This window comes from Pseudomonas sp. TREG-RG-20F-10-E-6-01, assembly GCF_022662455.1.
Classification (GTDB): Bacteria; Pseudomonadota; Gammaproteobacteria; order Pseudomonadales; family Pseudomonadaceae; genus Aquipseudomonas.
Map to the genome: position 1 here is coordinate 173,015 of NZ_JAKNQP010000006.1, position 56,691 is coordinate 229,705.

The following is a 56,691-nucleotide window of genomic DNA, read 5'->3' on the forward strand; positions in this document are numbered from 1 at the left end:
TTGTCCGGGTCGTGGCCACCGCGTGAGAGTTTCCAGATTTCGTCGTCGGACATGTCCGCAACCAGTGCCAGCAACTCGGGGTATTTACCGAAGAAATGCTCGCGCACATAGGCACCGTTCTGCGATTTGTAATTCTGATAATCGCCGTCCACGCATTCCATCATGCGCTGGCGCAGCAGGCCGCTCTGATCCTTTTCCAGCAGCGCATCCCAGCCACCGCCCCAGATCACTTTGATCACATTCCAACCGGCGGCGCGGTACAGGCTTTCGAATTCCTGAATCACTTTGGCATTGCCGCGCACCGGGCCATCCAGGCGTTGCAGGTTGCAGTTGACCACGAAGATCAGATTGTCGAGTTTCTCGCGGCCGGCCAGGGAGATGGCGGCGAGGGATTCCGGCTGGTCCATTTCGCCATCACCGAGGAAGGCCCAGACCTTGCGGCCCTGGTGTTGCTTGAGGTTGCGAAATTCCAGGTAACGCATGAATCGCGCCTGGTAAGCCGCAGTGATCGGCCCCAGCCCCATGGACACGGTGGGGAATTGCCAGAAGTCCGGCATCAAGCGCGGGTGCGGGTAGGACGATAAACCTTCGCCACCGGCCTCGCGGCGGAAGTTATCCAACTGCGCTTCGCTGATGCGCCCCTCCAGATACGCGCGGCCATAGATGCCAGGAGAAGAGTGGCCCTGGATGTACACCAGATCGCCATCGAACGTGTCGGTACGCCCACGGAAGAAGTGGTCAAAACCTACGTCGTACAGCACAGCAGCTGACGCATAAGTCGCGATATGCCCACCCACACCGGAATGTTTGCCCGCGCGCAACACCATGGCCATGGCGTTCCAGCGGATAAACGCATTGGTGCGACGCTCGATGGCCAGGTTGCCGGGGTAGGGCAACTGGCGGTCGACGGGAATGGTGTTGACGTAGGGCGTGGTCACCCGCCCGTAGAAGTCACCATGGCGCGCTACGTCGAAATCCAGCAACTGATCTATCAGGTAATGGGCGCGCGGGCGGCCTTCGGTGGACAGCACCGATTCGATGGACTCCAGCCACTCGCGGGTTTCCTGTGGATCGTCGTCCAGTCTTACAGCGTTATTGGGGGTCATGTGAAGCTCCAGGGTAGGCGGATTTGAAGCAGCGAGCTCCTCGTGGGAGTGGCGCCAATTTAGTTGCAATTGCAACGACATGCCTGAATCTAGCGCGGGATGAGCTACTATTGCAACCTTCTTGAAATTCCCCGGATGGTGTTGCATGTCGTCGAATGAGCCTGATGTATGGTTCCGTTTTGTCAGGGCCCACAGGACGGTCATCCGTGAAATCGAGCGTCGGCTGGCTGAGGCGGGCCTGCCGCCGTACGCCTGGTATGACGCGCTGTGGGGCCTGGAAAGCGGCCCCGAGGGCACTCGCCGTATGCACGAACTGGCCGATGTGCTGGCGATCGAGCGCTACAACCTGACGCGCCTGGTGGACCGTCTGGAGAAGGACGGCCTGGTGGTGCGTTCGCGTTCAGACGGCGACGGCCGAGCGGCGTTTGCCTCGATCACCGACGCGGGTCGGGTGTTGCGCAAAAAAATGTGGACGATCTACGAAAGCACCGTCGACGAGTTGTTCCTGTCGCAAATCGAGCCGGAGCAGCGCCAGTTGTTTGCCGACACCCTGGAGCGTACGGCGGGGTTGGCGGTGGAGGCGGGTGTGCAAACCCGTAACCGACGCAAGACCTGAGACACGGTGCAGATCCAATGTGGAAGCGGGCTTGCCCGCCCTCACATTTTTTATCGCGTTTCCCATTCATTTAAGTGGATAGCGTTTCATCGCTATTTCCACCTGTTGTGCGTCGATACGCCCTTCATCCGCCAACGCCCTCAACGCACACACCACGATCCAGAAACGACTCGGCGCAGCGGCCTGCACCGAGCCTGCGCCCAAGGCCACAAAACGCGCGTCAACATACGGCGCCAATTGATCGACAATCGGCTGCGGATAACCGGTGACGGCGATGACCGGCGTGGTATCCCCGGCCAGGCAATCACGCAAATGGCAGCTCTGCCGGGGCGCCATGGGGTGCAGCCGATTCCAGCGCGCAGCGGCCGCAGCCTCGCGGGCCAGTCGCGTGTAGCTGGGGCAGCTCCACAGCTGCGCCGTGATGCTCCAGTCCTGTTCAAGCAACTGTGCAGCATGAGTGGCTTCCACCAGCGCCCGACCTGCACCGAGCAATCGCACATCCCCTTGGCGACGTTGGATCGGGTACATGCCCTTGAGCGCATCTTCACGGTCTTGCGCATCCAACGTCACGGCGGTCTCTTGGTCATGCAGCGCCAGGTAATAAAAGCCCGGCTTGCCGTCCACATACAGCGCGCGCAAACCCGCCAGCACAATCGCGCGGGCTTCCTCACCCGAGGCCGGATCATACGGTGTGCAACGCGGGTGGTTTGCCAGCCACAGCGGCAGGGAGGGTTGCGCGCCCTTGGGCCAGGGCGAAGGCTGGTTCTCGATGTCGTTGCACAGGATGCCGCGCTGCGCGGTCTCATCCGACAACGCACACAGCTGCGCCGACGACGCTGCGCTGTGCAGGTACAGCAGTGGTTTTTCGCCGGTATTACGCGCGAACCAGCTGGGCCAGCTACCCACACGCCGGCTGCGTGACTGGCCGCGAATCACCCAGGCGTGCCGGCTGAATTCGAGGGTATCGGCCATGGTCATCACCGTGTACAGCGGCGAACTGCGCGATGGTTCGGCGGCGTTCAGTGCGTCAATACACAGCTGCGCGGCGTTAGCGGTAGAGGCGGGCATGGGTTGAAGCTCCAGGCAACAGAGGTTCGTACCCTAATGGAAATCTGGTTGCATTTGCAATGATTGCAATCGCACGTCAAATGTCGAGCGCTAAATCAACCCTGCGCTGCTACGTTTAATCAGGATGTGCAGGAACGTCATGGCGCAGACATTTTTTCGTCATCACGGCACTTTAGGCTGGCTGTGCGGGTCATTTATTGGCAGCCGCTTTAAACCCACAAGGAGTCCATCATGGACGATTACCAAGAAGAACTGCTGGAGTACCACGCGTTTGAATTGGATCCGCTGGATCCGGTCGATGACGCCACCGAGCTGTAATACCGACTTCAGGCGGAATGCCGCTGACTGCGGCGAAATTCCCCTGGAGTCTGGTTGTTCCACCGCCTGAACGCCCGTTGAAAGGCTTGGGCCGAAGCAAAACCGAGCAAGTAGGCGATTTCGCCGAACGCCAGTTCCGTGTCACGAATGTAGGTCATGGCCAGATCGCGACGGGTGTCGTTGAGAATCGCGCGAAACTGTGTGCCTTCTTCAGCCAGTTTGCGGCGCAGGGTCCAGGTGGGCAGCTTCAAGCGTGCCGCCACTTCTTCCAGGTCGGGTTCCCGGCCGCCATTGAGCATCGGCCCCAGCAAACGGGTAATGCGCTCGCGCAGGCTGCGGGTGCGCGTCAACTGCTCCAGCTCTGCTTCACACAACTTTAACAACAGCTGCCAGGTACTGGGGCAATGCTGCGGGTTGCGCATCGCCAGGGTTTGCTGGCTCAGGCGCAGTTGATTGGCGTCGGCGCCAAAATGCACCGGGCCGTCTCCCAGCATGGCGTACTGGTCACAATAGGGGGGCGCTTCAAATTCGATGTCGATGCGCTGCGCCTGCACCGGTTGTTGGGCCAGGCTGGACAATTGCTGCAGCCAGCCGGCGATGATCGAATCCACCACAAAGCGGTTGTAGGCGTTGTAGGGGCTGATGGAATAGAACCGCAGCCACGCCCCTTCGGCATCTTCGTGAAAACTCGACTGCCCGCGATAGTTGGAGCCGTACAGCGCCTCGAACCGCGTCAATGTGCGCGCGGCTTCACGCACGTTGGGCGCTTGCGCGGCGGTGACGCCTGCCAGGCCCGCCTGACTCAGGCGGCTGAGCTGGCCCATGCGCAAGCCCAGGCCCGGGTCGCCGGTCAGTTGGATGGCCGCATGGCCCAGGCGCATGTAACGCGGGATCGACAGACGCGCACCGGCTTCGGCGAGGCGCGCGGCGTCCAGGCCGTATTGCAGCAGCAGCGGTTGCGGGTCCAGGCCGTGGCTTTGAATGGCGTCCGCCAGGGTGTGCACGAAGCCCACCGACAGATCCCCGAGGCGCACCGGCTTCAAGGCGCTACAACCAGATGTTCAGCAGACGTGCGCCACGGGCGCCGCTGTCGGCGTTGACTCGCCCGTTGCTGCTGAGAAAGCTGTGCCCGGCAGTGCCCAAGTCCCAGAACTGTCCACGCAGGAACACGCTCATGCCGGCGCTTGCCTGGCTGATCGGCTGTTGGCTGATCAGAGTCAGACGGTGCCAGGCTTCGCCTTCGCTGAGTTCCTCGGGCTTGAGGCTGATTTCGGGTGGCGTCGACACACTTTTAAACCCGCGCCATGGGCGATCCCATGTGTCGCGGCCAGTCACAAATGCCGGCACGGCGACCAACTGCGCGCCTTGCTCGTTGAGTTTGCGGTAGTTGTCCGGGTACCAGCTGTCGCTGCCGATCAGGATGCCCAGGCGCCCGGCCGGGGTGTCGACCACGTTGACGATATTTTCATCGCCCGGTTGGATGAAACCGCGCTCATCGTAGATGGGGTAGAACTGGCGCTGTGGCTGGCCCACTGGCAAACCGTCGGCACCGAACACCAGGCTGGCGTTGTACAGCGGACCATGGCCGACATGCAGTTGGCCTTGTTCGACACTCGGGTTGGGCAGGGTGATGGAGCCGGCCACCAGCGTGACGCCAAACTCTTTGGCCAGGCCGCCGAACAACAGCTGATAGTCGCGCGCCATGGCGGAGGCTTTCATACGCAGGTAGGCGTCATCCATGCGGTTATCGCCGGTGGCGCTGATCCATGCGCGCGCAAACTGCAGAGGGTTGCTGGCCGACAGCCAGTTCATCGCGTCTTTTAAATGGACCGCTTGGTACAACTCGTTTTTTTCGCCGCTGAGCATCAGCCAGGTGCCGATATGTTCGGGCAGGACCACGATGGTCTTTTGATTGATCAGCCCCTGATCACGGGCCTTTTGCAGGTACGCCGCGAGCTTCAGGTGCAGGCGTTCCAGGCTCTGGTAATCGGCGGGGAACAACTCCGGCTGAATGCCCAGCAAGTTGCCACGATCGGCAGGCTCGCCTTCATTGACGGCCAGGGAAATGCGCAGGTCCGACAGGTAATGCGCCACAGGGCGCTCCTGGGTCCAGACCAGATACGCGGCGACGGCGGCAACCAGGGCCATGACGAGGGTGAACGCTAGAAGTTTACGCATGGGGCAACAGACAACAGACCGTGTGCAGGGTTCGCCGACTAGGGTAGGGCTCAGGCACCTGCTTGCCAAGGGGCGCTGTGCATTTGGATCAATAACTTGTCAGTTTCAGTCATTGAGCGGCAGTCCATCGCCTCTTAGTCTGTGGGGCATAAACCGATGGCAGGCCATTCGAGCCTGCCACGTCCCGTGATGATCCGTTGTGGAGCTGTACCATGACCGCTGCTGCCTACCCGCACCTGCTGGCCCCGTTGGACCTGGGTTTTACCACCTTGCGCAATCGCACCCTGATGGGCTCGATGCACACAGGCCTTGAAGAAAAGCCAGGTGGTTTCGAGCGCATGGCCGCCTACTTTGCCGAGCGCGCCCGTGGCGGTGTCGGCTTGATGGTCACCGGCGGGATTGGCCCGAACGATGAGGGCGGCGTGTATGCCGGTGCGGCCAAGCTGACCACTGACGAGGAAGCGCAGAAGCACAAAATCGTGACCCAGGCCGTGCACGAAGCGGGCGGCAAGATCTGCATGCAGATCCTCCACGCCGGGCGGTATGCCTACAGCCCCAAGCAAGTCGCACCGAGCGCGATCCAGGCGCCGATCAACCCGTTCAAGCCCAAGGAACTGGACGAAGAAGGCATCGAAAAGCAGATCCAGGATTTCGTCACTTGCTCGCTGCTGGCCCAGGTCGCCGAATACGACGGCGTGGAAATCATGGGTTCCGAAGGCTACTTCATTAACCAGTTCCTGGCCGCCCACACCAACCACCGCACCGACCGTTGGGGTGGCAGCTACGAAAACCGCATGCGCCTGGCGGTGGACATCGTGCGCCGCGTGCGTGAAGCCGTGGGCCCGAACTTCATTATTATCTTCCGCCTGTCGATGCTCGACCTGGTCGAAGGCGGCAGCAGCTGGGAAGAAATCGTGCAGTTGGCCAAGGCCATCGAGCAGGCCGGTGCGACCCTTATCAACACCGGTATCGGCTGGCACGAAGCGCGCATCCCGACCATCGCCACCAAAGTGCCGCGTGGCGCGTTTAGCAAAGTCACCGCCAAGCTGCGCGGTGCGGTGCAGATTCCGCTGATCACCACCAACCGTATCAATACGCCGGACATTGCCGAGCAGATCCTCGCCGAAGGCGATGCCGACATGGTCTCGATGGCGCGGCCATTTTTGGCTGACCCGGAGTTCGTCAACAAGGCGGCTGCCGGCCGCGCCGATGAAATCAACACCTGCATCGGCTGCAACCAGGCCTGCCTGGACCACACCTTTGGCGGCAAGCTGACCACCTGCCTGGTCAACCCGCGCGCCTGCTACGAAACCGAGCTGAACTACCTGCCGGTCAAGCAGATCAAGAAAATCGCCGTGGTCGGCGCCGGTCCTGCAGGCCTGGCAGCGGCTACCGTGGCGGCGGAGCGCGGCCACCAAGTGACCTTGTTCGATTCCGCCAGCGAAATCGGCGGCCAGTTCAATATCGCCAAGCGCGTGCCGGGCAAAGAGGAGTTCTTTGAAACCCTGCGCTACTTCAAGCGCAAATTGCAGACCACCCACGTCGAGGTGTGCCTCAACACCCGTGTGGATGTCGCGCAACTGGCGGCGGGCGGGTATGACGAGATTATCCTCGCCACCGGCATTGCGCCGCGCACCCCGGCCATCCCGGGTATCGACAACGCCAAGGTGCTGAGTTACCTGGACGTGATTCTTGAGCGCAAGCCGGTGGGCAAGCGCGTGGCGGTGATCGGCGCTGGCGGGATCGGCTTTGACGTCTCTGAATTTCTGGTGCACGCCGGCGTGTCCACCAGCCTGGACCGCGAAGCGTTCTGGAAAGAGTGGGGCATCGACACGCAGCTGCAAGCCCGTGGCGGCGTGGCCGGCATCAAGCCGGCGCCGCATGCGCCGGCGCGTGAAGTGTTCCTGCTGCAACGCAAAACCTCCAAGGTCGGCGACGGCCTGGGCAAGACCACCGGCTGGATCCATCGCACAGGCCTGAAGAACAAACAGGTGCAGATGCTCAACAGCGTCGAATACCTGAGCATCGATGACCAGGGTCTGCATATCCGCATCGGCGCCGAAGGCGAGCCGCAGCTGCTGGCGGTGGACAACATCGTCATCTGCGCCGGGCAAGACCCGCTGCGCGAGCTGCAGGACGGCCTGGTCGCCGCAGGCCAGAACGTGCACCTGATCGGCGGCGCCGACGTGGCGGCCGAGCTGGATGCCAAGCGCGCCATCAACCAGGGCTCGCGCCTCGCTGCCGAGCTGTAAGACGAAAAAAGGGGCGGTGTTAGACTACCGCCCCTTTTTCTATTCAGATGCCTCCCGATGGGCCCTTTCGACTGGCTTCCCCACGCGCCCCTTGAACTGTTGCAGCTGGATTGGCTGAACGGCGTCGAGGTGGCCGTGCTGCGCCTGGACCGCATCGACCCGCTGATCAGCGGCAACAAGTGGTTCAAGCTCACCCAGCACCTGGCCGATGCCCAGGCGGCCGGAGCCCGCGGAGTCATCAGCCTCGGCGGCGCGCACTCCAACCACCTGCACGCGCTGGCGGCGGCCGGCAAACGCTTCGGTTTCCCGACCGTAGGCCTGTTGCGCGGCGATCCGCAAGACACACCCACTGTGCTCGACCTGAAAGCCTTCGGCATGCAGCTGCATTGGCTCGGTTACCGCGGCTATCGCGCGCGGCATGCGGCGGATTTCTGGTTGCCGTGGCACGCACAATACCCGCAACTTTACCCCGTGCCGGAAGGCGGCGGTGGAATCGCCGGTGCCTTGGGGTGCGCGGTATTGGTCGAGCAAGTGCGCGCGCAATTGAACGCCCTGGGCTGGGCCGACTATGACGCGTGGTGGTTGGCGGCGGGCACCGGTACGACCCTGGCCGGGTTGACGTTGGCCGAGGCGGGCGCGCGCACGGTCTATGGCGCAATGGCGGTGCCGGACGACCACGGCGTCGCTCAAAACGTGCAGGCTATCGTGCAGCAAGGGTATGAATTGATGGACGCAAGCCGAGGCGGTTTCGCCAAGGTCGATCCGTTATTGCTTGAATTCATGTACGCCACGGAACAGGCCAGTGGTGTGCCGCTGGAGCCGCTTTACACCGCCAAGGCCTTGCTGGCGCTGAAGCAGCAGATCGAGGCCGGGCGTTTTCCTCCCGGCACTCGTCTGATCTTCGTGCATACCGGCGGCCTGCAAGGTCGCCGTGGGTTTGCGTAGAGGCTTAGCCGCCGGTTTTGACTCGACCGGGCATCATCCGCAGCGCCGTGTTGTCGCGCAGGATGTAGTGGTGAATGATCCCGGCCAATGCATGCAGCCCGATCAGCCAGTAGCCGACCTTGCCGAACAGCACATGCCAGTGCTCAATCTCTTTGGCCAGAGCCTTGTTTTCAGCGATCAACGGCGGCAGCTCAATGCCATAGAACATCACCGAATGCCCCTCGGCACTGACAATCAGCCAGCCGGCTATCGGCATGCCGATCATCAACGCATACAGCGCAACGTGCATCAGCGTGGCCAACAGGCTTTGCCATTGCGGGGGTGCCGGCACGATTTTCGGCGCAACGCCCAGGCTGCGCGCGAACAAGCGCAGCCACACCAGCACGAACACGGTGAGGCCAAACATGAAGTGCATTTCGACGATCAACGTACGCGCGCCACTGCCTTTGGGAAACTGGCCGCGTAACTCTATGCAGGCGTAAACCACCGCCAGTAGCACCACCATCAACCAGTGCAGCGCAATCGACATGGTGCTGTAGCGTGTATCGGAGTTTTTCCACGGCATCGCTGTGTTCCTCACTCATCAGGGCAAACCTCCGTTCTTGGTGACGGAGTCCTTTAACTGTATGCCGGTTTTGAGCGCTTTGCCTGGCGTAAATGCCGTTGTTTTGACCTCAATCAGTGGCTTTGCGGCATTTCACCGCGTGCCAGGCGCTGATTGATATCGGTGATCACTGCAGGCAGGTCGTTGATAGTGTCGATCAGGTAGTGCGGGCGCGCGCCTTCGAAGAGTTTCTCGATGCGTTTGCGCTCGCTGTTCAGGGTGGCGGCGTCCAGGTTACGAAATTGCTCGTAGGTCAGGCCCAGCGCATTGCCCGAGCAGGTAAGAGCGACGGTCCACATGCCCGCGCGACGGCCTTCGAGGATGCCCGGCACGGTGTCATCGACCTTTACGCAAGCCGCCACATCATCGATGCCCAGCGCGATCACGTTGGCCAGTGCCTGGGCCGGCCATGGGCGGCCGTTGGGGACTTCGTCGGTGGCGACCACGTGATCGGCGAAATAGCCATTGGTGGCGGCCAGGGCGATGACCTTGTCCATGACTTGCTTGGGGTAGCCGGAGCAGGAACCGATCTTGATGCCTTGCACGCGCAGCCGGGCGATGGTGTCGAGGGCGCCGGGAATCAGCGCCGAGTGTTCGGCGATTTTCTCGATCTGCAACGGCATGAAGCGCTGGTAGATGGCGGTCACGTCATCATCCGTCGGCGTACGGCCGAACGCCTTGCGGTAACGCTCGGCGACCTGCGGCTGGTCGCAAAGGGTGCGGATGTGGTCCCACTTGCCCATGCCCATCGGGCCACGGGCCTCTTCGATGGAGACTTGCACATCGAACTTGGCGAAGGCTTCGACAAAGATTTGCGTGGGGGCGAACGAGCCGAAGTCGACCACGGTGCCGGCCCAATCGAGGATAACGGCCTGGAGGGTGTTGGGGTTTTGATAGTTCATGGTTCAAATCCTGTGGGTAATGGGGCAATCAGACGTCCAGCACTTCCATTTCTTGCAGCACCTGCGCGATCGCCTTGACCGCTGAGCGCATGCCGGCCGCATCGACGTGGCCGATACAGCCCACGCGGAAGGTTTCCACTTGAGTCAATTTGCCGGGGTAAAGGATGAAACCCTTGGCCTTGACCCGCTCGTAGAAGTCCTTGAACTGGTAACGCGGGTCCTTTGGCGCATGAAAGGTGACGATGATCGGCGCCTGGATCGCTGGCGGCAGGAAGCTGCGCAGGCCCACTTCGGCCATGCCATCCAGCAGCGCCTGACAGTTGCGTGCGTAGCGTTGGTGACGCGCAGGCAGGCCGCCCTCTTCGTGGTATTGCAGCAGCGCTTCGTGCAGGGCGGCGACCACGTGCGTTGGCGGGGTGAAGCGCCATTGCCCGGTCTTGGCCATGTAGCGGTGCTGGTCGAACAGGTCCATCGCCAGGGAGTGGCAGTTGCCTTGGGCGGCGGCCAGCGACTGTTTGTCGGCAAACACGAAACCCATGCCCGGCACGCCTTCCAGGCATTTGCCCGAGGCGGCGATCAGCGCGTCGAACGGCACTTCGCGAGCGTCAATTGGCAACGCACCGAAGGAACTCATGGCGTCGATGATCAAGCGCTTGCCGTGGCTTTTCACCACCTCGGCGATCTGCGGCAGCGGGTTGAGAATGCCGGTGCTGGTCTCGCAGTGGATCAGCGCCACGTGGGTAATGGCCGGGTCGGCGGGCAGCAGACGGTCCACATCGGCCGCTGTGGTCGGTTCATCCTCGGCGGTTTCAAAGGTGCTGAAATCGCGGCCGAGCACTTCGCAGATCTTCGCCAGGCGCTTGCCGTAGGCGCCGTTGATCAACACCAGCACCTTGCCATTGCGCGGCACCAGAGTGCCGATGGCGGCTTCGACGGCAAAGGTGCCGCTGCCTTGCAGGGGCACGCAGTGGTGGCTGTCGGCAGCGTTGAGAATCGCCAGCAACTGCTCGCAGACGCTGGCGGTGAGTTGGTTGAATCGCTGGTCCCATGAACCCCAATCCACCAGCATGGCCTGACGCGTACGCACGGACGTGGTCAGGGGGCCGGGTGTGAGCAGAATGGGCGCGGCGGTGGTCATCTCAAGTCCTCGCAAGTCTCGGGGGTTGAATCTACGGCGCCTAAATTGCAGTTTGGCTTGTTATCAATCAAATTGTTTGTTGTTATGCGAGCTATCAGTGAGGCCGATAGCTATGAATTTGTTCCAACTGCGTGCATTCGATGCCGTAGCCCGCGAGGGCAGTTTCACCCGAGCGGCGGCGCGGCTGTTTATCAGCCAGCCGGCGGTGACCGGGCACATCAAGGCTCTGGAGGAGCACTATCAGATCCCGTTGTTACGGCGTACGGCGCGGCGGGTGGAGTTGACCGAGGAGGGCACGCGCCTGGCGGCGATCACCCGCGCGATCTTCGGCCTGGTGGACGAGGCCCAGACCCTGCTGGAAGCCAACCGTCAGTTGCTCACCGGGCGCCTGGAGGTGGCGGCCGACGGCCCGCATCTGGTGATGCCGATGATCGCCAGGTTACGTGCGCGCTACCCGGGCATCACCGTCAACCTGCGCTTGGGCAATGCTCAGGAAACCCTGGCGGCGCTGTTGTCCGAGCATGCGGATGTGGCGGTGCTCACCGAGGTGGAACCGCGCAATGGCCTGCACCTGCAAGCCCTGAACGAATCGCGCATCTGCGCCTTGGTGCCGGCAGGGCATCCGTGGCTGGCCGACCCGGCGGGCATTCGCCTTGAGCAATTGCACGAAGTGATCATGGTGCTTCGCGAGCCCGGCTCGATTACCCGGCGCACCTTCGACAGCGCGTGCGCCAGCGCCGCTGTGCAGCCCAAAGTCTTGCTCGAACTGGACAGCCGTGAGGCGGTGACCGAAGCCGTCGCCGCTGAACTGGGCGTGGGGGTCGTGTCGTCAATGGAGGTCAGCCGCGATCCGCGCGTGCATGCCATTCCCTTGCAGGGCGACGGGCTGGTCAACCGGCACATGCTCGGTTGCATGCAGCGACGCCGCTCACTGCGCCTGATCCAGGCGTTTTTCGAGTTGGCGTGTTGACGGTTTTTTGCTGGAACGAATTTTTTTTGCCCTATAAACTCTGCCCCCAAAGCGCCGGCCAGTAGACGTCTCGGCGCGATGGACAGAAGAGAGTGAGTCATGGGCGCACAGTGGAAAGTCAAACATAAAGAAGCGGCATCCAATGCCAAGGGCAAGATCTTCGGCAAGCTGGTGAAAGAAATCACCATCGCCGCCCGCAACGGAGCCGACACCGCGACCAACGCCCACCTGCGTCTGGTGGTTGAGCAAGCCAAAAAGGCTTCGATGCCCAAGGAAACCCTGGAGCGTGCGATCAAGAAAGGCGCCGGCCTGCTGGGTGAAACTGTGCAATACCACCGCGTGACCTACGAAGGGTTCGCCCCGCACCAGGTGCCGCTGATCGTCGAGTGCGTGACCGATAACATCAACCGCACCGTGGCGGAAATCCGCGTGGCGTTCCGAAAAGGTCAGTTGGGTGCTTCGGGCTCTGTGGCCTGGGACTTCAACCACGTCGGCCTGATCGAAGCGTCGCCGGACACGCCGGACGCTGATCCGGAAATGGCGGCCATCGAAGCTGGCGCCCAGGATTTTGAAGACGGCGAAGAAGAGGGCACCACCCTGTTCATCACCGAAACCACCGACCTGGATGCCGTGCAGAAGGCCCTGCCGGAGCAGGGTTTCACGGTGTTGTCGGCCAAGCTGGGCTACATCTCGAAGAACCCGGTGAGTGGTTTGACCGATGAGCAGATGGCCGAAGTCGAAGCCTTCCTGGAAGGCCTGGACAACCATGACGACGTGCAGGATATGTTCGTCGGCCTGGCTGGCTGATTTATCGCTGAATAGAACGCGGTAAAAAATGTGGGAGCGGGCTTGCTCGCGAATGCGTAGTGTCAGTCACTGATTGGGTGGCTGACACACAGCATTCGCGAGCAAGCCCGCTCCCACATTTGATCAGTGGCGTGGCAGAGATTGCAGCAAGGTCTCGATCTCTTCAAAGCTCGGCCGCGCCAACACATCAGGCTGGCAGCAGCGTTTTTGCAGCGCGACCAACGCCTGGTCGTTGAACGGCGTGTCAACGCGCTCCAGCAACTCCCCCAGCAGTACCCCAAACGCCCGCACTTCAATACGCTGCAACGCCTGGGTTTCCACGGTGTCCGCCGTGGCATGGAACGACGCCGCGCCAAAATCTCCGAGCAAGCAATCACCTTCGGCATTCCACAGAATGTTGTGGCCATACAGGTCGCCATGGGTAATGCCGTGGCGGTGCAAATGGGCCGCCACCGACGCTATGCCGCGCGCCATGCGCAAGGCCACTTCGGGGCTGAAGCGCGTGTCGGGCGCGTAGATATCGCGCGTGCAGGACGCCAGGCTCGGCAGCGCGGCGAGGTTGCGATAGCTCGGATCGATCAGGTCCATCACCAGCGCGGCCTGGTCATCGGGATGGCCCACCACGCGGCCTTCCACCTTGATCAGGTTGGGGTGCAGCCCGGCGGCGATGCAGGCCTGCATTTCGTGCAGCGGAGAGCCGTCGCTGGTGATCGTGCCTTTGTACAGTTTGACTGCGACAGACAACCCCCGCGGTCGCCACGCCGCCTTGCGAATAATCCCCGAGGCGCCTTCGCCCAGTACTTCGCCCAGTTCGAGTTCCGACCACGGGATGTTCGGAGTCGCGTCATCGCCCGCCACAGCCACGGCCATTTCCACCGGGTTACCGGCATAGGCCAGCCAGGTCAGGCTCGGCAGCGTCAGCAGCCACTGCGGCAGTTGCGTCAGGCGGTTGGCGGCGATGCGGATCAATTCCAGGTTGTGGCAGTTGGCCAGGCTTTGCGGCAGGTGCGCCAGTTGGTTGCCGGCCAGCATCAGTTTCTGCAGCAACGGCCGCTCGCCCAATTCGCTGGGCAATTGGCTGATGCAGTTATCGGTGAGGATCAGCCAGCGCAACTGCGGCGGCAGAGCGGCGGCCGGCACGTGGCTGATCTGGTTGGCCTTGAAGCCGATCATGCTCAGCTGTGCGCACTGGCCCAGGCACGCCGGCAGCTCGGTGAAGGCGTTGTCCGAGCAAAACAGCACGCGTAGGCGCGACAGGCGATGCAGGTCGTCGGGCAGGCTGCTCAGGGCGTTGCCCGTGAGGTTGAGGATTTCCAGGGAGTCGGCCAGTTCGAAGATTTCCCGCGGGAATTCGGTCAGCCCGCAGGACAGGTCCAGGCGCGTGATGCCAGCCAGTTGGCCGGCCTTGAGTTGGGCGAGGGTATTCATGAACGGCGCAGTCACTCGGCAAGAGGGCGTAAAAAGGCGCTCATGATACCGGGTGAGGCGCCGGTTGCGGGCAGACGGTTTGCAATTGGTTCAGACGGCTCGCGGTGCGAGCGAGGTCGATGGCCTGCCCTTCAAGGGCATGCGCCAAGGGGTGTTGGCCGATCAGCGTCAGGCTTTTGTCCTGGTCGTACAGCACGTCCACCAGGTTGATAAACCGCTGTTGCACGGCAATCGGGCAGTCTGCCAACTGGGGCAGCCCGTCGACAATCCAGTGGTCGAAGTCCTCGCAGAGCAGCAAGTAATCCATCACGGCCGTGAGTTGTTCGCACAGGTCGTTGAAGGTGAACGCGATGGTTGGTGCCTGTTGGTGGCGACATATCAGCTGGCGGTTGCCGACGGTCAGGCGTTGCGCAGGGCAATCGGTGGCGGGCAGCCCGAGCATTTCACGCTGGGCGGGCGTGCCCGGCCAAACATACTGGCCGGCGCTGAAGTGCTGCTCGGCATGTGCTTGGGGCAAGCTGCGAAAATCCTGGGGTGAGCTGACCTCCAGCACGTCCATCCGCGCGGCAATCAGGTCGATCACCGGTTTGAAGCGTTCGTGGTACAGCGGGTTGGGCAGCAGCCCCTCGGGTGCATAGTTTGAGGTCACCAGTACCAGCACGCCGCGCTCGAACAAGGCCTTGAACAACCGGCTGATAAGCATGGCATCGCCGATATCGTGAACATGGAATTCGTCGAAACACAGCACCCGGCATCCCGCCAGCAGCTCATCGAGGGTCACGCCCAGGGCGTCGTCGTGCTCACGGTGCGTAAACATGCCCCGATGCAGGCGGGCAAAAAACGCATGGAAGTGCACGCGCTGCTTGTCGGCAATCGGCAGCGCCTGGAAGAACCCATCGAGCAGCCAGCTCTTGCCGCGCCCCACCGGGCCGTGCAGGTACAGGCTGCGCGTTGCAAGGTTGGCGAGCAGGTGCTGGGTCTCGCGGGCGAGGGCGGCAATCGCACGGTTTTGGCCTGCGCTCAGGGTATAGCCCTGTTGCCTGGCTTTGTTCTCAAAGAACGCCGGGATAGGCGAGGGGGCCAGGACGGCGGTTTTTTTGCCCAGCAAACGCTGAATCAGGGGAAGCACAGCCAATGCAAGTCACTCTGTCGTGCGGTGGTCGCTCACTTTAGGGCGCCCGAAGCGATTTGACCAATAGAGAAGCGCGCCGCCAGCTATCTCGAAAAAGCATAGCGTGGGGGTAATCCTGGGCAAACTGGCGGTTTCTCCTTAAATGGCTAACCTCATACACAGTTGTCACCCCTGTATAAGGAATTGGGGCTGTGAAGGGACGAGCAGTATTGGCAGTGATGGGCGCCATACTCTGTAACACGGTTTACGCTGCGCAACTTCAGGTAGAAGTGCGCATCGACGTGCAACGGGGCTGCCAGCTGGTGGGCATCACCCGCGATGCGGGTATCGAGCAGCTGGGCGTGTTGGACTTTGGCAGCGGCCCGCGTCTGGATGACCCGGCCGGCCCGTTGAGTGCGGCCTTGATCAGCCAGCGCCAGCCGCGCCTGGAATGCAACCCGGACACACCCTATCAAATGCGCGTTGACGGCGGCCTGCATGGCGGCGTCGGCGAAGTGCGCTACCTCAGCGCCGCGACCCCCTCGAGCAAACCTATTCCCTATCGCCTTTACGCCGACGCCGCGCGACGTATTGCCTTGCCCGTGAATGAACCGCTCAGTGGCCGCGTGCCGGACTCGGGCAGCGTCGACTTGCCCTTATATGGCCGCATCGAACCGCTCAAGGACATCCCCGCCGTCGGCCGCTACACCGACCTGCTCAAGGTCACGGTCACATGGTAAGCCGGGGCTGGGCCCTCGTGGCCATGGGCGGCCTGTTGCTGCTGGCGGAGGACGCCCAGGCGGCCGTGGCCGGGCAGATTCATGCGCGGCTGGTGATAACCGCCAGTTGTGAGGTGAGCAAGGGCGCCGCAAGCGCGCCCGTGAGCCCTGTGGGCGGCACGGCAATGCTCGACTTTGGCAGCCAGGGGCCGACTTGGAGCAACCCACTGGGCGCAGCCGTTTCCGATGGCGACAAGGCGCCGCTGTCGGTGTCCTGCAACCCGTCGGTGGTCAGCAGTTTCACCGTGACTATCGACGGCGGCGCGCACGGCGATGGCACCACGCGACGTTTGAGCAACGGGCGTCAGACCATTCCGTATCGGCTGTCGGCTGATCCGCTGGGCCACAGCACTTACAGCGTTGGCCAACAACGCAATTTCGTCGTGACCAAGGGCACGCAAGTACCGATCCCGGTATTTGGCTCGGTGGTGGCGAATACCAGGGCCCTACCGGCCGGCATCTACACAGACACCCTGACGGTGACTCTGGATTGGTAAATCATGAGGATGAACATCATGCATGCACTTGTATCGAAAGCAGTTTTTCCATTGATGGCGCTGGTGTGGGTGTCGGGTACGCAGGCGGCCACGGTCGCCGGCACCGTCACCGCAACGCTGGTGCTGACCAGCAGCTGCCAGGTCAATGGCGCGGCGGCCACCGGCGGGATGAGCTTCGGTAACTTGAACTTCGGTACGGCCAACAGCCTGTTCACTGAAGCCGACGGCCAGGTGCTGGGCGGCGGCGGTGGCGCGTTGTCGATTCTGTGTTCGGCGGGCACTTCACCGACGCTGACCGTGTCTGCCGGCGCCAACGACGGCAAGTCCGTGGGCGGTGGCCGCGCGCTGTACGACGGTGTGGCCAATTACGTGCCGTATGACCTGTTCACCGACAGTGGTCACTCCAATTTGCTCGCCATCGGTGGGGTGATCAACCTGGCACCCAGCACGGGCGTGGCCCAGGCGGTGAATATTTACGGTAAGGCCAACGGCAAGGCCGGGCTGCCGGCCGGGACTTACACCGACACGGTCAACGTGACGCTGACGTTCTGAGTGCCATGAGTCGGGCAGGGTGGGCGGCGTGTGTGGTGTGCATCGGCTGGGGCATGCCGGTGTCGCTGCTGGCGGTGACCAGTCAGTCCTTCCAGGTCAGCGCGACCATCACCCCTGGATGCCTGGTGGTGGGTGGCGGCACGAACTACGGCAGCCTGGCCTTCGGCACTTATTCGGCCCTGGCGACCAGCACCGCGTCTGTCGCACTCACGGCGGGCGTGACCCTGCAATGTACGCCGGGCGTCGCGCTGAGCATGAGTGTCGATGGCGGTTTGCACAACAATAGCGGTCGGCGGATGCAGCTCAATAGCGGCACTGCCCAAGTGGCTTATCAACTGTTTCGGGACGCGGCGTTCAGCCAGAGCCTGGGCATCAGCCAAAGCGTGAGCGTGGCCTACAGCAACGCAGCCAGCATCACCTTGCCGATTTATGGGCGAGTGCAGTTACCGGGTAATACGCCTGGGGGGACGTACAGCGACACGTTGCAGGTGCAGCTGTCGTGGTAAGGCGATTGGCAATGAGGAGTAAGACTTATGGATGCAGCTTCCCGGCACTTTTGGGCAGCAGGTTTGAGCGCGTTGTTGGCGTTGACGGCAGGGCAGGCGCAGGCGGCAAGCTCCGTGCTGATCTGGCCGATTGACCCGGTGCTGGAGGCCGACCAACAGGCCAGCGCCCTGTGGCTGGAAAATCGCGGCACGGAGACCGCCAACCTGCAAATCCGCGTGTTTGCCTGGACCCAGAGCGGTTTTGACGAGCAGTACCAGAACCAGCGCGATGTGATCGGCAGCCCGCCGGTGGCGAAAATCGAGCCGGGGCAGAAACAGCTGGTGCGCCTGACCCGGACCAAAGAGGTGCCGCCGGGCCGGGAACTGGCCTACCGGATCATCATCGATGAAATCCCCCCGGCCACGCCGCCTGCGGCCCCGGCTGATGGCAAGACGGCCGCCGCGATTCGCTTCCAGATGCGCTATTCGGTGCCGCTGTTCGCCTATGGCCCGGGCCTTTGGAGCAAGGTAGATGGCACCCGCGAGCGCGACCCCAAAAGTGCCGGCAAGCCGGACCTGAGTTGGAAAAAGGTCACAGTGGGTGGGCGCAACTACGTCGAAATGCGCAACCAGGGCGCCGTGCATGCACGCTTGACCGACGCTACGTTCAAACAGGGCGGCCAACCGCGGCCGCTGGTGGAAGGCCTGATGGGCTATGTGCTGCCGGGCGCAACCATGCGCTGGCCGGTGCCGGAGGGCCTGCCGGCTGATCAGCCGCTGCAGGTGCGAGTCAATGGTGCGACGCAATTGGAGAACCTTGCACCGGGGCGATAAATCAGTGCGGTAGGGCATGGAGCAGCCCCTGGTGTTAACGGATGGAGATGTCCATTGATGGACACAAAGCCTTGGTGAGCCATGAACGGGCGAGAGGTTTATGGCGATCGGTGTGGGTGGTGAGTGGCCTGTCTGGCCTGGTGGTTGCGGCGCCGGGTGTGGCCGCTCCATTGCCGCCTCCTCCCAGCAGTATGGAGGCTGTTGCCGATGCGCAGTTGTTTCTGGAACTGGTGGTCAATCAGATGGATACCGGGCGCGTGGTCGCCGTCAATCAGCGTGCCGGGCAGTTGTTCTTGCCGGCGTCGGTGTTGCAGGAAATCGGTATGAAGCTGCCGGGTGAAGTGCCCGCCGAGGTTGCGCTGGAAAACCTGCCAGGCATGCACACCGATTACGACAGCCAGGGCCAGCGCCTGATGCTCAGCGTGCCGCCGGCCTGGTTGCCGGAGCAATTTATCGGCAATCGCAACAATTACCCACGCACCCAGGCGCTGACCAGCTTTGGCGCGCTGCTCAACTATGACGCCTACCTCAACGACACCGATGACGCCGGCACCTACCTCGGCATCTTCAACGAAGTCAGGATGTTCGACACCTGGGGCACCTTGTCCAACACCGGCCAGTACCGCACCACGCTTGGCCGGGAGACGGCCGGCGGCAGCCTGGACAACGGCTATCGGCGTTATGACACCACGTGGCGGTTTTCCGACGACGAGCGCCTGCTGACCTATGAGGCCGGCGACGTGATCAGCGGCGCCTTGCCGTGGAGCACCTCGGTGCGTCTTGGCGGTATACAGATGTCGCGCGATTTTGGTGTGCGTCCGGATTTGGTCACCTACCCGCTGCCACAGTTTGCCGGTGAGGCCGCCGTGCCGTCGTCGGTGGACCTGTTTATCAACGGCTACAAAACCAGCAGCGCCGACCTGCAGCCTGGGCCGTACACCCTGACCAACGTGCCGTTCATCAACGGCGCGGGTGAGGCGGTGGTGGTGACCACCGACGCCCTGGGCCGGCAGGTCTCGACCACGGTGCCGTTCTACGTCACGAGTACGCTGTTGCAAAAGGGCTTGTCGGACTTTTCGGTGGCGGCGGGTAACCTGCGCCGCGACTATACCGTGCGCGATTTTGGCTACGGCTCCGGCGTGGCGAGCGGCACGTTTCGGTACGGGCTGTCGGATGCGTTTACCCTGGAAAGCCACGCCGAAGCCGCGGGTGACCTGGCCTTGGGCGGTGTCGGCGGCAATCTGCGCATGGGCAACTTCGGCGTGCTCAATACCGCCGTCAGCCAAAGCCAGTTCGACGGGCGCACAGGCCAGCAACTGAGCCTGGGCTACCAGTACAGCAATCAGCGTTACAGCGTGTCTTATCAACGGGTAGAGCGCCGCGATGAGTACGCCGACCTGAGCCTGGTCGACACGCCCTATGCCAGCCTCAGCAAGCGCAGCCAGCAAGCGACCTTGAGCCTGAACCTCAACGATTTCGGCAGTTTGGGCGTGGGGTATTTCGATGTGCAGGCGGCGGATGATTCTCGTACCCGCCTGGTGAACATGACCTGGAGCAAAGCGCTGTGGCGCAACAGCAGTTTTTACCTGTCGGCCAACCACGAAGTCGGTGATAGCAGCTGGGCAGTGCAGGCCCAAGTGGTGGTGCCCTTCGACATTTACGGCAGCCTCAGCGTGGGCAGCGAACGCAGCAAAACCGGACAAAGCCAGCAGCGCGTCAACTACAGCCGGGCAGTGCCGGCCGAGGGCGGCGTGGGCTTTAACCTGGGTTACGCCAGCGGTGACGGGCCGGCTTATCGACAGGCTGACCTGACCTGGCGCCTGCAGTCGGTGCAATTGCAGGCCGGCGTGTATGGCAACCGCGACGCGCAAACCCGTTGGGCGGATGCCAGTGGCTCGCTGGTGTGGATGGACCACCACGTGTTCGCCGCCAACCGTGTCGACGATGCGTTTGTGGTGGTGAGCACCGGTGGCGTCGGCAGCGTACCGGTGCGCTACGAGAACCAAGTGGTGGGTGAAACCGACCGCAACGGGCACTTGCTGGTGCCGTGGACCAGCGCCTACTACCGGGCCAAATACGAGATCGACCCGCTGAACCTGCCGGCCAACATGCAAGTGCCCAACGTCGAGCAACGTGTGGCCGTGCGCCGGGGCAGTGGCTACTTGCTGGAGTTTCCGGTGCGCCAGGTGCTCGCGGCGAGCATCACCCTGGTCGACGCCCAGCATCAGGAATTGCCCCTGGGCAGCCAGGTGCGGCACGAGCAAAGCGGCGCGCTGGCGGTGGTGGGGTGGGACGGCCTGGTCTACCTGGAAAACCTGACGGCGCACAACACCTTGCAGGTCACCGTCGGCGATGGCCAGGCCTGCCAGGCGACGTTCGAACTGGATACCACGCAGGAGCAGGTACCGCTGATTGGGCCACTGGTGTGCCAATGACATAAGGAGTGTGCGTGTGCGGGTCAAGGATTGGCTGTTGCGGTTACTGCTGTTGGCAAGCCTGGGAGTGTCGGTGCAGGTGCAGGCGGTGTGCACGGTGGGCGCCACCGTGCCGGCCAGTTTCGGCACCACGGTGAGTTCAATGACCGTGCGCACCACCTCCCAGCCGAGTTCGACCACCAACGCTGGCTTGAGCTGCACGTCAGCGCTGCTGTCAGTCTTGACCTCGAGTGACCATTTCTATGCGACCGTCACCGGCTCCGCGCAAGGCGGCCTGGTCGGGCCGACCGGGGATGTCATCAGCTATACGATCTACGCCAACAACACCACCGCGTTCCCAATGACGCGCGGCACCGCGTTCGATTTTGGCGGCAGTGGCGGCATTGCCGCCTCCCTTGGCCTGGTGTTCGGGCCGGGCACCAAAGTTGTGCCGCTGTATTTCGCCACCACCATCGGCAGTAACGTGGCTGCAGGTGTGTACAGCGAAACCCTGAATATCGCCTGGAACTGGAACTACTGTTCGGGCATTGGCATTGGTGGGATTTGCGCGGGCCGCGAGATCAACAACGGCACCACCACGCTGAATGTGAGCATGACCGTGGTCAATGACTGCCAGATCACTACGCCCGCCATCGCCTTTGGCAGCGCGCCGGTGGTCAGTGCATTTTCCACCGTCAACGGGCAGGCCAGCGTGGCCTGCACCAAGGGCAGCGCCTACACCGTGGGCCTCAGTGACGGGCAGAACCCGGTGAGTGTGGGTGGCCGCCGGCAGATGGTGTCCGCCGGTAACTTCCTTGCTTACGACATCTTCAAGAGTGCCAGCACGACCCGCTGGGGCAGCGTGGGCACGGCACGTCGGGCCAGTTCAACGGCCGAGGTCAACCCTGGCAACGGCCTGGGCACGGGCAGCCAGGTGTTCAACTACAACGCCAAGGTCTATACCGACCAGACCACGCCGCCGAGCGGCATCTATCTGGACAATGTGGTGCTGGACGTGGGCTTTTAGAACTTCATCATCTGCGTGGTTGGCTGGCCCACCGGGCTGACCATCGCGTAGTTGTAGCCGCTGCCGGACCAGTACTCGGCCTGCAAGCCATCGGCGCTGCGGCTGCCGCGGGGCAGAAAGCCGTTTTCCGGGCCGGGCGGGCGGATGTAGAAGCTGATGCGCCGGCCTTGCGGGTCTTCGTACAGCACCATGGCGGCAGCGCCCTGCTCAGTGGTGAGCAAGCGCCCGCTGACCGGCTTGAAACCTGCCTGGCTCAAGTCCGGCAGGCGGTGCGCCTGGTTGAAGTAGCGATCCAGCCAGGCCTGCATCGAGCCACCGTCCTGGGCGTTGTAGTCGGCGGGCATGATGCCGTCCTGGGCAAACAGGCGGAACGCCTGCATCGCGTCGGCCATCGGCAACAGGGCAGGCTGGGTCGCTTCGCGGGCGTGCCAGCCGCCGAAACCGCCCAGGCTGACGGCGATCAACAGCACGGCAGCCGTGGCGAAGTGGCGACGCGATTGGTGTTTGATGCGTTGGCGAATCAGCGCCGGGTCCAGCTCGGGGTTGGCCGGTTGTTGCAACGCGCCGCTCAATGACGCGCGCAGTGCTTGCGCATCCTGTTGCCAGGCATGCACTTGGGCGGCGACGTCGGGGTGGGCCGCCAAGTAGGTTTCAAGCACGCGGCGATCGCTCTCCAGCAGTTGGTGATCGACGTAGGCATGCAAATCGCGTTCGCTGGGGGGCAGGCTGATCATTTGAGTATCCGCAGGGAAGGGCTGGCAATTTCACCATCGCTGAGTTGGCGCAGGGCCTGGCGCGCCCGGGACAAGCGCGACATGACGGTGCCGACGGGCACCTCGAGGATGACGGCAACCTCCTTGTAGCTTAACCCTTCGACCGACACCCAGAGCAACAGGGCGCGCTGTTCGGTGTTGAGTTGGTCGAAAGCCTGCAAGGCCGATTGGGCCATCACCGTGCGCTCCACCGAAGGTTGCGCGTCGTCACGGCCGGTAAAGAAGTCGAGCATGCGCGCGTAACGCCGGCTGCGGCGGTGGGCGTCGAGGAATTGCCGGTAAAGAATCGAGAACAGCCACGCGCGCAGGTCGCCTTCGATGCGTTTATCGGCCCAACGGGTGATTGCGCGTTCCAGGGTCGACTGCACCAGGTCGTCGGCGCTGCTGGTGTTACGGGTCAGGGACACGGCAAAGCGCCGCATCCTGGGGATCAGTTCACGTAACTGTTCGTCGAGTTCGTGCATGGGAATCTGGCTGGTCGCTACGCTGGGACTAGGGAGACGTCTGACGTTGAAGGTTATTCCCAAGCCTGAAAAATAAACACAGGGCGTGGGAATAGAGCGGATCGGCGTTCGTCTTAATGCTCCGACCTTATGTTTCACCGCTTAGGCCTCTGGCCCTGGAGTCACTTCATGGTAGATCACTCATCACCGCCCCGTCCTGCGTTGAGTACCGCGAGCCTGATCGCACGGCTCGCCGGTATCGGTGCCGTGGTTGCCGTTGTTGCCGGGGCGTTTGCCTACGTCAACGGCACCCTCGACCCACAGCGCCTGCGCCCCAAAACCCTGGTTAATGCCCTGGAAACCAATAACGGCCTGCACCCTGGCTTTCGCCGCAACCATGCCAAGGGCGTGTGCGTGGCGGGTTACTTCGAGAGCAGCCCCGAGGCGCGGGCGTATTCGAGTGCCCAAGTGTTCAGCGAAGCGAAAACGCCAGTGATTGGTCGATTTGCCTTGCCCAGCGGCAACCCTTACGCGCCGGACAGCAGTGTGCCGATCCGCAGCTTTGCCTTGCAGTTCAGCCAAGCCAACGGCCAGCAATGGCGCACGGGGATGAACAGCATGCCGGTGTTCCCGGTGGGCACGCCTGAAGCCTTTTACCAGATGCTCAAGGCGGGCGCGCCAGACCCGGCCACCGGCAAGCCGAACCCGGCGGGCATGCCGGCGTTTTTTGCCGCGCACCCGGAGACCGCGCCGTTCTTGGCGTGGGTCAAGACGGCCAAGCCGTCGGCCAGCTATGCGACAGAGACCTACAACGGCATCAATGCGTTTTATCTGGTCAGCGCTGACGGCAAGCGCCAGGCAGTGCGTTGGGGCGTCGTGCCGCAGAGCCAGGATGCAGCGGGCGATACCGCGCCTTCAGGCAGTGACTTTCTTGAAAAAGACCTGGTGCAGCGCCTGGCATCCGGCCCGCTGCGCTGGCAGTTGAACATGACCCTGGCCAACCCCGGCGACCCGCTGGACGATGCGAGCAAAACCTGGACCGGCGAACACAAGGTGCTCAACGCCGGCACCCTGGTACTGCAGAGCAGCCAGCCGCAAGCGGACGGCGATTGCCGTGATATCAACTTTGATCCGCTGATTTTGCCCAGTGGTATCCAGGCCTCCGACGACCCGCTGCTGGCGGCGCGTTCGGCAGCCTACGCCAGCTCGTACGTGCGTCGTGCCGGTGAAGTCAGCCCGCTGCACAGCGCCCCTCAGGAGTCGAAGCCATGAATGTTCAACCACGCTATTTCGCGCCGCTGGCGCGTGTGCTGCATTGGCTGATGGCGCTGATGGTCATCGCTATGTTGTTTATCGGTGCGGGCATGGCGGCGTCGGTGTCGGAGCGCCATGAGTGGCTGATTCACCTGCATAAACCGCTGGGGATTGCGATTCTGGCGCTGGTGATCGTGCGGCTGGTGGTGCGTTTTTCCACTCGGCAACCGCCGCTGCCGGATGATTTGCCGCTGTGGCAAAGGTTGGCAGCCAAGGCCTCTCATGTGCTGTTGTACGCGTTGATGCTGGTGTTGCCGCTGCTGGGCTGGGCGATGATTTCGGCGGCCGGTGACCCGGTGATGCTCAGCAGTTCAGTGCAGTTGCCGGCGCTGGTGGGTGCGAATGCGCCGTTGTTTGCGGTGTTGCGCAAGGCCCATGGGTATCTGGCGTATCTGCTGTTTCTGACGGTGCTGTTGCATCTGGCGGCGGCGCTGTTTCACGGCTTGATTCGCCGTGACGGCGTGCTGCAAAGCATGACCGGCACCAAGGACTGATGCCGGAGGCGGGGCGGCTTAGCGCAGTGCCGTGACGATATCGGCAACCGTGCTCAATACGTCCTTGCCCAGCTGTTTGGAGCGCTCACCTGACCAACCGGTTTTCGGGTTGGGCGCATCGTCGTTGTCCTTGAAGGGCATCTCCAGGGTCAGCGACAGACAGTCGAATTTCTCTCCGACGGCATTGCAGGCCAGCGTCATGTTGGCCTCGCCCGGCAGGTCGCGGGTGTAACCGTGGGTGGTCTGGAAGTCGCGAGTCAATGCGCTCAAGTGGCTGCGAAAGTGTTTTTCCAGCGCTTCGAGGCGAGGCGTGTAGCCTGGGTTGCCTTCGCAGCCGGCGGTAAACACGTAGGGGATTTCTTCGTCACCGTGGATATCGAGAAACAGGTCGACGCCGTATTTTTCCATCTGCTGCTGGGCGAACAGCACTTCAGGGCTGATTTCCTGGCTGGCGCTCTGCCAGGCACGATTGAGGTCCTGGCCCATGGCATTGGTGCGCAAGTGGCCGTGGAAGGCGCCGTCGGGGTTCATGTTGGGGATCAGGTACAGGTCAGCCACGGACAACAGCTTTTTCAGCTCGGCGTCACCGTCCTGTTGCAGGCGTTCGATGATGCCTTCCATGAACCATTCGGCCATGTGCTCGCCGGGGTGTTGCTGGGCGATGATCCAGACCTTGCGCTGGCCCTCGCCACCCTTGCCGCGGCGCAGCAGTTGGATATCACGGCCTTCAGCACTTTTGCCGGTGGCGAGTAACTGGGTACCGGCGCGGTTCAAGGCCTGCTCGATCAAGGCGTCGTGACGCTCGCGGCTGTAGGGTTCGAAGTAGGCGATCCAGGCCTGTTTTTCGCGGGTTTCCAGGCTGATGTGCAATGTTTCGCCATCAAAGCGCGTGGGGACGCGAAACCAGTTGATATGGTCGTAGGACGCCACGGCGTTGTAGCCGCTCCAGGCATTTTTGTAAGAGGACTGACTCGCGTTACTCAGGCGAAAGGTGTGGGTGTGGCCCACGTGCATGCCTTCGGCCTTGAAGTGGAACCACTGGAAGTGTGCGCTGCGGGTGTCGGGTTTGATCGCCAGCAATAACTGATAGGCATCACTCGCATCCAGAACCTGGATGTTGCCACTGTCGAAGTCGGTGCTGATCTTGATGGAGGTCAAGGCCACGGTCATAGTCTGATTGCCTGAATATGAGTGTTGTGGCGGATATCTTACACAGGAGTCAGGCAAAATCTTGATGCAATATTTTTGCACGGGGGAGGGGGGCATCATCCCTGACGCAGCAGCAGCTTAGAATCTATGAGATTGATTCTCAAGCGCTATTTCGGAAAGATCGGGCCTGGAGCGCTCGTTCGGCTTTCTTTTGAAGATGGTCTTTTGCTACCATGCGCGCCATCAAGCAACACACAGTCTTCATTAGCCTGAAGCCATGCCAGGGAAACTGGCAAAAAAAAGACCCGGCCAAAGAGCCGGGTCAAAAACCGTGATTAGCCTGATGAGGAGATATTCCAAGAGTCCGACCTAAGGTCCCTTGGTCTATCGACTGATCTCGCGATCAGCTGATCCCAATAATAATCATTATCATTTGCAAGTCAAATGTTTTTATCCGTGGGATAGAAATATTTTTGCTTCGTGTCTGTTATGCGTTTGCCTGAGCCGCTGGCGACTGCAACGTCCGCTCCACCATCACCTTCGCCATATCAATCAAATACACCACTGAAAACGCCAGGTCCCGCTGGTTGCCCTGCCGGCTGCTCGCCAGTTCGTAGGCCGCCGCTGCCGCGCTGCGTAACAGCTCCGAAGCATGCACCAGAGCATCCTCGTGGCTGACGTTGGGCTTGATGTCGAAGAAGCTCTCGTCCGGGAGCGGTGCCGACACATCCTCTTTCAAGTAATGATCCAATGCGCGCTGGGCCGCGCCGCTGGTGCGCAGCCCCGACAGTTGTTCGGTTTCAGCGGTGCCGGGCAGATGATACGGGCGGGTCGTCATGAGGGTGGCTACTCTGAGTGAATGTCGAAAAACCTGCGCCTGATAGTAATACGAATCGTATTTATGTCATTTGATGGATTACTACAAACTGTTTATTGTCGTGGCATCTGCACAACGTATTGTCACGGCCCATGGATAACTGGATAGCGTTGGTCAAAGCCAACATGAAAGACCGCAAGGTCACGCAGGATGAACTGGCTGAACGCCTGGGCATGTCCCAGGGCGGCGTGGGCCATTGGCTCAACAAGCGCCGCGTGCCAAGCCTGGCGGACATGAACCGGGTGCTCGCCGAGTTAGGGTTGGAGTATCTGGAGGTTGCGCTGGAAATTCGGCAGAAAGCCGATCAGGCCCCGCCCCTGGAAAAACACTACAACCCGTATTTTCGCTACCCGGTCAGCGACTGGAAGGGCGTCTGCGAAATACGTGAAGAGCGCCCGGCCTACGGCGCCGCACGTTTTGAACTGACCGATTACCACGCCCGGGGCGAAGCCTACTGGCTGCCCGTAACGGGAGACGCGATGACTGCCCCCATTGGTTTGAGCATTGGCGCTGGCATGTTGATTCTGGTGGACCCGGCCATTGACGCCGAACCCGGCAAACTGGTGGTCGCCCAATGGGCCGACAGCCCCCAGGCGACCTTTCGCCAGTTAATGGAAGAAAGCGGCCAGCGTTACCTGGTGCCGCTCAATCCCACGTACCCCAAGCAGCTGTTCACCGACGACTGCCGAATCCTCGGCGTTGTCGTGCAGGCCACGGCGAAGTTTTAGTCCGCTGTTTCAAGCGCCACCAGGGCACTGCCTTCGGCAACCATTTCACCTTCCTGGCAAAACAGCGCCTTGACCACGCCAGCGTGCGGCGCGCGAATGCTGTGCTCCATCTTCATCGCCTCCAGTACCACCAATTGTGTACCAGCTTCGACGGCCTGGCCGACGTCCACCAACACCCGCACGATGCTGCCGTTCATGGGCGCCGTGAGCCCACCCTGATGAGATTGGCTGGCCTCGACCGCTGCAATCGGGTCGAACAGGCTCACTGCATGCATCTCGCCGTCCCAGCGCAGGTACACGCACCCTTCGCCGCGCACCGCCAGATGGGCACGGCGCACGCCGTTGTGCTCGAGCCACAACTGCTCGCCGCGTAACTGCGCAGCGCCTCCACCCAACGTCACCCGACGATCCTGCGCGCCGCTGCTCAAATGCAGCGAAACCTCGGCAGGCAGCCCCGCGCGAAACCCCCGCGTGTCCGCCCACGGCCCATCACCTGCCGGCAGACTCTGCATAAGCGCTGAGCCTGCGGCCTGCCAGAACTCGTCACTGAACTCGCCCGGCTCCGGCAACAACTCAGCCTGATAGCGCGGAATAAACCCGGTATCCAATTCAGCCGCCGCAAACGCCGGATGGCCGATGATGCGCCGCAAAAAGCCCAGGTTGGTCTTGAGCCCACCCACCGCGAACTCATTGAGCATGCTCAACAAGCGCAGCCGCGCCTGTTCACGGTCTTCGCCCCAGGCAATCAGCTTGCCCAGCATCGGGTCGTAGAACGGCGAAACGCTGTCGCCTTGTTCTACCCCGCTGTCCACGCGACGGCCCGGGCCGGGTGCGGATTCGCGGTACAGCGCGAGGTGCCCGGTGGCCGGCAGAAAATCATTGGCCGGGTCTTCGGCATACAAGCGCACTTCAATCGCGTGCCCAATCAAGGGCACCTGGTCCTGGGTGATCGGCAGTGGCTCGCCCTGGGCGACACGGATCTGCCAGGCCACCAGGTCGAGGCCGGTGATCGCCTCGGTCACCGGATGTTCCACCTGCAGCCGTGTGTTCATTTCCATGAAGAAAAACTCGCCACGCGCGTCGAGCAAAAACTCCACCGTGCCCGCGCCCACATAACCGATGGCCTGGGCCGCGCGCACGGCGGCTTCGCCCATGGCTTTGCGCTGTGCAACGCTCAGGCCCGGCGCCGGCGCTTCTTCCACGACCTTTTGATGGCGACGCTGAATCGAGCAGTCGCGCTCATTGAGGTACAAACAGTGGCCGTGCTGGTCGGCAAAGACCTGGATTTCCACATGACGCGGCTTGATCAGGTATTTCTCCACCAGCATCTGCCCGTTGCCAAACGACGACAGTGCCTCACGCTGGGCGGAAGCGAGGGCCTCGGCCAGTTGGCTGACCTCCTCGACCACTTTCATGCCCTTGCCGCCACCGCCCGCGGTGGCCTTGAGCAGCACCGGGTAGCCGATGCGCTCGCAGGCCGCGCGGAAGGTGTCCAGGTCCTGAGCTTCGCCGTGGTAACCCGGCACCAGCGGCACGCCGGCTTTTTCCATCAGCGCCTTGGCGGCCGATTTGCTGCCCATTGCATCAATGGCCGAGGCGGGCGGGCCGAGGAAGATCAACCCGGCCGCTTCAATCGCGCGAGCAAAACCGGCGTTTTCCGATAGAAACCCATACCCGGGATGGATCGCCTGGGCGCCGCTGGCTTGGGCGGCGGCAATCAGCTTGTCGATTTGCAAGTAGCTGTCGGTGGCCTTGCTGCCACCGAGGTCGACACGGATGTCCGCCTCGCGGCTGTGGCGCGCATCACGGTCGATGGCGCTGTGTACCGCCACGGTGGTCAGGCCCATGGCCTTGGCGGTGCGCATCACTCGGCAGGCAATTTCGCCGCGGTTGGCCACCAGCACAGTCGTCAGTGGGCTCATGAACGCGGCTCCTGTGCTTGCCAGCTGGGCGGACGTTTTTGCAGGAAGGCGCGCAAGCCTTCCTGGCCCTCGGCGCTGACGCGAATCCGCGCGATGGCGTTTTCGCAATAGCGGCGCAACGCCGGGGTGAGGGCGCCGTTGCCCACTTCGCGCAACAAGTCCTTGCTGGCGCGCATCGCCGCAGGGCTGTTGAGCAGCAGGTTGGCGATCCAGTGTTCGACGTGCTGATCCAGCTCACCGGCGGGGTAACTTTCTGCCAACAGGCCAATGTCGCGTGCCCGTTGGCCGCCAAAACGCTCAGCGGTCAGGGCATAACGCCGCGCCGCACGTTCGCCGATGGCCTGCACCACGAACGGACTGATCACCGCCGGAGCCAGGCCGATGCGCGCCTCCGACAGGCAGAACTGCGCGTCATCGGCGCCGATCGCCATGTCGCAGCAACTGATCAAACCCAGCGCGCCGCCATAGGCTGCGCCCTGCACAACGGCCAGGGTCGGAATTTTCAGCTTGGCCAGGTTGTACATCAACTCCGCCAGCTCGCGGGCGTCGTCCAGGTTGGTGTGGTAGTCCAGCTCGGCCGATTGCTGCATCCACGCCAGGTCGGCACCGGCACTGAAGTGCTTGCCGCGCCCACGCAGCACTAGAAAGCGCAACGACGAATCGCCCTGCACCTGGTCGAGTGCGATGATCAGTTCGCGGATCATTTCGGCGTTGAACGCGTTGTTCTTGGCTTCGCGGCTGAGCCACAGCGTGGCAAAACCACGGCGGTCGGTGATCAGTTCGAGGGTGTTGAAATCGCTCATGGGGTACAGCTCCATTTACATGCGGAACACGCCGAAGCGGCTCGGCTCGATGGGGGCGTTCAGCGAAGCGGACAAGGCCAGGGCCAGCACGTCGCGGGTCTGCAGCGGGTCGATGACGCCGTCATCCCACAAGCGCGCGCTGGAGTAATAGGGGTGGCCCTGGGTTTCATACTGGTCGAGGATCGGCTGCTTGATCGCGGCTTCCTCTTCGGCGCTGAAGCTTGCGCCAGCGCGTTCGGCTTGTTCACGCTTGACCTGCACCAGCACGCCGGCCGCCTGTTCGGCGCCCATCACGCCGATGCGTGCATTGGGCCACATCCACAAAAAGCGCGGGTCGTAAGCCCGGCCGCACATGCCGTAGTTACCGGCACCAAAGCTGCCGCCGATGATCACCGTGAATTTGGGCACCTTGGCACAGGCCACCGCGGTCACCAGCTTGGCGCCGTGCTTGGCGATGCCGCCGGCTTCGTACTTCTGGCCGACCATGAAGCCAGTAATGTTCTGCAAAAACAGCAGCGGAATCCCGCGCTGACAGGCCAGTTCGATAAAGTGCGCGCCTTTTTGCGCGGCTTCGGCGAACAGAATCCCGTTATTGGCCAAAATCGCCATCGGGTAGCCGTGCAAGTGCGCAAAACCACACACCAGCGTGGTGCCAAACAGTGCCTTGAACTCATCGAACACCGAGCCGTCGACCAGCCGCGCGATCACTTCGCGCACATCGAACGGCTGCTTGGCATCGGCCGGGATCACGCCGTAAAGCTCTTCGCTGCTATACAGCGGCGCCACCGGCGGGCGTTGCAGCAACTGCCCCTGTTTGCGCCAGTTGAGGTTGGCCACGCTGCGCCGCGCCAGGGCCAGCGCGTGTTCATCGCTGTCGGCATAGTGGTCGGCCACGCCGGAGATCTTGCAGTGCACGTCGGCGCCGCCCAAGTCTTCAGCGCTGACCACTTCGCCGGTCGCCGCTTTCACCAGCGGCGGGCCGGCGAGGAAGATGGTCGCCTGCTGACGCACCATGATCGCTTCGTCGGCCATGGCCGGCACGTAGGCACCGCCCGCCGTGCACGAGCCCATCACCACCGCAATCTGCGGGATGCCCTGGGCGCTCATATTGGCTTGGTTGAAGAAGATCCGCCCGAAGTGCTCGCGATCCGGGAAGACTTCATCCTGACGCGGCAGGTTGGCGCCACCGGAGTCCACCAGGTAGATGCACGGCAGGCGGTTCTGCTCGGCGATGGTCTGCGCGCGCAGGTGTTTTTTTACCGTGAGCGGGTAGTAGGAGCCGCCTTTTACCGTGGCGTCGTTGGCGACAATCATGCATTCGACGCCTTCCACGCGGCCGATCCCGGCAATCACCCCGGCCGCCGGCACGTCTTCGCCGTACACCTGATGGGCCGCCAGTTGGCTCAGTTCAAGGAACGGCGAACCCGGGTCGAGCAAACGATTGATCCGCTCACGGGGCAGCAGTTTGCCGCGCGACGTGTGCCGCTCTTGAGCCTTGGCGCCACCGCCTTGCTGCACCTGGGCGAGCAGGCTGTGCAGGGCGTCGACTTGTAGGCGCATGGCTGCGCTGTTGTCGGCAAATTCTGCCGAGCGCGGGTTGAGTTGGGTGTGCAAGGTGGCCATGGGCGCTCCTTCAGCGGGTTTCGTTGAAGAGTTCGCGGCCGATCAGCATCCGGCGAATCTCACTGGTGCCGGCGCCGATTTCGTACAGCTTGGCGTCACGCAGCAGGCGCCCGGCGGGGAATTCGTTGATGTAACCGTTACCGCCCAGAATCTGAATGGCGTCCAGGGCCATGTGTGTGGCGCGCTCGGAGCTGAACAGGATTACCCCGGCGGCGTCCTTGCGCGTGGTCTCACCGCGCTCGCATGCCTGCGCCACCGCGTAGAGATAGGCGCGGCTGGCATTGAGCTGGGTGTACATGTCGGCGACCTTGCCTTGGATCAGCTGGAATTCGCCGATGCTCTGGCCAAACTGCTTGCGGTCGTGGATGTACGGCACGATCAGGTCCATGCACGCCTGCATGATGCCGATCGGGCCGCCCGCCAGCACCACGCGTTCGTAGTCCAGGCCGCTCATCAGCACTTTCACGCCGCCATTGAGTGCGCCGAGGATGTTTTCTTCGGGCACTTGCACGTCATCGAAAAACAGCTCGCAGGTATTGGAGCCGCGCATGCCGAGCTTGTCGAACTTGTTGCTGCGGCTGAAGCCTTTCCAGTCGCGCTCGACGATAAACGCGGTGATGCCGTGAGGACCTTTTTCCACGTCGGTCTTGGCGTAGATCACGAAGGTGTTGGCATCGGGGCCGTTTGTGATCCAGGTCTTGCTGCCGTTGAGCACATAGTGGTCGCCGCGTTTTTCGGCGCGCAGTTTCATCGAGACCACGTCGGAGCCGGCATTCGGTTCGCTCATGGCGAGGGCGCCGATATGCTCGCCGCTGATCAACTTCGGCAGGTATTTGAGCTTTTGTTCGTGGCTCCCGTTACGGTTGATCTGGTTGACGCACAGGTTTGAGTGAGCGCCATAGGACAAGCCGACTGATGCCGAACCTCGGCTTATTTCTTCAATGGCCACCACGTGGGCGAGGTAGCCCAGGCCGGCGCCGCCGTACTCTTCCGGCACCGTAATGCCGAGCAGGCCCATGTCACCGAACTTGCGCCACATATCGGCGGGGAACAGGTTGTCACTGTCGATTTGAGCCGCGCGAGGCGCGATTTCCTTGGCCACGAAGGACTGCACCTGGTCGCGCAGCATGTCGATGGTTTCGCCGAGGGCGAAGTTCAGGGACGGGTAACTCATGGACAGGCACCTTAATGTGAGCTTTGTTGTTGTGTGGTTGAGCGCCGGGGAGGGCGCTCACCTTTACGTTAACGTAAGCTTGCGTTGCGAGGCTGTCAATCGTAGTTTACGTTTACGTCAAGCAGCCGCCGTCCACCTTACAAAAAAGACAAAAGGGGTCGTTATGGATCAACCGAATCAGAGCTACAGCCGTGGCTCTCAGGACAAGACCTTGCTGGCCATGACCATTGGCCAGGCCTTCGATAACACGGTCTCGCGCTATCCCGAGGGTGAAGCGTTGGTGGTGCGCCATCAGCAACGCCGCTACACCTGGCGGCAACTGGCTCACACGGTTGATTTGCACGCCCGTGCGTTCCTGGCCCTAGGCATGCAAGCCGGCGACCGCCTGGGCATCTGGGCGCCCAATTGTGCAGAGTGGTGCATCACCCAGATTGCCAGTGCCAAGCTTGGTGTGATCCTGGTCAACATCAACCCGGCCTACCGCAGCAGTGAGCTGGAGTACGTGCTCAAGCAGTCTGGTTGCCAATGGCTGGTGTGCGCCGGGTCATTCAAAACCTCTGATTACCACGCCATGCTGCAGGCACTGAGCCCCAACCTGGGCGCCATGATCAGCCTCGACCCCAACCCACCGCAGGGGTTTCTGCCCTGGTCGCAGCTGGCGGCCCTGGGGGCAGGCGTCCCGCCCGAACAGCTGCACAGGCGCCAGGCCAGCCTGCACTTCGACCAGGCCGTGAACATTCAGTACACCTCCGGCACCACCGGGTTTCCCAAGGGCGCCACCCTCAGTCATCACAACATTCTCAACAACGGTTACATGGTTGGCGAAAGCCTGGGCCTCACGGCGCAGGACCGGCTGGTGATCCCGGTGCCGTTGTATCACTGCTTTGGCATGGTCATGGGCAACCTCGGCTGCATCACCCACGGCACCACGATGATCTACCCGAATGACGGCTTTGATCCGCTGCTGACCCTCAGCGCCGTCGCCGAAGAGCGCGCCACCGGCCTCTACGGCGTGCCGACCATGTTCATCGCCATCCTCGATCACCCTCGCCGCGGCGAATTCGAGCTGGCCAGCTTGCGCACCGGGATCATGGCCGGGGCCACATGCCCTATCGAGGTGATGCGCCGCGTCATCAGCGAGCTGCACATGGGTGAAGTGCAGATTGCCTATGGCATGACCGAAACCAGCCCGGTGTCATTGCAAACCGGTGCCAACGATGACCTGGAGCGCCGCGTCACCACCGTGGGCCGCACCCAGCCGCAGCTGGAAAACAAGATCATCGACACCGCCGGCAATACCGTCGCGCGCGGTGAAATCGGCGAGCTGTGCACGCGCGGCTACAGCGTCATGCTCGGCTACTGGAACAACCCCGACGGCACCCGTGACGCCATCGATGACGCGGGCTGGATGCACACCGGCGACCTGGCGACCATGGACGAACACGGTTACGTGTGTATCGCCGGGCGCAACAAGGACATGATCATTCGCGGTGGCGAAAACGTGTACCCGCGCGAGCTCGAAGAGTTTTTCTTCACCCACCCGGCGGTGGCAGATGTGCAAGTTATTGGCATACCGGATGAGCGTTACGGTGAAGAGATCGTCGCCTGGGTCAAGTTCCATCCGGGCCATATGGCCAACGAGCTGGAGCTGCAAACCTGGTGCAAGGGCCGCATCGCGCACTTCAAGACGCCCAAGCATTTCAAATTCGTGGAAGAGTTTCCGATGACGGTGACGGGCAAGATCCAGAAATTTCGCATGCGCGAAATCTCGATCGAGGAGCTGAAAACCCAGTCCAACTAACAACCCAAAAACCATGTGGGAGCGGGCTTGCTCGCGCATGCGCAGGGTCAGCCAGCTCATCTGTCACTGACACACCGCCTTCGCGAACACGTTTTTTGATCGATGCCAGACGAGCGTTTGTCGAATCCCGGAAAGCACAAAGGGGACCCGAAGGTCCCCTTTAATTTGTCGTTGCGTGCTCTTTTTTATTATTGAGGGGCGGCCTGTTGTTGTTTTTGGCAGCCGTTACCCTTTACCGCTGTTTTGGGCGACCCCCATTCGGGGTCAAGAGCAAACGTATTTTTTTGAGCGCTGATCTGCTTCTTCGTTACCGATCCAACCAGTGGCAGCTACCTGAGGTAGTTTTATTTTTCTCTAACCGGTTGCGGGTTTCGGCATGCCGTACCCTGCGAAGCACATCTTCTCCAAAAAAATCTGTTAGCTGCGTCTCTGCCGTGTTGTTTTTGTTATGTCAGAGTCGTTTCGTCTTATTTTTATTAGGTTTGGCGCTTTTTATTCTTGTTATGCAATAGAGATAGCAGAAGCCGTGCCAACTTTTAAAAATCCTTTAAAATCAGCAGGTTGAATTTTTTATAAGAAATCGCCTACAGCGAATGCGACAAAATATGTTCCCGTGTTACTCGATATGTAGCGGTGCGGTAACACATTGTCACAGCCGCTCTACTCAACTGGCGTTACGCGCCTTGGCAACCCGCGACCCGGTGGGCCGGCCGAGCACGCTGCTGATTTGCTGGCCCGCGAGAATTAGCGCCTGCAGGTCGATGCCCGTGTCGATACCCAGACCGTTGAGCAGGTACACCACGTCTTCAGTCGCCACGTTACCGCTGGCGCCCTTGGCGTAGGGGCAGCCGCCGAGGCCCGCGATGGAGCTGTCGAACACCGTGATCCCTTCCAGCACACTGGCGTAGATATTCGCAATCGCCTGGCCGTAGGTGTCATGGAAGTGCCCGGCCAACTTGTCCCGTGGCACCTGCGCGCCGACCACCTCAAACAGCCGCCGCGTAGCGCCCGCCGTGCCAGTGCCGATGGTGTCGCCCAGGGAAACTTCATAGCAGCCCATGGCATACAACTCGCGCGCGACCGCCGCGACCTGTTCCGGCGCGATGTCACCTTCATAAGGGCAACCCAATACACACGACACATACCCGCGCACGCTGACGCCGTGCTGCTTGGCCGCCGCCATGATGGGCGCAAAGCGCTCCAGGCTTTCGCTGATGGAGCAATTGATGTTGCGTTGGGAAAACGCCTCGGACGCGGCCGCAAACACGGCGACTTCCTTTACGCCCGCGGCCACGGCATCTTCAAAACCGCGCAGGTTCGGTGCGAGTGCGCCGTAGGTCACGCCGGGTTTGCGTTGTATTTGCGCAAACACTTGCGCCGACCCGGCCATCTGCGGCACCCACTTGGGCGAGACAAAGCTGCCCACTTCGATATAGCTCAAGCCCGCGCCGGTCAGGGCATCCACCAGTTGGACCTTGTCGGCCACGCTGATGGGCTGGGCTTCGTTCTGCAGGCCGTCGCGCGGGCCGACTTCCACCAGGCGTACGTGTGAGGGGAGGGGCATGATGGCTACCTTATCGTTATTGGCCAACCTGGCTCATGGTCTGCGCGAGGGCTTGGGTGCAGCGCTCTTCGGCGGTGTCCAGTTCCAGCTTCATCTGTTCGATATCCAGCAGTTGTTGCTCAAGCTGCTCACGGCGTTCAGCGATTTTGGCGAGCATGCTGTTGAGTTGGATGTGGTTGCCGCTGCTGGGGTCGTAGAGTTCGATCAGCTCGCGGCACTCGGCCAGGGAGAAACCGATGCGCTTGCCGCGCAGGATCAGTTTGAGGCTGACCTTGTCGCGCGCCGAGTAGATGCGCTCCTGGCCCCGGCGTTCCGGGGCCAGCAGGCCTTGTTCTTCATAAAAGCGAATAGCGCGGGTGGTGATGTCGAGCTCGCGGGCGAGGTCGGAGATGCTGTAGGTCGTGCTCATGGGGGCGCTCAAGAAGGTCTTGGCGCTAAGCTAATGTCAGGTTGACGTGAACGTCAAGCTGCCTTTCCAACCTTATGAGCGGGTGTGCTGTGGCGAGCAGGCTTGCCCTGCGTTGGGTGTGACGCGCCTGCAATAAACATTGACTCAATTTTTCAGGTAAAACGCGGCGCCTGGGATTGGGGCCGCTACGCAGCTCAACGCAGGGCAAGCCTGCTCGCCACACAGGGCCTGATCACCACAAAAGGTCTGCTTGCCACAGGTCAGGCTTGCTTGCCATCGAGCTTCTTCTCATGCGCCGTCACCTGTTGGCACAACTCGATCATTTGCTCGCGCATCCAGCGGTTGGCCGGGTCCTGGTCGGTGCTTTCGTGCCAGTACAAGTGGGTTTCCACAGGCGGCACATCGTTGACCGGCAGGTTGAACCAGTGCAATTCATGGCGCCGGGCAAAGCGCTCGGGCACGGTCATCACCATGTCGGTCTGCTGCAACACTTGCGAGGCCATCAGGTAATGCTGGGAGCGCAGGGCGATCTTGCGCTGGATGCCCATCTTGCCCAGGGCCAGGTCCACATGGCCCAGGCCGTTGCGGCGGCTGGAGATATGGATATGCGTCAGCGACAGGTAGTCATCCAGCGTGAATTTGTCCTTGCCCGCCATCGGATGGCCCTTGCGCATGGCGCACACGTAGCGGTCTTCCATCAGCTTGACGTGGCGCACTTGCGGGTCGGTGTTAAGCGGCGCATCCACGGCAAAATCCAGGCGCCCGGCGGCGAGTTCCTTGGTGGTTTCGCGGCGTTTGGACAGGAAACTCTCGATCACCACCGTCGGCGCCAGACGGCGCAGGCGCTGGAACAACAGCGGCAGAATCACCGCTTCGGTGAGGTCGGTCATGCTGATGCGGTAGGTCTTGGCCGCCTGCTGCGGGTTGAAAATCCGGCTTTCCTGCACCGACACCCGCAGCAACGACAACGCATTGCGCACCGGGCCGATGATGTTCTGCGCCATCGGCGTGGGCACCATGCCCTGGGCCGTGCGCACGAACAGCGGGTCATTGAAGGTTTCGCGCAAGCGCGCCAGCGCGTTGGACACCGCCGGCTGGGTGATGCCGACGATCTGCCCGGCACGGGTCAAGTTGGCTTCGGTGTAGATCGCATCGAAGACAATAAAGAGGTTGAGGTCGACCTTGCTCAGATTCATTTCGTTGCGCTCTTATTGTTAGGTGGCGATTTGTCAGGTGCTCAGGCGCCGATCATATATCGGTGATGAATGTTAATACACGCCGAGAATAGGCTAGGTAAATTATCAGCGCTGTTCTAGCATCGATTGCATGACCTAAACAACCTCTCAGAGAAGGGAGCTGCTCATGGATTTCGCCTATTCGCCCAAGGTTCAGGAACTGCGTGAACGCGTCACTGCATTCATGGACGCTTACGTTTACCCGGCCGAGCCGGTGTTCGAACGCCAGGTCAGCGAAGGCGACCGCTGGCAGCCCACCGCCATCATGGAAGAGTTGAAAGCCAAGGCAAAAGCCGAAGGTCTGTGGAACCTGTTCCTGCCCGAATCCGAACTGGGCGCCGGCCTGACCAACCTCGAATACGCACCACTGGCCGAGATCATGGGCCGCTCCCTGCTGGGCCCGGAGCCGTTCAACTGCTCAGCCCCCGACACCGGCAACATGGAAGTGCTGGTGCGCTACGCCAACGCAGAGCAAAAACAACGCTGGCTCGAGCCGTTGCTGCGCGGCGAGATTCGCTCGGCCTTTGCCATGACCGAACCGGACGTGGCGTCCTCAGACGCCACCAATATGGCCGCCCGCGCCGAGCGCCAGGGCGACGAGTGGGTGATCAACGGCAAAAAATGGTGGACCTCCGGCGCCTGCGATCCGCGCTGCAAGATCTTGATCTTCATGGGCCTGAGCAACCCGGATGCACCGCGTCATCAGCAGCACTCGATGATCCTGGTGCCGGTGGATGCCCCCGGGGTGAAAATCGTGCGCCCATTGCCGGTCTTCGGTTACGACGACGCCCCGCACGGCCACGCCGAAGTGCTGTTCGACAACGTGCGCGTGCCGTACGAAAACGTACTGCTCGGCGAAGGTCGCGGCTTCGAAATTGCCCAGGGCCGCCTTGGCCCAGGCCGTATCCACCACTGCATGCGCTCCATCGGCATGGCCGAGCGCGCGCTGGAACTGATGTGCAAACGCTCCGTCAGCCGCACCGCGTTCGGTAAACCATTGGCCCGCCTGGGCGGCAATATCGACAAGATCGCCGACTCACGGATGGAAATCGACATGGCCCGCCTGCTGACCTTGAAAGCGGCGTACATGATGGACACCGTGGGCAACAAAGTTGCGAAAAGCGAAATCGCGCAGATCAAGGTGGTGGCGCCGAACGTGGCGTTGAAAGTGATCGACCGCGCCATCCAGATTCACGGCGGTGCCGGGGTTTCCAACGACTTCCCGCTGGCCTACATGTACGCCATGCAACGCACCTTGCGCCTGGCCGACGGCCCGGATGAAGTGCACCGTGCGGCGATCGGCAAGTTCGAGATCGGCAAGTACGTGCCCAAAGAGCTGATGCGCAGCGGGCAGTAGATGTAGCCAGCGGGGCAAGCCCGCTCGCCACAGCGGGCTTGCTCGCCAGGGGTCAGTGCACCCAAACCTCCACTCGCCGGTTTTTGATCCGCCCCTCGTCCGCCGTGTTCGCCGCCACCGGCATCTGCGCGCCGAAGCCGAGAATATCGCGCAGCACCACACCGTTCCTCACCAGTTCCCGGCGCACCGCCATTGCCCGCAACTTCGACAGTAGCGCGGCGCGCTGTGGGTCATTCTTGGCGTCGCCAAACCCTACGAGCGTCACCTGCTTGTGGAGCTTGTCGTGGCTTTTCAGGTACGCCACCACCCGCTGCAAATCCTGGCGCGCCTTGTTGTCGAGGCTGGCGCTGCCCTCTTCGAAGCGAAAGTTCACGCTCAGTCGCTGGGCCTCACGCGCGATGGCTTGATAGTCCGCAGGCATCGACGGGCGCGGCTCCACGCTGATCGCCTGCACCTGCTGCGCGATAAAACCGTTGGCTGCGACAATCGCCTGGCCTTTGCTGCTCTGGGTAAAGTCCACGAGCGCCTTGGCCCACGGGTTGCGGCTCGAGGGCGGCAGGTAAAAGAACAGTCGGCGTGACAGCGGGTAGTCCTCGGTGGCAATCAGGCTGTTCAACGGCAACATCGGTTGTGAGTCGCCATCGACGATTGCCACGGCCTTGGCCTGGCGCACATACGGCAGGCCGATAAAGCCGATGCCCTGAGGGTCCCGGCTTACGGCGTCGGACAGTTGCTCACTGGACTCAAAACGCTTGGCAGGTGCCAGGGGTTTACCGCGCAGGCGTAGCACCAGTTCCTTAAAGGTGTCGTAGGTGCCGGACTGATCATCCCGGGCATACAAATGAATCGGCCCGCCGATGCCGCCCAGTGCCTCCCACGTGTCGACTTCGCCGTTGAAAATCTGCGCCAGTTGCTCGGTGTTCAGGGTATTCAACGGGTTTTGCGGGTTGAGGATAATCGCCAGGCCATCAATGGCGATCACTTGCTCAGCCTCGGGGCTTTTCAGGTCGCCCAACGGTTCAAGGTCCACCAGTTCGCTGTCCTTGATCGGGCGCGACGACGCGGCGAGGTCGGCGCTGAGGTTTTTCAACGCGGCGAACCCGGTACTGGAACCGTGGGCCGCCACCTCGATGGTGACCGTCCTGCCTTGGCGGGTCTTGCCGATCACGCGCTGTTCATTGGCGCCGTCGCCCGGTTCACTGTGCACCGCCTGCAAGCCCTGGTATTGCATCATGCCCATGACCAGCGCGGGCCCGAGCGCGGCGCCAATGGTGTTGGAACCCTGGATGCGCAACGCGGGGCCTTGGTCGGGAACGGGCAGGGCAGCGGCAACTGCGTAGAGGGGCAGGATCAACAGGAGCAGAACGCGCAGCATCATGCCGGCACCTTCTTAAGCCAAAGGGAGTGCCGGGAGATTAAGTCAGTAAGGTTTCAACGGTGTGACTGGCACACAACCACCCCAAAGGTGGGAGCTGGCTTGCCTGCGATAGCATCAACTCGGTTTAGCTGGAAGACCGAAGTGCCTGCATCGCAGGCAAGCCAGCTCCCACACAAGCCAGCTCCCACATTGAGTCGCGTCAGCTCAATTCCAGCCAGATCGGCGCATGGTCGGACGGCTTTTCCAGCGCCCGAAGCTCGTAGTCCACGCCGGCATCCTTGACCCGCGGCACCAGGCCGTTGGACGCCATGATCACGTCAATGCGCAGGCCACGCTTGGGCTCATCTTCGAACCCACGGCTGCGGTAATCAAACCAACTGAAACGGTCGGCCACGTCCGGGTTGAGGTGGCGGAAGCTGTCCACCAGGCCCCAGTTTTTCAGGCGGGCCATCCACTCGCGTTCTTCCGGCAAGAAGCTGCACTTGCCGGTTTTCAGCCAGCGTTTGGCGTTGTCGGCGCCGATACCGATGTCGCAGTCTTGCGGGGAGATGTTGATGTCGCCCATCACTACCAAGGCCTGGTCATTGCTGAACTGGCTTTCCAGCAGGTGCTGCAAATCTTCGTAGAAGCGTTTTTTGGCCGGAAACTTGGTCGGGTGGTCGCGGCTTTCGCCCTGAGGGAAGTAGCCGTTCATGATGGTCACGGGGTTGCCGTTCTCGTCGGCGAAGGTGCCCCAGATGAAGCGGCGCTGGGCGTCTTCTTCATCGCTGGCAAAACCTTTGTGCACGCTCAGCGCTTCTTTGCGCGAGAGCAGGGCCACCCCGTAATGGCCTTTTTGGCCGTGGTAATAAACGTGGTAGCCCAACGCCTGCACTTCGGCCAGCGGGAACTGGTCATCATGAACCTTGGTTTCCTGCAGGCCGATCACGTCGGGTTGATGCTTTTCAATCAGCGCCGCCAGCTGATGAGGGCGGGCGCGCAGCCCGTTGATATTGAAAGAGACGATTTTCATGGTCGGCAGTCCAGTCTGGCAAAAGGGCGATGCTAGCCGACAAGTCCGACGGGGGCCAGCGTGGCGGTCGAGCAGATGCCCTGCTAATGTCTGGGAACGACTGGTGCTGCGTAGGTTCGTACCCATAAGAACGCCATCTTCTGAATGGCGCCCAGGGAGATTGACTGTATGCCTGACACTTCGACGGCCCTTGCCGAGATCCGCCTGCTCAACAGCGGCTATTCGCGCGAAGCGCGCTCCATGCTTTACCAGGCTTATCGGCATGAGCCGACGTTCGCCTACATCTTCGAAGCTGAACGCCCAGGCTATGAACAGCGGGTACGCGCCACTGTGCGTGAGCTGGTCAAGCAGCATTTCTTTCAGAAACTGCCCGCCATCGGCCTGTTCGTCAACGACCGGCTGATCGGCATCGCCCTGATTGCGCCACCGCAACGGCGCCTGGGCATTACCGAAAGCTGGGCGTGGCAATTGCGCATGTGGTTGAGCACCGGCGTGCGCGGCACTCGCCGTTACCTGGAATACCATCACGCGGTGCTGGCGTGCCTGCCGACCGAGTCGGTGCACGTACTGCCGTTGTTGGGCATCCACCCGCAATTTCAGGGCAAGCACTATGGCGAGCAATTGCTTGAGGCCGTGCACAACTGGTGCGCCGACGACCCGCATTCCTCAGGCGTAGTGCTCGATACCGGCAACTCACGCTACCTGGATTTTTATAAGCGCCAGGGCTATGAGGAAATCGGCGAAGTGGCGATAGGGCCTATCCTGGAGCACGTGTTTTTCCACCCCAATCCGCAGTCGTTACATGTTGCAACGGCTTAATGCAGAATTATTCAGATAATTCCGGGTTCAAAGTCTCTCCCCAGCTCGTGTAGCATCCGCGCCTATGAAGTTTCCAGGAAGATTTACCAGCGGCTTGATTCTGCTGTTCACAAGCTGCGGCGCCTTGGCGCAAAGCGAATTGGACGTGCGGATCAAGCCTACAAACGACGCGTTGAAAGCCAACATCGAAGGCTATATCGGCGGGGTAGGCGATCGTGATGAAGAAGCCCTGCTGCGGTTCAGCCGCGGCGCCGAAGAGCAGGCCCGCAAGGCGGCCCAGGCGCTGGGCTACTATCAGCCACAAATCGTCAGTGATGTAAAAGGCGGCAAGAATCCACGCCTGATCCTCACCATCGACCCCGGCGAGCCGGTGCATTTGCGCAACGTGACCATTCGGGTTGACGGCCAGGCCGCGAGCCTCAAGGCTTTTCGCGTGCCCGACAGCAGCGACCTCACATCCGGTGCCGTGCTCAACCACGGCCACTACGAAGACGCCAAGCGTCTGATCCAGAACCAGGCCTCGCGCTACGGCTTTTTCAGCGGGCGCTTTACCAGCCAGAAACTCTCGGTTGACCCCAAAGCCGGCGTCGCCGATATCGAACTCATTTACGACAGCGGCCCGCGCTACAGCATGGGCAAGGTCAGCTTCGCCGGCGACACGCCGTTTGATGAAGACCTGCTGCAACGCATGGTGCCGTTCAAAAGCGGCGACCCTTACGACTCCGAGCTGATCGCAGAACTCAACCAGAACCTGCAGGCGAGTGGCTTTTTCGAAGCCGTGCGCGTAGACGCAAGCCCCGCAGCCTCGGCCAACGATGTGATCCCGGTGGCGGTGCAACTGGACACCCGCAAGCCGCGCACCATGGGCCTGGGCCTGGGGTACTCGACCGACGTCGGCCCGCGCGGCAAAGCCAACTGGACGCGTCACTGGGTCAACCCACAAGGTCACAGCTATGGCTGGGAAGCCGAGCTGTCGGCGCCGCGCCAGAACGTCGGCCTGTGGTACGACATCCCGCTGGACCCACCGCTCACCGACAAACTGCGTTTTGCCGGCGGCTACCAGAATGAAGAAATCGCCAATACCGACACCCTGAGTAAATTGCTCACCCTTGGCCCTGAATGGCACAGCAAATTGCCCAGCGGCTGGACGCGGGTCATCTCGCTCAAATACCAGCGCGAAGAATACCGCCTGGGCAATGACTCGGGCCTGAGTAACCTGGTGATGCCGGGGATCAATTATTCCTACCTGCGCAGCGACAACCGCATCGATCCGCACAATGGCTATCGCCTGATGTTCGACGCCAAGGTCGCCAAGGAAGGCCTGGGTTCCGACACCAACCTGCTTTACGGCACCGCCACGATCAAGGGCTTGACCACCTTGTGGGACAACCACCGTTTCCTCGGCCGTGCGCAGTTTGGCGGCAGTGCCACCAATGGCTACAAATCGGTGCCGCCGTCGCTGCGCTTCTTTGCCGGTGGCGACCAAAGCGTACGCGGCTACGAGTACCAGACGTTGTCACCCGAAAACGATCGCGGTGACCGCATCGGCGGCCGCTACATGGTGGCGCTGAGTGCCGAATATCAATATTCCATCGCCGAAAAATGGCGGATCGCGACCTTTGTCGACCAAGGCAACTCCTTCAACAGCCTGGACATGCCGAGCCTGAAAACCGGTGTGGGCGTGGGCGTGCGTTGGGTGTCGCCGGTGGGCCCGATCCGCCTCGACCTGGCCCATGCCCTGGAAGATCCGGGCGGCATTCGTTTGCACTTTTCCATGGGGCCTGAGCTGTGATGCGTGGTTTGAAAATAGCGGGGCTGGCCATCGTGGCAGTCTTCGCCGTGGTGTTACTGGCACTGTGGGCGGTACTCGGCAGCCAAGCGGGCAGCCGCTGGGCCTTGCGCCAGGTGCCCGGATTGACGGTTGAGAATTTCCAGGGGCATTTGGGTGGCCAGTGGCGTGTCGACCACCTGTTGTGGCAGCAAGACACCAGCCGGGTCGAGCTGAATGCGGCGAAGTTCGACTGGTCACCGGCCTGCCTGCTGCGCATGACCCTGTGCATCAACCAGCTGGACGTGGAGCAGGTCAGCCTGCAATTCCCACCCAGTACCGATGACAGCAGCAGCGGGCCGATCCAGCTGCCGGAGTTGAAACTGCCGGTGGCGATCCAGTTGGGCGACGTTCGCGTCGGTAGCCTGCTGTTCAATGGCAGCGAAGAGCTCAAGGGCTTGCAGCTCGCGGCGCACTGGACCGCCGCGGGCCTGCAGATCGACTCGGTGCACCTGCAACGCGATGACCTGGTGCTGGACCTGGCCGGTCTGCTGCAACCGACCGGCAACTGGCCGCTGAGCGCCACGGGCAACCTGAGCCTGCCGTACGCGCCCGGCGGCGCGCCGTGGAAGGTTGCCCTCAAGCTCGACGGAGACTTGCTCAAGACCCTCAAACTCGACGCCGACAGCAGTGGCTACCTGCCTGCCAAACTCAGCGGTGAGCTGCAACCACTGGTGGAGAACTTGCCCGCGCAATTGCACATCAGCGCCGACGGCTTCAAACCCAGCGCCGACTTGCCCGACACCCTGCAACTCAATCAACTGGACCTCACCGCCAAGGGTGACCTGAGCAGCGGTTATCAACTGCTGGGCAAGGCCGTGCTGCCTGCGGAAAAAGGCCCGGTAGACCTGCTGCTGCAGGGCAAGGTTGACGCCAAGGGCGCGCAGATCGCCGGCCTGGATTTGAATGCCGGCGACCAGCAAAGCCTCAAGCTCAGCGCCAATCTGGACTGGCAACAAGGCTTCAGCGCCGACGCCAAGATCGATTGGCTGGATTTTCCCTGGCACCGCCTCTATCCATTGATTGATGAGCCGCAGTTCGCGCTGCATACGCTCAACGGCGAGATTTCCTACAAAGACGGCAATTACCTCGGCAACCTCAAGGCCGACCTCGACGGCCCGGCCGGCAAATTCAATGTGGTCACGCCGTTCAGTGGCGACCTCAAGCAACTCTTCCTGCCCGAACTGAAATTGACGGCCGGCCAAGGCAAGGCTGAAGGCCACCTGAGCCTGCAGTTTGCCGACGGCATTGCCTGGGACACCGCGCTGGACCTGTCGGCGCTGAACCCGGCGTACTGGGTCGCGGAGTTGCCGGGCACGTTGGCCGGGCCGCTGCGCAGCAAGGGCGAGTTCAAACAGGAACAACTCAAGCTCAACGCCGACCTCGACCTCAAGGGCCGCTTGCGCGGTCAGACTGCCGTGCTGGCGGCCAAGGCAGAAGGCGCAGGCGAGCAATGGACCCTGGCCAACCTGGACATCCGCCTGGGTGATAACCGCATCAATGGCAGCGGCAGCCTGCAGCAACGTGTGGCCGGGCAGATCGACATCAAGCTGACGCGCCTGGCCCAGCTGTGGCCGCAACTGCGTGGGCAGATCAACGGGCGCGTCGATGTGGCCGGTACGTTGAAGGCGCCGCAAGGCAAACTCGACCTTAAAGGCCAGCAACTGGCGTTCGCCGACAATCAACTGCAAAACCTCACTCTCAACGCCACACTCGACAACGCCCAGCGCGCGAAGATCGACCTCAAGGGCAGTGGCATTCAGGCCGGCGACACCCAGGTCGGCACCCTGACCGCCAGCGCTCAAGGTGATATCAAAAGCCAGAAAGTCCAGCTGGACCTGGCCGGGCCGCTGGTCAAGCTGGGCCTGGCGCTCGATGGCAACCTCGACAAAGGTAACTGGCGCGGGCGCCTGGCCAGCGGTGACGTTCAAGCCGGTGGCCAGGACTGGAAGCTGCAAGCCCCGGCCAGGATCGAGCGCCTGGCGGACGGCAAGCTGACCTTTGCGGCGCATTGCTGGGTGTCCGGCCCTTCCAGCCTGTGCGGTGAAGACCAGCGCCTGATGCCTGAGCCGAAGTTGCGTTACCACCTCAAGCAATTCCCTATCGACAGCCTGGCTGCCTTTCTGCCCAAGGATTTCGCCTGGCAAGGCAAGCTCAACGCCGACGTGCAGCTCGACCTGCCCGCCAGCGGGCCTAAAGGCGTGATCGCGGTGGATGCCAGCGGTGGCACCCTGCGCGTCAAGGACAAGGCTCAGTGGGTGGATTTCCCCTACGACACTCTGAAGCTGGAAACCACCCTCAACCCTAAACGCATCGACACTCAGCTGACCTTCCGTGGCGGCAAGCTCGGCGAGTTGCTGGTGCAGGCGCAGATCAACCCGTTGCCGAAGAACAAGCCGATCACCGGTAATTTCAGCCTCAACGGCCTGGACCTCGCCGTGGCCCGACCGTTTGTGCCGATGGTGGACAAACTCACCGGCAAGCTCAACGGCAACGGGCGTATCTCCGGTGGTTTGCTGGCACCGCAGGTAAACGGCAACGTGAATCTGGTGGGCGGTGAAGTCTCCGGGCCGGAGTTGCCGATCAGCCTTGAAGGCTTGAACGTGCGGGCCCTGATTGCCGGCGAAAGCGTGCAGTTGAATGGCGCGTGGCACAGCGGCAAGGCCGGGCAGGGCAGCCTCAAGGGGCAGATCGACTGGGGCCAGGCGCTGGTGGTGGACCTCAGCCTGCAAGGCGCGCAATTGCCGGTCACGGTTGAGCCTTACGCCAAGCTGGAAGTGGCGCCGGACCTGAAAATCAGCCTGAAAAACGACAAACTGGCGATTGCCGGCAAGGTGCACATCCCGCGTGGCGACATCACCGTGCGTGAATTGCCGCCGTCCACCGTCAAGGTCTCCGATGACACCGTGATCGTCGGCAGCCAGACCGAGGAGGGCAAGGCGCCGATGGCGATGGCCATGGACATCGACGTGGTGGTGGGCGAAGACCAGCTCAACTTCGCGGGCTTCGGGCTCACCGCCAAAGTGCAGGGCCATGTGCACATCGGCGACAACATGGACACCCGAGGCGAGCTGTGGCTCAACGATGGCCGCTACCGTGCCTACGGGCAGCGGCTGGACGTGCGCCGCGCGCGGCTGTTGTTTGCAGGGCCACTGGACCAACCGTTCCTGGATGTCGAAGCGGTGCGCGTCGTTACCGAACCGTCCAGAACGGTGACGGCCGGTATTCGCTTGAGCGGCAGCGCCGAACAACCGACCACGCAGATCTTCTCCGAGCCGACCATGCCTCAGGAGGATGCACTCTCGTATCTGGTACTGGGGCGTTCGCGCAACAACACCGGCGAAGACAACAACATGCTGGCCGAAGCCGCCTTGGGGCTGGGGTTGATGGGCAGCGCCGGGGTGACCTCGGACATCGCCAACAAGCTGGGTATTCAGGACTTCGACCTCGACACCCAGGGCACCGGCAATAACACCGCCGTGGTGGCCAGCGGCAAAATCACCGAAAAACTCAGCCTGCGGTATGGGGTCGGGGTGTTCGAACCGGCCAGTACGATTGCCCTGCGCTACCTGCTGAGCAAAAAGGTGTACCTGGAAGTGGCCAGTGGCGTGGCCAGTTCACTGGATATCTTCTACAAGCGCGATTTCTAAACGCTAACGCCGAAACATTGTGGGAGCTGGCTTGCCGGCGATGGCGGTCCATCAGTCGATGATTCATTGACTGACAGACCGTCATCGCCGGTAAGCCAGCTCCCACGTTCGTTTGTGGTGCAGCCCACCTGTCGGTCAATTAGCAAGCAAGCTAATAATTCCATTTGACATTCGCTGCCTAAGCAGTAACATCTTGTCATACATTCACTGCCTAGGCAGTAATAAGGTGACTTTCGATGACCCACTTCACCCCTGACAGCTTTCGCAACTGCCACCTCGGCCTGTTGCTGGGCCGCGCCGCGCTGCTCAAGGACCGCATTATCGACACGCATATGGAACCGCATGGCGTCACCGCCGCGCAGTTCAAAGTGTTGATCATCATTGCCCAGTACGAGGTCGACACGCCCGCCGAGCTGTGTCGCAACCTGTCGCTGGACAGCGGTTCCATGACCCGCATGCTCGACCGCCTGGAGCAAAAGGGCCTGCTGGCGCGCAAGCGTTCCGAGCAGGACCGGCGCCAGGTGCAGCTGGTACTGACCGAAGACGGCCAGCGCCTGGCAGACATGCTGCCGCACATCGGCGCGCAGGCGATGAATGAGCTGGCCGGCGCCCTGCAGCCCGGCGAGTTGCAAACCCTGGAAAAAATCCTCACGAAAATTCTGATAGCTGCCGGTGACGCCATCGTCATCCAGCGGGTAGGTAATCAATGAACACACGCGCACTTAGCCTGGTGCTGGTGGCGATGAGCATGGCCGGTTGTGCCAACTTCAGCGGCCTCGACACCCAGGGCCAACGCCTCGACGCCAATACGTTGCAAACCGGCAAGTCCCTCAGTGGCGTGACCTTGTCGAGCGCCGCATGGCCGACGGCCGATTGGTGGAAGAGCCTCGGCGACCCGCAGCTGGACGGCTTGATCCATGAAGCCCTGCAAAACAGCCCTGACATGCAAGTCGCCAGCGCCCGTGCCCACCAGGCGCAAGCCGCTGCCTACGCCGCCGATGCCGCCCGCATGCCAACCCTGGATGCCAGCGCCGGCGTGAGCCGTTCGCGCCTGGCCAAGGATCAGGACCCGCTGGGGCAGGGCGATGCCTACGCCACCGTGCGTAACATCGGCGCCAGCTTCAACTACAACTTTGACCTGTGGGGTGGCCAGCGCGCCGCCTGGGAAGCCGCGTTGGGCCAGGCGCGTGCCGCCGAAGTCGATCAGCAGGCCGCGCGCCTGACCCTGGCCGCCAACGTGGCCAAGGCCTACAGCGACCTGGGCCAGGCGCATATCGTGCGTGACCTGGCCGCCGACGACCTCAAGCGCACCCGCCAGATGCTCGACCTGAGCAAGCGCCGCCTGAGTTCCGGCATCGACAGCCAGTACCAGTACCAGCAGACCGAAAGCCTGGAAGCCAGCTCTGAGTCGCAATTGATCGATGCAGAAAAACAGCTGCAAAGCGCCAAGATCGCCCTGGCCGTATTGCTCGGCAAAGGCCCCGACCGTGGCAGCGAGCTGACCCGCCCGAACGTGCTCAAACCCAGCGCCGTTGCCGTGCCTTCTGTGCTGCCGGCCGAGTTGCTGGGCCGTCGCCCGGACTTGATCGCCGCACGCTGGCGCGTCGAGGCAGCAAGCAAGAATGTCGCCGCCAGCAAGACCCGCTTCTACCCCAACCTCAACCTGAGCGCGAGCGCCGGGGCCGAGTCGTTGTTGGGCGACGCGATGTTTGGCTCGGCCAGCCGTTTCTTCAGCATTGCGCCGACCGTCTCGTTGCCTATCTTCGACGGCGGCCGCCTGCGCGCCGACCTCGATGCCCGCGACGCCGATTACGACCTGGCGGTGGCCCAGTACAACAAAACCCTGGTGCAAGCCTTGGGCGATATTGGCAACACCCTTTCGCAATTGCGCGATACCGGTCGGCAGATCCAGGCCCAGCAACACGCCGCGGACATTGCCCAGCAGTCTTACGACACCGGGGTTCAGCGCTATAGCTCGGGGATCGGGAATTACCTGGATGTACTCAGCATCGAGCAGCAATTGCTGCAGGCCCAGCGTCAGTTGGCGGCCTTGAATGCTGCACAGATCGATCTGTCGATTCAATTGATGCAAGCCCTGGGTGGCGGGTACAACGCCGATAACGTGGCCGTAACCACCCCAGCTACACGCACGGAATAATTTGAGGTATTTGTCATGGCCACTGCCGAAAGCAACAACGCAACAGAGCAACCCAAAGAGCAGCAAAAAGACAGCAACCCACGCAAACGCAAAATCATGCTGATCGGCCTGGCGCTGATCGTGATTCTTGGCGTGATCGGCGTGTGGGCCTGGTATGAGCTTTATGGGCGCTTCAACGAAAGCACCGACGATGCCTATGTGAACGGCAACGTGGTGGAAATCACCCCGCTGGTCACCGGCACCGTGGTCAGCATCGGCGCCGACGACGGCGACCTGGTCCACGAAGGCCAAGTGCTGATCAACTTCGACCCCAATGACGCCGCTGTCGGCCTGCAAAGTGCCCAGGCCAACCTCGCGCGCACCGTGCGCCAGGTGCGGGGCTTGTACAGCAACGTTGATGGCATGAAAGCCCAGGTGCTGGCGCAGCAAGCCAACGTGCAAAAGGCCCAGGACAATTACAACCGTCGTAAGAACCTTGCCGCCGGCGGCGCGATCTCCCAGGAAGAACTGTCCCACGCCCGTGACGACCTGACCTCGGCGCAAAGCGCCCTGGCCAACGTGCAGCAACAGTTCAAGACCTCCAGCGCGCTGGTGGACGACACGGTGATTTCGTCTCACCCTGACGTGCAGTCCGCCGCCGCGCAACTGCGCCAGGCGTACTTGACCAACGCCCGCAGCACCTTGATTGCACCGGTAACCGGCTATGTGGCCAAGCGCACGGTGCAATTGGGTCAGCGCGTGCAGCCGGGTACCGCGTTGATGGCGGTGATCCCGCTGAACCAGTTGTGGATCGACGCCAACTTCAAGGAAACCCAGCTGCGCGATATGCGTATCGGCCAGCCGGTGGACATCGAGTCGGATATCTACGGCAGTGACGTGAAGTACAGCGGCACCGTGGACAGCCTGGGCGCCGGTACCGGCAGCGCGTTTGCCTTGCTGCCGGCGCAGAACGCCACCGGTAACTGGATCAAGATCGTGCAACGGGTGCCCGTGCGTATTCACATCAACGCCGACGAGCTGGCCAAGCACCCGCTGCGTGTGGGCTTGAGCACCGTGGTCAACGTGGACCTGCACGACAAGAGCGGCCCGGTGCTGGCGCAACAGGCGCCGCAAAAGGCCTCGTTCACCACCAACGTGTATGACCGCCAATTGGCCGAAGCCGATGCCATGATCACTCAGCTGATCCATGACAACAGCCTCGCCGCGCCCAAGGCTGTGCAACGCTGATGAGCAATAACGCCTCGTTCACGCCACCCAGCCTGTTGATGGCCACTATTGGCCTGTCGCTGGCGACCTTTATGCAGGTGCTCGACACCACGATCGCCAACGTGGCCTTGCCGACCATTTCCGGCAACCTCGGCGTGAGTTCGGAGCAGGGCACCTGGGTGATCACCTCGTTTGCGGTGAGCAACGCGATTGCCTTGCCGCTGACCGGCTGGTTGAGCCGGCGCTTTGGCGAGGTGAAGCTGTTTTTGTGGGCGACCATCCTGTTTGTGCTGGCCTCGTTCCTCTGCGGTATTTCCACCTCGATGCCTGAGCTGATCGGCTTTCGGGTGCTGCAGGGCCTGGTGGCCGGGCCGCTGTACCCGATGACTCAAACGTTGCTGATCGCGGTCTACCCGCCGGCGAGGCGCGGCATGGCCCTGGCGCTGCTGGCGATGGTCACGGTGGTGGCGCCAATTGCCGGCCCGATCCTTGGCGGCTGGATTACCGACAGCTACAGCTGGCCGTGGATCTTCTTTATCAACGTGCCCATCGGCATCTTTGCGGTGCTGGTGGTGCGTTCGCAGTTGAAGAAACGTCCGGTGGTCACCAGTTACCAGCCGATGGATTACGTCGGGCTGCTGAGCCTGATCGTCGGTGTCGGCGCGCTGCAGATCATCCTCGACAAGGGCAATGACCTGGACTGGTTCGAATCCAACTTCATCATCGTTGGTGCCGTGATTTCGGCGATAGCCCTGGCGGTGTTCGTTATCTGGGAAATGACCGACAAGCACCCGGTGGTCAACCTGCGGCTGTTTGCCTACCGCAACTTCCGCATCGGCACCATTGTGCTGGTGCTCGGTTATGCGGGGTTCTTCGGCATCAACCTGATCCTGCCGCAATGGCTGCAAACCCAGATGGGCTACACCGCCACCTGGGCGGGCCTGGCGGTGGCACCGATCGGCATTCTGCCGGTGCTGATGTCGCCGTTTGTGGGCAAGTACGCGCACAAGTTCGACCTGCGCTTGCTGGCGGGCCTGGCATTTTTGGCAATTGGCCTGAGCTGCTTCATGCGTGCCGGTTTCACCAATGAAGTGGACTTCACCCACATCGCCCTGGTGCAGCTGTTCATGGGCATTGGCGTGGCGCTGTTCTTCATGCCGACCTTGAGCATCCTGATGTCCGACTTGCCGCCGGCGCAAATCGCCGACGGCGCGGGCCTGGCGACGTTCCTGCGGACCCTGGGCGGCAGTTTTGCGGCCTCGCTGACCACCTGGATCTGGATTCGCCGCGCCGACCAGCACCATGCGTACATGAGCGAGAACATGACCACCTACGACTCGGCAACCCGTGATGCCTTGCAGGCACTCGGCGGGGCAGGGCACAAGGCCTATGCGCAGCTGGACCAGATCCTCACCAGCCAGGCGTACATGATGTCCACCGTGGATTACTTCACGCTGCTGGGGTGGATGTTCATGGGCTTGATCGTGATTGTGTGGCTGGCGAAACCGCCGTTTGCGGCGAAGGCCGGGCCCGAGGCTTCGGGGCACTGATCGAAAGACCGAACTCGGTCAATGTGGGAGCTGGCTTGCCTGCGATGCAGGCACCTCGGTACATCAGATACATCGAGGTGATGCTATCGCAGGCAAGCCAGCTCCCACATTTGATGGGTGTTGTGTCTGAGAATCAGGCGCCAGGCAGCGCCAGCTGCGGATTGACGAAGTCAAACGCCGCCAACGCAAACCCTTGCTCGTCTACCTGCAACGCCCAGCCCTGCTTGTCCCAATCCCCCAGCACAATGCGCTTGGCCGCCTGATCACCAATCTGCAGCTTATGGATCGCTGGGCGGTGCGTATGGCCGTGGACCAGGGTGCGCACGCCAAATTGCTGCATCACCCGCGGCACTTCCTCGGGCGTCACATCGACAATGTCGTTGGCTTTCATGCGTGTCTGCGCGCGGCTTTCACTGCGCAGCTTGCGCGCCAGCTTGTGGCGGGTGCGCAATGGCAGGTGCCGCAGGATAAACAGCACAATCGGGTTACGCAGGATGCGCCGCAGCTTCATGTAGCCAACGTCGCGGGTGCAAAGGCTGTCGCCGTGCATCAACAGCACAGGCTCGCCGTAGAACTGCACGACACTCGGATCCTTGAGCAAGGTGGCGCCTGCAGCTTTGCAGAACGCCTTGCCGATCAGGAAGTCACGGTTGCCGTGCATGATGAAAATCGGGGTGCCGCTGTCGCTCAGCTCACGCAGGGCCGCGCAAATCGAACGCTGGAACGGTGTCATGCCATCGTCGCCAATCCAGGCTTCAAAGAAGTCGCCCAGAATGTACAACGCCTGGGCGCCACGGGCGCGCCCGTGGAGCAAATTCAGAAACGCCCGGGTGATGTCCGGGCGGTCCTCTTCCAGATGCAAATCTGAAATCAGCAATATCACCCAACGATCTCGGCTTTCTCGACGATAACGTCTTCTACCGGAACGTCCTGGTGACCGGCTTTACCGGTGGTCTGCACGGCTTTGATCTTGTCGACGACGTCCTGGCCTTCGGTCACTTTACCGAATACCGCGTAGCCCCAACCCTGCACGTTCTTGCCGCTGTGGTTCAGGAAGGCGTTGTCGGCGACGTTGATGAAGAACTGCGCGGAGGCCGAATGCGGCTCCATGGTACGGGCCATGGCGACGGTGTACTTGTCGTTGGAAAGGCCGTTGTCCGCTTCGTTCTGGATGCTTGGGCGCTTGTCTTTCTTTTCTTTCATGCCAGGCTCGAAACCGCCGCCCTGGACCATGAAGTTGCCGATGACACGGTGGAAAACGGTGTTTTCGTAGTGGCCGGCTTTAACGTATTCGATGAAGTTGGCGACGGTGATCGGCGCTTTCTCGGCGTTCAGCTCGATGACGATGTCACCGTGGTTGGTGGTCAGTTTGACTTGAGTCATGTTCACTACTCTTTTCAGGGAATTCGTGGGTTTGGACGCCTGAGCGCCTTACCTGATTGGCTAAACAGAGGCCAAGGCGCGCAGTTTAGCGTGACCTGCAGGAATTTCGAGGTGGTTTTTTACCGCCGATGCATTAAATGCAGCAGTTTTCGACCACGCTCTGTCAGCGGCTTGACAGCTTCGGCTATCATAAGCCCTTTGTTTTATCGGCCCCTACTTCTGGCCAAGCACTTCGTCTGTTCAAGGATCCTATGAGCAAGCCCACTGTCGACCCTACCTCGAATTCCAAGGCCGGACCTGCCGTCCCGGTCAATTTCCTGCGCCCGATCATCCAGGCGGACCTGGATTCGGGCAAGCACACGCAGATCGTCACCCGTTTCCCGCCTGAGCCCAACGGTTACCTGCACATCGGCCACGCCAAGTCGATCTGTGTGAACTTCGGCCTGGCCCAGGAGTTCGGTGGCGTCACGCACCTGCGTTTCGACGACACCAACCCGGCCAAGGAAGACCAGGAATACATCGACGCCATCGAAAGCGACATCAAGTGGCTGGGCTTCGAGTGGTCCGGTGAAGTGCGCTACGCCTCCAAGTATTTCGACCAGTTGTTCGACTGGGCCGTCGAGCTGATCAAGGCCGGCAAGGCTTACGTCGACGACCTGACCCCGGAGCAAGCCAAGGAATACCGTGGCAGCCTGACCGAGCCGGGCAAGAACAGCCCGTTCCGCGACCGTTCGGTCGAAGAGAACCTGGACTGGTTCAACCGCATGCGCGCCGGTGAGTTCCCGGACGGCGCCCGCGTGCTCCGCGCCAAGATCGACATGGCCTCGCCGAACATGAACCTGCGCGACCCGATCATGTACCGCATCCGCCACGCCCACCACCACCAGACCGGTGACAAGTGGTGCATCTACCCGAACTACGACTTCACCCACGGTCAGTCGGACGCTATCGAAGGCATCACCCACTCGATCTGCACCCTGGAGTTCGAAAGCCATCGCCCGCTGTACGAGTGGTTCCTCGACAGCCTGCCGGTGCCGGCGCACCCGCGTCAGTACGAATTCAGCCGCCTGAACCTGAACTACACCATCACCAGCAAGCGCAAGCTCAAGCAACTGGTTGATGAAAAGCACGTGCATGGCTGGGACGACCCACGCATGTCGACGCTGTCGGGCTTCCGTCGTCGCGGTTACACCCCGGCGTCGATCCGTAATTTCTGCGAGATGGTTGGCACCAACCGCTCCGACGGCGTGGTCGACTACGGCATGCTCGAGTTCAGCATCCGTCAGGACCTCGACGCCAACGCACCGCGCGCCATGTGCGTGCTGCGTCCGTTGAAAGTGGTGATCACCAATTACCCGGAAGACCAGGTCGAGAACCTCGAACTGCCGCGTCATCCGCAAAAAGAAGAACTCGGCGTGCGCAAGCTGCCGTTCGCCCGTGAGATCTACATCGACCGTGATGACTTCATGGAAGAGCCGCCAAAGGGCTACAAGCGCCTGGAGCCGAATGGCGAAGTGCGTCTGCGTGGCAGCTACGTGATCCGCGCCGATGAAGCGATCAAGGACTCCGATGGCAACATCGTCGAACTGCGTTGCTCCTACGACCCCGAAACCCTGGGCAAGAACCCTGAGGGCCGCAAGGTCAAAGGCGTGGTCCACTGGGTGCCGGCGGCTGCCAGCATCGAGTGCGAAGTGCGTTTGTACGATCGTCTGTTCCGTTCGCCGAACCCTGAAAAGGCTGAAGACAGCGCGAGCTTCCTGGACAACATCAACCCTGATTCCCTGCAAGTGCTCACCGGTTGTCGTGCCGAGCCATCGCTTGGCGACGCACAGCCGGAAGACCGTTTCCAGTTCGAGCGCGAAGGTTACTTCTGCGCAGATATCAAGGACTCGAAACCTGGTCAGCCGGTATTCAACCGTACCGTGACCTTGCGTGATTCGTGGGGCCAGTGATTTAAGGGAGTTGTCGTGTTAACGATTTACAACACACTCAGCAAGACCAAAGAAGTCT

At 61.8% G+C, this 56,691-nt stretch carries 50 protein-coding genes (2 of these 50 only partly in view); 26 read left to right on the top strand and 24 right to left on the bottom strand.

Annotated elements, in window-relative coordinates; genetic code table 11:
• Positions 1-1,106 carry the start of a pyruvate dehydrogenase (acetyl-transferring), homodimeric type gene (gene aceE / locus L8K08_RS18870; RefSeq protein ID WP_242199327.1) on the bottom strand. 1,555 nt of this gene lie to the left of the window's left edge, so only the first 1,106 of its 2,661 coding nucleotides appear in the window; its start codon is at positions 1,104-1,106; the stop codon falls past the left edge of the window.
• Positions 1,107-1,251: 145 nt separating this feature from the next.
• On the opposite strand from aceE, the gene L8K08_RS18875 reads away from it, so the two are divergent.
• A complete protein-coding gene (locus tag L8K08_RS18875) occupies positions 1,252-1,722 on the top strand; it encodes a MarR family transcriptional regulator (protein WP_242199329.1) in 471 nt (156 codons plus the stop codon).
• A gap of 66 nt (positions 1,723-1,788) precedes the next feature.
• On the opposite strand, the gene L8K08_RS18880 is transcribed toward L8K08_RS18875, so the two are convergent.
• From L8K08_RS18880 to L8K08_RS18890, 3 genes are all read right to left on the bottom strand, one after another.
• The gene (locus tag L8K08_RS18880) at positions 1,789-2,790 is read right to left on the bottom strand and encodes a pyruvate dehydrogenase (protein ID WP_242199331.1); all 1,002 of its coding nucleotides are present in this window, start codon (positions 2,788-2,790) and stop codon (positions 1,789-1,791) included.
• A gap of 326 nt (positions 2,791-3,116) precedes the next feature.
• Complete coding sequence (locus L8K08_RS18885; RefSeq protein ID WP_145163941.1) at positions 3,117-4,151, bottom strand: AraC family transcriptional regulator; 1,035 nt, start codon at positions 4,149-4,151, stop codon at positions 3,117-3,119.
• Positions 4,152-4,155: 4 nt separating this feature from the next.
• Complete coding sequence (locus tag L8K08_RS18890) at positions 4,156-5,286, bottom strand: carbon-nitrogen hydrolase family protein (RefSeq protein ID WP_242199333.1); 1,131 nt, start codon at positions 5,284-5,286, stop codon at positions 4,156-4,158.
• 212 nt (positions 5,287-5,498) lie between these two features.
• Here L8K08_RS18890 and L8K08_RS18895 point away from each other — a divergent pair, with 212 nt between their 5' ends.
• The gene (locus L8K08_RS18895; RefSeq protein ID WP_242199334.1) at positions 5,499-7,538 is read left to right on the top strand and encodes an NADPH-dependent 2,4-dienoyl-CoA reductase; all 2,040 of its coding nucleotides are present in this window, start codon (positions 5,499-5,501) and stop codon (positions 7,536-7,538) included.
• 57 nt (positions 7,539-7,595) lie between these two features.
• The gene (locus tag L8K08_RS18900; protein WP_242199335.1) at positions 7,596-8,483 is read left to right on the top strand and encodes a pyridoxal-phosphate dependent enzyme; all 888 of its coding nucleotides are present in this window, start codon (positions 7,596-7,598) and stop codon (positions 8,481-8,483) included.
• 4 nt (positions 8,484-8,487) lie between these two features.
• On the opposite strand, the gene L8K08_RS18905 is transcribed toward L8K08_RS18900, so the two are convergent.
• The 3 genes from L8K08_RS18905 to L8K08_RS18915 all read right to left on the bottom strand — a co-directional run bounded on the left by L8K08_RS18905 (position 8,488) and on the right by L8K08_RS18915 (position 11,127).
• Positions 8,488-9,048 carry a cytochrome b gene (locus tag L8K08_RS18905; protein ID WP_242199336.1) on the bottom strand — a complete coding sequence of 187 codons (561 nt, stop codon included), beginning with the start codon at positions 9,046-9,048 and terminating at the stop codon, positions 8,488-8,490.
• 113 nt (positions 9,049-9,161) lie between these two features.
• Positions 9,162-9,989 (bottom strand): phosphonoacetaldehyde hydrolase, encoded by an 828-nt coding sequence (gene phnX / locus L8K08_RS18910; RefSeq protein WP_242199338.1) that lies wholly within the window; start codon positions 9,987-9,989, stop codon positions 9,162-9,164.
• A 28-nt stretch (positions 9,990-10,017) separates the two neighbouring features.
• Positions 10,018-11,127 carry a 2-aminoethylphosphonate--pyruvate transaminase gene (locus L8K08_RS18915; RefSeq protein ID WP_242199340.1) on the bottom strand — a complete coding sequence of 370 codons (1,110 nt, stop codon included), beginning with the start codon at positions 11,125-11,127 and terminating at the stop codon, positions 10,018-10,020.
• Positions 11,128-11,239: 112 nt separating this feature from the next.
• Between L8K08_RS18915 and L8K08_RS18920 the strand changes: the two genes are divergently transcribed.
• Both L8K08_RS18920 and L8K08_RS18925 read left to right on the top strand, forming a co-directional pair.
• Positions 11,240-12,097, top strand: a complete 858-nt coding sequence (locus L8K08_RS18920) for a LysR substrate-binding domain-containing protein (protein WP_145163954.1) — start codon at positions 11,240-11,242, stop codon at positions 12,095-12,097.
• Between the two features lie 99 nt (positions 12,098-12,196).
• The gene (locus L8K08_RS18925) at positions 12,197-12,904 is read left to right on the top strand and encodes a YebC/PmpR family DNA-binding transcriptional regulator (RefSeq protein ID WP_090402660.1); all 708 of its coding nucleotides are present in this window, start codon (positions 12,197-12,199) and stop codon (positions 12,902-12,904) included.
• A gap of 123 nt (positions 12,905-13,027) precedes the next feature.
• Here L8K08_RS18925 and L8K08_RS18930 read toward each other — a convergent pair whose 3' ends face one another.
• On the bottom strand, positions 13,028-14,332 hold the full coding sequence (locus L8K08_RS18930; RefSeq protein ID WP_242199343.1) for a protein kinase: 1,305 nt from the start codon (positions 14,330-14,332) through the stop codon (positions 13,028-13,030).
• A gap of 40 nt (positions 14,333-14,372) precedes the next feature.
• Positions 14,373-15,467, bottom strand: a complete 1,095-nt coding sequence (zapE, locus tag L8K08_RS18935) for a cell division protein ZapE (RefSeq protein ID WP_242199344.1) — start codon at positions 15,465-15,467, stop codon at positions 14,373-14,375.
• Between the two features lie 215 nt (positions 15,468-15,682).
• Here zapE and L8K08_RS18940 point away from each other — a divergent pair, with 215 nt between their 5' ends.
• Genes L8K08_RS18940 through L8K08_RS18970 form a run of 7 tightly spaced genes read left to right on the top strand, consistent with a single transcriptional unit; the run spans position 15,683 to position 22,031 of the window.
• Positions 15,683-16,183: a spore coat U domain-containing protein gene (locus tag L8K08_RS18940; RefSeq protein WP_164487989.1), complete on the top strand. Its 501-nt coding sequence runs from the start codon at positions 15,683-15,685 to the stop codon at positions 16,181-16,183.
• Positions 16,177-16,719 (top strand): spore coat protein U domain-containing protein, encoded by a 543-nt coding sequence (locus L8K08_RS18945; RefSeq protein WP_242199348.1) that lies wholly within the window; start codon positions 16,177-16,179, stop codon positions 16,717-16,719. The genes L8K08_RS18940 and L8K08_RS18945 overlap by 7 nt, the downstream gene beginning before the upstream one ends.
• Before the next feature lie 18 nt (positions 16,720-16,737).
• A complete protein-coding gene (locus L8K08_RS18950) occupies positions 16,738-17,271 on the top strand; it encodes a spore coat U domain-containing protein (RefSeq protein ID WP_106578825.1) in 534 nt (177 codons plus the stop codon).
• Positions 17,272-17,324: 53 nt separating this feature from the next.
• Positions 17,325-17,777, top strand: coding sequence for a spore coat U domain-containing protein (locus L8K08_RS18955; RefSeq protein ID WP_145164118.1), 453 nt, complete (start codon positions 17,325-17,327; stop codon positions 17,775-17,777).
• A 27-nt stretch (positions 17,778-17,804) separates the two neighbouring features.
• Complete coding sequence (locus L8K08_RS18960; RefSeq protein ID WP_242199352.1) at positions 17,805-18,590, top strand: molecular chaperone; 786 nt, start codon at positions 17,805-17,807, stop codon at positions 18,588-18,590.
• A 41-nt stretch (positions 18,591-18,631) separates the two neighbouring features.
• Positions 18,632-21,025 carry a fimbria/pilus outer membrane usher protein gene (locus tag L8K08_RS18965; protein ID WP_242199355.1) on the top strand — a complete coding sequence of 798 codons (2,394 nt, stop codon included), beginning with the start codon at positions 18,632-18,634 and terminating at the stop codon, positions 21,023-21,025.
• A 37-nt stretch (positions 21,026-21,062) separates the two neighbouring features.
• Positions 21,063-22,031: a spore coat U domain-containing protein gene (locus L8K08_RS18970; RefSeq protein ID WP_242199524.1), complete on the top strand. Its 969-nt coding sequence runs from the start codon at positions 21,063-21,065 to the stop codon at positions 22,029-22,031.
• Here L8K08_RS18970 and L8K08_RS18975 read toward each other — a convergent pair.
• Both L8K08_RS18975 and L8K08_RS18980 read right to left on the bottom strand, forming a co-directional pair.
• Positions 22,028-22,765 (bottom strand): anti-sigma factor, encoded by a 738-nt coding sequence (locus tag L8K08_RS18975; RefSeq protein ID WP_242199358.1) that lies wholly within the window; start codon positions 22,763-22,765, stop codon positions 22,028-22,030. The genes L8K08_RS18970 and L8K08_RS18975 overlap by 4 nt on opposite strands.
• Positions 22,762-23,268 carry a sigma-70 family RNA polymerase sigma factor gene (locus L8K08_RS18980; RefSeq protein ID WP_106578821.1) on the bottom strand — a complete coding sequence of 169 codons (507 nt, stop codon included), beginning with the start codon at positions 23,266-23,268 and terminating at the stop codon, positions 22,762-22,764. The genes L8K08_RS18975 and L8K08_RS18980 overlap by 4 nt, the downstream gene beginning before the upstream one ends.
• A 168-nt stretch (positions 23,269-23,436) precedes the next feature.
• Between L8K08_RS18980 and L8K08_RS18985 the strand changes: the two genes are divergently transcribed.
• Both L8K08_RS18985 and L8K08_RS18990 read left to right on the top strand, forming a co-directional pair.
• Positions 23,437-24,519: a catalase family peroxidase gene (locus L8K08_RS18985; RefSeq protein ID WP_242199361.1), complete on the top strand. Its 1,083-nt coding sequence runs from the start codon at positions 23,437-23,439 to the stop codon at positions 24,517-24,519.
• Positions 24,516-25,055 carry a cytochrome b gene (locus L8K08_RS18990; RefSeq protein ID WP_106578819.1) on the top strand — a complete coding sequence of 180 codons (540 nt, stop codon included), beginning with the start codon at positions 24,516-24,518 and terminating at the stop codon, positions 25,053-25,055. The genes L8K08_RS18985 and L8K08_RS18990 overlap by 4 nt, the downstream gene beginning before the upstream one ends.
• A gap of 18 nt (positions 25,056-25,073) precedes the next feature.
• Here the strand turns inward: L8K08_RS18990 and L8K08_RS18995 are convergent, their stop codons facing one another.
• Positions 25,074-26,225, bottom strand: a complete 1,152-nt coding sequence (locus L8K08_RS18995) for a M14-type cytosolic carboxypeptidase (RefSeq protein ID WP_242199364.1) — start codon at positions 26,223-26,225, stop codon at positions 25,074-25,076.
• 466 nt (positions 26,226-26,691) lie between these two features.
• Positions 26,692-27,042 carry a DUF3077 domain-containing protein gene (locus tag L8K08_RS19000; protein WP_145163974.1) on the bottom strand — a complete coding sequence of 117 codons (351 nt, stop codon included), beginning with the start codon at positions 27,040-27,042 and terminating at the stop codon, positions 26,692-26,694.
• Between the two features lie 131 nt (positions 27,043-27,173).
• Between L8K08_RS19000 and L8K08_RS19005 the strand changes: the two genes are divergently transcribed.
• Positions 27,174-27,809, top strand: coding sequence for an XRE family transcriptional regulator (locus L8K08_RS19005; RefSeq protein ID WP_242199367.1), 636 nt, complete (start codon positions 27,174-27,176; stop codon positions 27,807-27,809).
• Here the strand turns inward: L8K08_RS19005 and L8K08_RS19010 are convergent.
• From L8K08_RS19010 to L8K08_RS19025, 4 genes are read right to left on the bottom strand one after another with little or no spacing between them, the layout of a single operon-like run.
• Positions 27,806-29,731, bottom strand: a complete 1,926-nt coding sequence (locus tag L8K08_RS19010) for an acetyl/propionyl/methylcrotonyl-CoA carboxylase subunit alpha (protein WP_242199370.1) — start codon at positions 29,729-29,731, stop codon at positions 27,806-27,808. The two genes, L8K08_RS19005 and L8K08_RS19010, sit on opposite strands and share 4 nt — an antisense overlap.
• Positions 29,728-30,534 (bottom strand): gamma-carboxygeranoyl-CoA hydratase, encoded by an 807-nt coding sequence (locus tag L8K08_RS19015; protein ID WP_242199373.1) that lies wholly within the window; start codon positions 30,532-30,534, stop codon positions 29,728-29,730. The genes L8K08_RS19010 and L8K08_RS19015 overlap by 4 nt, the downstream gene beginning before the upstream one ends.
• A gap of 15 nt (positions 30,535-30,549) precedes the next feature.
• The gene (locus tag L8K08_RS19020; protein ID WP_242199377.1) at positions 30,550-32,157 is read right to left on the bottom strand and encodes a carboxyl transferase domain-containing protein; all 1,608 of its coding nucleotides are present in this window, start codon (positions 32,155-32,157) and stop codon (positions 30,550-30,552) included.
• Positions 32,158-32,167: 10 nt separating this feature from the next.
• The gene (locus tag L8K08_RS19025; protein WP_242199379.1) at positions 32,168-33,331 is read right to left on the bottom strand and encodes an isovaleryl-CoA dehydrogenase; all 1,164 of its coding nucleotides are present in this window, start codon (positions 33,329-33,331) and stop codon (positions 32,168-32,170) included.
• Positions 33,332-33,494: 163 nt separating this feature from the next.
• On the opposite strand from L8K08_RS19025, the gene L8K08_RS19030 reads away from it, so the two are divergent.
• Complete coding sequence (locus tag L8K08_RS19030) at positions 33,495-35,132, top strand: AMP-binding protein (RefSeq protein WP_242199380.1); 1,638 nt, start codon at positions 33,495-33,497, stop codon at positions 35,130-35,132.
• 664 nt (positions 35,133-35,796) lie between these two features.
• Here the strand turns inward: L8K08_RS19030 and L8K08_RS19035 are convergent.
• The 3 genes from L8K08_RS19035 to L8K08_RS19045 form a co-directional block, all read right to left on the bottom strand.
• A complete protein-coding gene (locus L8K08_RS19035) occupies positions 35,797-36,696 on the bottom strand; it encodes a hydroxymethylglutaryl-CoA lyase (protein WP_242199382.1) in 900 nt (299 codons plus the stop codon).
• A gap of 16 nt (positions 36,697-36,712) precedes the next feature.
• Positions 36,713-37,105, bottom strand: coding sequence for a MerR family DNA-binding transcriptional regulator (locus L8K08_RS19040; protein WP_106578810.1), 393 nt, complete (start codon positions 37,103-37,105; stop codon positions 36,713-36,715).
• A 260-nt stretch (positions 37,106-37,365) separates the two neighbouring features.
• A complete protein-coding gene (locus L8K08_RS19045; RefSeq protein WP_017136514.1) occupies positions 37,366-38,301 on the bottom strand; it encodes a LysR family transcriptional regulator in 936 nt (311 codons plus the stop codon).
• Between the two features lie 166 nt (positions 38,302-38,467).
• Here L8K08_RS19045 and L8K08_RS19050 point away from each other — a divergent pair, with 166 nt between their 5' ends.
• The gene (locus L8K08_RS19050; RefSeq protein ID WP_145163992.1) at positions 38,468-39,697 is read left to right on the top strand and encodes an acyl-CoA dehydrogenase; all 1,230 of its coding nucleotides are present in this window, start codon (positions 38,468-38,470) and stop codon (positions 39,695-39,697) included.
• A gap of 52 nt (positions 39,698-39,749) precedes the next feature.
• On the opposite strand, the gene L8K08_RS19055 is transcribed toward L8K08_RS19050, so the two are convergent.
• Both L8K08_RS19055 and xthA read right to left on the bottom strand, forming a co-directional pair.
• The gene (locus tag L8K08_RS19055; protein ID WP_242199383.1) at positions 39,750-41,075 is read right to left on the bottom strand and encodes a phosphate ABC transporter substrate-binding/OmpA family protein; all 1,326 of its coding nucleotides are present in this window, start codon (positions 41,073-41,075) and stop codon (positions 39,750-39,752) included.
• Between the two features lie 199 nt (positions 41,076-41,274).
• The gene (gene xthA, locus L8K08_RS19060) at positions 41,275-42,087 is read right to left on the bottom strand and encodes an exodeoxyribonuclease III (protein ID WP_106578806.1); all 813 of its coding nucleotides are present in this window, start codon (positions 42,085-42,087) and stop codon (positions 41,275-41,277) included.
• Positions 42,088-42,255: 168 nt separating this feature from the next.
• On the opposite strand from xthA, the gene L8K08_RS19065 reads away from it, so the two are divergent.
• The 7 genes from L8K08_RS19065 to L8K08_RS19095 all read left to right on the top strand — a co-directional run bounded on the left by L8K08_RS19065 (position 42,256) and on the right by L8K08_RS19095 (position 53,298).
• A complete protein-coding gene (locus tag L8K08_RS19065; RefSeq protein WP_145163998.1) occupies positions 42,256-42,906 on the top strand; it encodes a GNAT family N-acetyltransferase in 651 nt (216 codons plus the stop codon).
• Positions 42,907-42,970: 64 nt separating this feature from the next.
• Positions 42,971-44,698: an autotransporter assembly complex family protein gene (locus tag L8K08_RS19070; RefSeq protein ID WP_242199384.1), complete on the top strand. Its 1,728-nt coding sequence runs from the start codon at positions 42,971-42,973 to the stop codon at positions 44,696-44,698.
• Entirely contained in the window at positions 44,698-48,384 is a 3,687-nt protein-coding gene (locus tag L8K08_RS19075) for a translocation/assembly module TamB domain-containing protein (RefSeq protein ID WP_242199385.1), read from the top strand. The genes L8K08_RS19070 and L8K08_RS19075 overlap by 1 nt, the downstream gene beginning before the upstream one ends.
• Positions 48,385-48,620: 236 nt before the next feature.
• Complete coding sequence (locus L8K08_RS19080) at positions 48,621-49,094, top strand: MarR family transcriptional regulator (RefSeq protein ID WP_145164004.1); 474 nt, start codon at positions 48,621-48,623, stop codon at positions 49,092-49,094.
• Entirely contained in the window at positions 49,091-50,542 is a 1,452-nt protein-coding gene (locus tag L8K08_RS19085) for an efflux transporter outer membrane subunit (protein ID WP_242199386.1), read from the top strand. Before L8K08_RS19080 ends, L8K08_RS19085 begins: the two co-directional genes overlap by 4 nt.
• A gap of 15 nt (positions 50,543-50,557) precedes the next feature.
• Positions 50,558-51,769, top strand: coding sequence for an HlyD family efflux transporter periplasmic adaptor subunit (locus tag L8K08_RS19090; protein ID WP_242199387.1), 1,212 nt, complete (start codon positions 50,558-50,560; stop codon positions 51,767-51,769).
• Positions 51,769-53,298: a DHA2 family efflux MFS transporter permease subunit gene (locus L8K08_RS19095; protein WP_145164010.1), complete on the top strand. Its 1,530-nt coding sequence runs from the start codon at positions 51,769-51,771 to the stop codon at positions 53,296-53,298. Before L8K08_RS19090 ends, L8K08_RS19095 begins: the two co-directional genes overlap by 1 nt.
• Positions 53,299-53,431: 133 nt before the next feature.
• On the opposite strand, the gene lpxH is transcribed toward L8K08_RS19095, so the two are convergent.
• Together lpxH and L8K08_RS19105 are read right to left on the bottom strand one after the other, a co-directional pair.
• A complete protein-coding gene (lpxH, locus tag L8K08_RS19100) occupies positions 53,432-54,181 on the bottom strand; it encodes a UDP-2,3-diacylglucosamine diphosphatase (protein ID WP_242199388.1) in 750 nt (249 codons plus the stop codon).
• Entirely contained in the window at positions 54,178-54,681 is a 504-nt protein-coding gene (locus L8K08_RS19105) for a peptidylprolyl isomerase (protein WP_106578797.1), read from the bottom strand. The genes lpxH and L8K08_RS19105 overlap by 4 nt, the downstream gene beginning before the upstream one ends.
• A 251-nt stretch (positions 54,682-54,932) precedes the next feature.
• On the opposite strand from L8K08_RS19105, the gene L8K08_RS19110 reads away from it, so the two are divergent.
• Positions 54,933-56,633 (top strand): glutamine--tRNA ligase/YqeY domain fusion protein, encoded by a 1,701-nt coding sequence (locus L8K08_RS19110; protein ID WP_242199390.1) that lies wholly within the window; start codon positions 54,933-54,935, stop codon positions 56,631-56,633.
• Between the two features lie 15 nt (positions 56,634-56,648).
• On the top strand, positions 56,649-56,691 hold the 5' end (the start) of the coding sequence (cysS, locus tag L8K08_RS19115) for a cysteine--tRNA ligase (protein ID WP_242199391.1). The gene runs 1,346 nt beyond the window's last position; only the first 43 of its 1,389 coding nucleotides appear in the window; the start codon lies at positions 56,649-56,651; its stop codon lies beyond the right edge, outside the window.

Excerpts from the sequence above, each read along its gene's own strand:
- L8K08_RS18915 (WP_242199340.1), bottom strand. The coding sequence starts at position 11,127 with ATGACCACCGCCGCGCCCATTCTGCTCACACCCGGCCCCCTGACCACG.
- L8K08_RS18950 (WP_106578825.1), top strand. The coding sequence starts at position 16,738 with ATGCATGCACTTGTATCGAAAGCAGTTTTTCCATTGATGGCGCTGGTG.
- L8K08_RS19020 (WP_242199377.1), bottom strand. The coding sequence starts at position 32,157 with ATGGCCACCTTGCACACCCAACTCAACCCGCGCTCGGCAGAATTTGCC.
- L8K08_RS19015 (WP_242199373.1), bottom strand. The coding sequence starts at position 30,534 with ATGAGCGATTTCAACACCCTCGAACTGATCACCGACCGCCGTGGTTTT.
- L8K08_RS18890 (WP_242199333.1), bottom strand. The coding sequence starts at position 5,286 with ATGCGTAAACTTCTAGCGTTCACCCTCGTCATGGCCCTGGTTGCCGCC.
- L8K08_RS19000 (WP_145163974.1), bottom strand. The coding sequence starts at position 27,042 with ATGACGACCCGCCCGTATCATCTGCCCGGCACCGCTGAAACCGAACAA.
- L8K08_RS18995 (WP_242199364.1), bottom strand. The coding sequence starts at position 26,225 with ATGACCGTGGCCTTGACCTCCATCAAGATCAGCACCGACTTCGACAGT.
- L8K08_RS18925 (WP_090402660.1), top strand. The coding sequence starts at position 12,197 with ATGGGCGCACAGTGGAAAGTCAAACATAAAGAAGCGGCATCCAATGCC.
- L8K08_RS19050 (WP_145163992.1), top strand. The coding sequence starts at position 38,468 with ATGGATTTCGCCTATTCGCCCAAGGTTCAGGAACTGCGTGAACGCGTC.
- L8K08_RS18875 (WP_242199329.1), top strand. The coding sequence starts at position 1,252 with ATGTCGTCGAATGAGCCTGATGTATGGTTCCGTTTTGTCAGGGCCCAC.
- L8K08_RS18880 (WP_242199331.1), bottom strand. The coding sequence starts at position 2,790 with ATGCCCGCCTCTACCGCTAACGCCGCGCAGCTGTGTATTGACGCACTG.
- L8K08_RS18960 (WP_242199352.1), top strand. The coding sequence starts at position 17,805 with ATGGATGCAGCTTCCCGGCACTTTTGGGCAGCAGGTTTGAGCGCGTTG.
- L8K08_RS19005 (WP_242199367.1), top strand. The coding sequence starts at position 27,174 with ATGGATAACTGGATAGCGTTGGTCAAAGCCAACATGAAAGACCGCAAG.
- L8K08_RS19055 (WP_242199383.1), bottom strand. The coding sequence starts at position 41,075 with ATGATGCTGCGCGTTCTGCTCCTGTTGATCCTGCCCCTCTACGCAGTT.
- L8K08_RS19110 (WP_242199390.1), top strand. The coding sequence starts at position 54,933 with ATGAGCAAGCCCACTGTCGACCCTACCTCGAATTCCAAGGCCGGACCT.
- L8K08_RS19085 (WP_242199386.1), top strand. The coding sequence starts at position 49,091 with ATGAACACACGCGCACTTAGCCTGGTGCTGGTGGCGATGAGCATGGCC.
- L8K08_RS19080 (WP_145164004.1), top strand. The coding sequence starts at position 48,621 with ATGACCCACTTCACCCCTGACAGCTTTCGCAACTGCCACCTCGGCCTG.
- L8K08_RS19035 (WP_242199382.1), bottom strand. The coding sequence starts at position 36,696 with ATGCCCCTCCCCTCACACGTACGCCTGGTGGAAGTCGGCCCGCGCGAC.
- L8K08_RS18985 (WP_242199361.1), top strand. The coding sequence starts at position 23,437 with ATGGTAGATCACTCATCACCGCCCCGTCCTGCGTTGAGTACCGCGAGC.
- L8K08_RS19105 (WP_106578797.1), bottom strand. The coding sequence starts at position 54,681 with ATGACTCAAGTCAAACTGACCACCAACCACGGTGACATCGTCATCGAG.
- L8K08_RS19040 (WP_106578810.1), bottom strand. The coding sequence starts at position 37,105 with ATGAGCACGACCTACAGCATCTCCGACCTCGCCCGCGAGCTCGACATC.
- L8K08_RS18900 (WP_242199335.1), top strand. The coding sequence starts at position 7,596 with ATGGGCCCTTTCGACTGGCTTCCCCACGCGCCCCTTGAACTGTTGCAG.
- L8K08_RS19010 (WP_242199370.1), bottom strand. The coding sequence starts at position 29,731 with ATGAGCCCACTGACGACTGTGCTGGTGGCCAACCGCGGCGAAATTGCC.
- L8K08_RS18895 (WP_242199334.1), top strand. The coding sequence starts at position 5,499 with ATGACCGCTGCTGCCTACCCGCACCTGCTGGCCCCGTTGGACCTGGGT.
- xthA (WP_106578806.1), bottom strand. The coding sequence starts at position 42,087 with ATGAAAATCGTCTCTTTCAATATCAACGGGCTGCGCGCCCGCCCTCAT.
- L8K08_RS18980 (WP_106578821.1), bottom strand. The coding sequence starts at position 23,268 with ATGCACGAACTCGACGAACAGTTACGTGAACTGATCCCCAGGATGCGG.
- L8K08_RS18990 (WP_106578819.1), top strand. The coding sequence starts at position 24,516 with ATGAATGTTCAACCACGCTATTTCGCGCCGCTGGCGCGTGTGCTGCAT.
- L8K08_RS18945 (WP_242199348.1), top strand. The coding sequence starts at position 16,177 with ATGGTAAGCCGGGGCTGGGCCCTCGTGGCCATGGGCGGCCTGTTGCTG.
- L8K08_RS19065 (WP_145163998.1), top strand. The coding sequence starts at position 42,256 with ATGCCTGACACTTCGACGGCCCTTGCCGAGATCCGCCTGCTCAACAGC.
- L8K08_RS18905 (WP_242199336.1), bottom strand. The coding sequence starts at position 9,048 with ATGCCGTGGAAAAACTCCGATACACGCTACAGCACCATGTCGATTGCG.
- L8K08_RS18930 (WP_242199343.1), bottom strand. The coding sequence starts at position 14,332 with ATGAATACCCTCGCCCAACTCAAGGCCGGCCAACTGGCTGGCATCACG.
- L8K08_RS18920 (WP_145163954.1), top strand. The coding sequence starts at position 11,240 with ATGAATTTGTTCCAACTGCGTGCATTCGATGCCGTAGCCCGCGAGGGC.
- L8K08_RS19045 (WP_017136514.1), bottom strand. The coding sequence starts at position 38,301 with ATGAATCTGAGCAAGGTCGACCTCAACCTCTTTATTGTCTTCGATGCG.
- L8K08_RS18955 (WP_145164118.1), top strand. The coding sequence starts at position 17,325 with ATGCCGGTGTCGCTGCTGGCGGTGACCAGTCAGTCCTTCCAGGTCAGC.
- L8K08_RS18940 (WP_164487989.1), top strand. The coding sequence starts at position 15,683 with ATGGGCGCCATACTCTGTAACACGGTTTACGCTGCGCAACTTCAGGTA.
- L8K08_RS18975 (WP_242199358.1), bottom strand. The coding sequence starts at position 22,765 with ATGATCAGCCTGCCCCCCAGCGAACGCGATTTGCATGCCTACGTCGAT.
- phnX (WP_242199338.1), bottom strand. The coding sequence starts at position 9,989 with ATGAACTATCAAAACCCCAACACCCTCCAGGCCGTTATCCTCGATTGG.
- L8K08_RS19095 (WP_145164010.1), top strand. The coding sequence starts at position 51,769 with ATGAGCAATAACGCCTCGTTCACGCCACCCAGCCTGTTGATGGCCACT.
- L8K08_RS19070 (WP_242199384.1), top strand. The coding sequence starts at position 42,971 with ATGAAGTTTCCAGGAAGATTTACCAGCGGCTTGATTCTGCTGTTCACA.
- L8K08_RS19025 (WP_242199379.1), bottom strand. The coding sequence starts at position 33,331 with ATGAGTTACCCGTCCCTGAACTTCGCCCTCGGCGAAACCATCGACATG.
- L8K08_RS18965 (WP_242199355.1), top strand. The coding sequence starts at position 18,632 with ATGGAGATGTCCATTGATGGACACAAAGCCTTGGTGAGCCATGAACGG.
- L8K08_RS19090 (WP_242199387.1), top strand. The coding sequence starts at position 50,558 with ATGGCCACTGCCGAAAGCAACAACGCAACAGAGCAACCCAAAGAGCAG.
- L8K08_RS19030 (WP_242199380.1), top strand. The coding sequence starts at position 33,495 with ATGGATCAACCGAATCAGAGCTACAGCCGTGGCTCTCAGGACAAGACC.
- L8K08_RS19075 (WP_242199385.1), top strand. The coding sequence starts at position 44,698 with ATGCGTGGTTTGAAAATAGCGGGGCTGGCCATCGTGGCAGTCTTCGCC.